The sequence below is a fragment of the Amycolatopsis sp. NPDC003731 genome (assembly GCF_053586895.1).
Genome location: NZ_JBSFNC010000001.1, coordinates 111,903 through 167,519 on the forward strand (window position 1 = coordinate 111,903; position 55,617 = coordinate 167,519).

Sequence of the window (55,617 nt, forward strand, 5' to 3'; positions counted from 1 at the left end):
GCGCCCGCGAACGACGCCGCCGCGCGCCAGACGGCCAGGAACGTCTCCTGCATGACCTCCGCGACGATCTGCTCGTCCGCGCACCGGCGGCGCAGGCGCACGGCGAGCCAGGGCGCCGTGCGGCGGTAGAACTCCTCGAACGCCGCGCGATCGCCCGTGGCCGTGCGACGGACGAGGTGCTCCTCGTCGGCGTCTTTCAGTGACGGGTGTCTCACACCAAGCAAGACGCCGGATGATCCGAAACGGTTCTCACCCGAATGTGTGCTGCGTCACATCTGACGGTCGGGCCAGAACTTGCGCCAGCCGTCGGCCTCCAGGGTCGTCGGCTCCAGGCCGGCGTCGCGGGCGGCCTGCTCGGCGGCCTGGATGTCCTTCGCGAACTGCTTCGCCAGCGCCCGCAGCTCGCCCTCGGCGTCGACCCCCGCCCGGCGCGCGGTGGCCGCGATGCGGAACAGCTGGGCAGGTGCCCCGGGCCCCTCCGGGAAGAGGTCGAGCGGGATGCCCGCGCGCCCGGAGCGCTGACCCAGCTTGCCCGCCAGCGCGACCGCGGGCTGACCGAACGCCACGCCGTCCACAATGGATCGACGCTGCTTCTCCTGCTGCTTCAGCTCTTCCCACTTCACGTTCTGGTGCTCGACGGTGTGCACCTTGTCGCCGTCGGTGAAGACGTGCGGGTGCCGGCCGACCAGCTTCGCGACGAGCGCCGCGGCAACGTCGTCGATGCCGAACGGGTCGTCCGCGTCCTCGGCCGCGACCCGCGCGTGGAAGAGCACCTGCAGGAGGACGTCGCCGAGCTCTTCGCGCAGCGCCTCGCGGTCACCCTCCTCGATCGCGTCGAGCAGCTCGTAGGTCTCTTCGACCAGGTACTGCCGCAGCGAATCGTGCGTCTGCACCGCGTCCCATGGGCAGCCGCCGGGCGAACGGAGCCGGTCCATCACGTCGGCGGCCTCGACCAGCGGCGGCACCGGCGTCTCGATGACGTCCGCGCCGGTCGCGATGAGCAGCGACGCCGCGGGCTCGTCCCGGGACCCGGCGAGCAGCACGACGTCCTTCAGCGAAGGCGCCTCGGTGACGGCCGGGACGCCGAACGCGGCCGGGTCGACGTCCGTGGCCGCGTAGACGGCGGGAGACTCACGCAGGATCTTCAGCGCCGCACCGGGCAGCGTCGTCCCGCGGACGACTACGACGACCCCCGTGCTCACTGCTGCGCGGGCGCGGCACCGCGGACGGGCAGCACGATGCCCTGGGTGGCGTCGGAGTTCGGCACGAGGTTCATGCCCACAACATCCCACACGCCGTAACGCGGGTTGACGCGCAGGCCGCCCTGGCCGAGGTACGGCTGCAGCAGCCGGGTGCCGATCGCGGTCAGCTGCGCGTCGGTCGGCTTCTGCGCTTCCTGGTCGGCCGGCACGGCCTTGTCGGTGCCGCGGGCGCGGATGACGAAGACGAACCAGTCCGGCCGCTGCGGCTTCTGCGCCTGGAAGACGACGACGTTGTTCTTCTCCGTGCCGAACAGCACGGTCTGCGCGAGACCGGGGTACTGGGCGGCGCCGAAGAGTTCGGCGGTCTGGCCGGCGGAGTACCCGCTGGGGCCGGGCGCCCCGGTCTGCTGGGCCTGCTGGCCTTCCTGCTGCGCCTGCTGGACGACGCCCTGGACCTTGCCGGGGTCGTCGGCGAACTCCTTCGCCAGGTCGAAGGCGCGGGTGCGGGCCACCGGGTCGTTATCGGCGGTCGCGCTGATGCCGACGTAGTCCGCGCCGACCGACAGCTTCGGCAGCAGCTTCGCGGCGAGCGCCTGCTCCAGGACGACGTCGCTCGCGACCTCGTTGCGGTCGCGCAGCTGCGAAACGATCTGGGTGACGGCGACCTGGTCGCCCTGCCCGGTGTCCGCGACCGGCGCGTTCGACACCTGCGCGGCCAGCCCGGCGATCTTCGCCTGGTCGGCGACGAGGTTTTCCTGCTCGGTCGCGCGCACCGTCAGCTCGTGGAGGACGGTCTGCCGGACGATCTCGCGGCCCAGCAGGTCGAGCTTGTGCTCGCCGGCGAGCTTCTGCGCGTACGGGTGTTCGCGGACAGCCTGGTCGATCATCGACTGGACCCGGTCGATCGACACCGACCGGTCGCCGACGATGACGGCGCTGCCGACCTGGCTGGGGCCCGAGCCGCACCCGGCGAGCAGAAGAGCACCGGCAACGACCGCGACCAGCGCGCGAGGGCGCCCCATGATCCGCATCACAGGCCATACCCTCTCACACCATCGCCCCCGAAACGCAACACCCATGGGGTCACGGCGGCGGTAATGTCGACATATGGACCATTGGCTGACCATCGAAGTGTTCGACGGGGAGCATTCGGCTTCGCTGTGGCGCCTGGCTCAAGGGGACGCACTCACCGAAGCGGCGCTGACGAACGGCGCTGAGCAGTGGGTTTGGCACGAGCACCGGTGGGGCGTGGTGCTGGAGATCGAGTTCGCGACGGAGGAACGCCGGGACGCGTTCCGGGCTCTTCCCGTGGTGACGGCGGCGCTTGATGCCGTTCCGGATCCGGCTCGGGGGTTGCTGGTGTACCCGGGGCGGGGTGGCGGGTCGGGGTCGCGGGTGCCGCGGCGTCCTCGGCCGCTGCCGATGGCCGGGGCGGGGGCGGTTCCGGTGCCTGAGGAGCAGGTGCGGATGGGGTTGGCTGAGCCTCTGCCGCCCATGTTCAGCGAAGTCGGCTGACGCCTGCTTGGGATTCGCGCTTGTTGTGCCCGCCACCCCGAAGCCTGATTGTGACTACGGCCGGTAGCGCCGCGTCAAGGCGGGAAAGCGTGCCTTGACCCGGCGCCACCGGCCGTGTTCTGGCTTCGGATCGGGGTTGCGGGGGGTCTGGGTGGTGGGCCCTGTTGAGCTGTTAGGTGCGGTTTCGTTGGCTGGCTAGACCGCTGCGGGTTTCTTCGTCAGCTGGACCAGTAGCTTTGTGCACCAGTCCAGGAGTTCCTCGTCCCTCAACGTCGGTGCGCCGATTCGGCCGCCCGCTGGGCCCTCGGTCGGCTTCGGGACCGACACCGTGTTCGTCACCGCCTTGTACACCGCCTTCGGGTACAGGCGCTTCAGGCGCACCATCTGCGAGTCCAGCAGCGGCAGCGGTGCGAAGCGGATCGTGGTGCCCTGGACCGCCACCTCCGTCACGCCCGCCTCGCGGCACGTGTGCCGGAACTTGGCCACCGCCAGGAGCCGGTTGACCGGGGCCGGGGGCTGGCCGTAGCGGTCGATGAGCTCTTCGCGGACCGCGTCGAGGCCTTCGGTGTCCGGGGCCGCCGCGATCTTGCGGTACGCCTCCAGGCGCAACCTTTCCCCTGGAACGTAGTCGTGTGGGATGTGGGCGTCGATCGGGAGGTCGACGCGGACTTCCGCCAGCTCCTCTTCCTCCGCGGTCTCCGCGCCCGCGTGCCTCCGGAACGCGTCGACCGCTTCGCCGACCAAGCGCACGTACAGGTCGAAGCCGACACCCGCGATGTGCCCGGACTGCTCCGCCCCCAGGATGTTGCCCGCTCCACGGATCTCGAGGTCCTTCATCGCGACCGCCATGCCCGCGCCGAGCTCGGTGTTCTGGGCGATCGTGGCCAGCCTGTCGTGGGCCGTCTCCGTCAGCGGCGCTTCCGGCGGGTACAGGAAATACGCGTACCCGCGCTCGCGCCCGCGCCCGACCCGGCCGCGCAGCTGGTGCAGCTGCGCCAGGCCCAGCAGGTCGCCGCGCTCGACCAGCAGCGTGTTCGCGTTCGAGATGTCGAGCCCGGTTTCGACGATCGTCGTGCAGACGAGCACGTCGTACTCGTTCTCCCAGAAGCCCTGGATGATCTTTTCGAGCTTCTCCTCGTTCATCTGGCCGTGCGCGGTGACGACCCGCGCCTCCGGCACCAGCTCGCGGATCCGCCGGGCCGCCTTTTCGATCGACGAGACCCGGTTGTGGACGTAGAACACCTGGCCGTCGCGCAGCAGCTCGCGGCGGATGGCCGCGCCGACCTGCTTGTCGTCGTACGCGCCGACGTAGGTCAGGATCGGGTGGCGGTCCTCCGGCGGGGTCAGGATCGTCGACATCTCGCGGATGCCGGCCAGGGACATCTCCAGCGTGCGCGGGATCGGTGTCGCCGACATGGTGAGCACGTCGACGTGCGTGCGCAGCGCCTTGATGTGCTCCTTGTGCTCGACGCCGAAGCGCTGCTCCTCGTCGACGATCACCAGGCCGAGGTCCTTGTAGCGGATACCTGTCTGCAGCAACCGGTGCGTGCCGATGACGATGTCGACCTCGCCGCCGGCGAGCTGCTCCAGGATCGCGTCCGACTCCGCCTTGTTCGTGAAGCGGGACAAGCCCTTGATCGTCACCGGGAACGACCGCATGCGCTCGGTGAAGGTGTTCAGGTGCTGCTGGGCGAGCAGCGTGGTCGGGACGAGCACCGCGACCTGCTTGCCGTCCTGCACCGCTTTGAACGCCGCGCGCACGGCGATCTCCGTCTTGCCGTAGCCGACGTCGCCGCAGATGACGCGGTCCATCGGGACGCCGCGCTCCATGTCCGCCTTGACCTCGTCGATCGCGGCGAGCTGGTCGTTCGTCTCGGTGAACGGGAAGGCGTCTTCCAGCTCGTGCTGCCACGGCGTGTCCGGCCCGAACGCGTGCCCGGGCGCGGCCTGGCGCGCCGCATAGAGCTGGACGAGCTCCGCGGCGATCTCCTTGACGGCCTTCTTCGCGCGCGCCTTGGTGTTCTTCCAGTCGGAGCCGCCGAGCTTGTTGAGCGTGGGCAGCTCGCCGCCGACGTACCGGGAGACCTCGTCGAGCTGGTCGGTGGGCACGAACAGCCTGTCGCCCGGGTGGCCACGCTTCGACGACGCGTACTCCAGCAGGAGGTACTCGCGGGTGGCGCCGGCCACCGTGCGCTGCACCATCTCGACGAACCGGCCGATGCCGTGCTGGTCGTGCACGACGTAGTCGCCGGCCTTCAGCGCCAGCGGGTCGACCGCGTTGCGCCGCCGGGACGGCATCTTGGTGTTCAGGTCCTTTGTGGACGTTCCGGCGCCCGCGCCGCGGCCGGTGAGGTCCGCTTCGCTCAGCACGACCAAGGCGCGCTCCGGCGAGACGAACCCGTCGGTGAGGCCGCCGCAGGTGACCGTGACCATCCCCGCGGACGGCGGCCCGGCCAGCCCGTCACCGGCCTGGGTGGCCGGGACGTCGGCGCCCGTGAGCTGCTCCACCGCACGCGCCGCGGTGCCCTGGCCGGCGACGACGAGCACCGCCGTGCCGCCCGCCGCGGTGTGCGCGCGCAGGTCCGCCGTCGCGCGTTCGAGCTCGCCCCGGTACGCCGGCGCGGCCTCGACCGAGACGCGGTAGACGTCCGGGTCTTCGCTGGTCAGCTGGGTGAGCGTCCACCACGCGCGCTTGGTGTCCTGCGCGTGGGACGCGATCTCGTCGAGCCCGCGGTAGGCCGACGCGCCGAGGTCGATCGGGGCCTGCCCGCCCGCCGCGGCCGTCGTCCAGGACGCTTCGAGGAACTCCTGGCCGGTGCGGACCAGGTCGGCGGCGCGGGCGCGGATCTTCTCCGGGTCGGTGAGCAGGACGTGGGTGCCTTCCGGCATCGCGTCGGTGAGCAGCTCCAGCTCGCCTTCGCAGAGCACCGGGATGAGCGCCTCCATGCCCTCGACCGGGATGCCGTCGGCGAGCTTGGTGAGCATCTCGGCCAGGTGCGCGTCCGCCTCGTACGTCTTCGCCAGCTCCGCGGCCTTCTCCTTGACCGGCCGGGTGAGCAACAGCTCGCGGCACGGCGGCGCGGTGACCCGCGGGATCTCGCCGGGCAGCGACCGCTGGTCGGAGACGGCGAACGCGCGGATCTCGCTGACCTCGTCGCCCCAGAACTCGACCCGGACCGGGTGCTGCGCGGTCGGCCCGAAGAGGTCGAGGATGCCGCCGCGGACGGCGAACTCGCCACGCTTCTCGACCATGTCGACGCGGGTGTAGGCCAGCTCGACCAGCCGTTCCAGGAGTTCCTCGAACGGCGTCTCCTCGCCGACGACGAGGTCGATCGGCTTCAGCGAGCCGAGCCCGGGCGCCATCGGCTGGATCAGGCTGCGGACGGTGGCGACGACGACGCGCAGGCCGTCGTCCCCCGTCTTCAGCCGGTGCAGCACCTCGAGGCGGCGGCCGACGGTGTCCGCGCGCGGGGAGAGGCGCTCGTGCGGGAGGGTCTCCCAGCTCGGGAAGTCGGCGACTCTGCTCCTGCCGAGGAGGGCACCGAGGGACGCGGTCAGCTCGTCGGCCTCGCGGCCGGTGGCGGTGACGGCCAGGACGGGACGGCCGGCGCCGGTGTCGGCGGCGACGGCGGCCGCGACGAGCTGCCGGGCGGCGATCGGGCCCTGCAGCTCGAGCAGCGGCGCGCCGGCGCGCTCGACCACGCCGCGCAGGGCCGGGTCGGGAAGGATGGCGGTGAGGAGTCCGGACAGTGGAGCGTCGGTCACGGTCCCAGCCTACGTGCCACCCCCGACAGGTTTCCGATCACGGCTGGTCGCGCAGCAGTTCCACCACCTCCGCGACCCGGGGCAGCTGCTCGTCGAACACCTTCGGGTCCGTGCTCGCGATGCGCAGCAGGAAGTGCTCCACGCCTTCGTACTCGCGCAGCCGCGAAGCCACTTCCGCGGCACTGCCGGTCACCTGCATCTGGATGCCCTGGACGAAGCTCGCCGGCATCCCGTAGTTGCGCCGGCAGTATTCCTCCAGGAGTTCGCTTCCGCGCGCCGGATCGTCCTCGACCAGGACCGTCGCGAACAACGCCGGCGTGACCGGGCGCGAAGCCATGGCCCGGACGCGGGCCAGGCCGGTGCCGTAGTCCGCGGGGTCCGGCGGGTAGGGCAGCCAGCCGTCGTACAGCCGGCCGACCCGCTCGAGTGCGCCCGGCGTGTACGCCGCCAGCCACACCGGCGGGCCACCCGGGCGGGCCGGCGCCGGGAACACCGGCAGCGAGTCGTAGCGCAGCACCGGACCGTGGAAGGACGAAGCGCCGCTCCAGGCCGCACGCCAGAGGGCGACGATGTCGTCCAGCCGGGCGCGGCGGCGCTCCCAGGGGACGCCGGCGAACGCGAACTCCGGCTCGCTGCGCCCGGCGAACCCGGCGCCGACAGCCACGGTGAGCCGTCCTTCGCTGAGGAGATCGATGCCGAGCAGCTGGTTGGCCGTCGAAATCGGGTTCCGCAGGGCCGGGAGCAGCGCCGCCGTCCCCAGCGTCACGCGGGACGTCCGGGCGGCGAAGGCGGCCAGCATGGTGAGCGCGTCGAGCGGAGCCTTCGCGAGGGTGTCGCCGACCCAGACCGAGTCGAAGCCGAGTTCTTCCGCGGCGACGGCGGTGGCGACCAGCTCGGGCGCGGTCCGCCCGGTGTCGAGGATGGCCTGGTAGGTCGGGACGACCAGTCCGTAGTTCGTCATGGCCGAAGCGTCGCCGAACCGGGGTATGCCCTCAATTCCCCGCGGGGAATGGACGCCCCGAGCAGGATGGGGCCGTGGACTTCGGAACGGCGCTCAGGGACTGGCGCACCCGGCGGCGGCTCAGCCAGCTCGACCTCGCCCTGCGCGCGGGCACGACGCAGCGGCACGTCAGCTTCATGGAGAGCGGGCGCTCGGTACCCGGCCGGGGCATGGTCCTGCGCGTCGCGGAGTCCCTCGAACTGCCCCTGCGCGAGCGCAACGGCCTGCTCCACGCGGCCGGCTACGCGCCGACGTACCCCGAAACCCGGCTCGACGACCCGGCGATCCGGCCGGTGCTCGACGGGCTGCGGCGGCTGCTCGACGGCCACCGGCCCTACCCCGCGATCGTCGTCGACCGCCACGGCGTGCTGGTCGCGGCGAACGACGGGTTCCGGCTGCTCACCGAGGGGGTCGCGCCGGAGCTGCTGCGCGAACCGGTCGACACGCTGCGGCTGGCGCTGCACCCGCGCGGGATGGCGCCGCGCGTGGCCAACCTCGACGACTGGGCGCGGCACATCCTCGAACGCCTCCGCAACGACCTCGCCCGCACGCCCGACGACCGGCTGGCCGCCCAGCTCGCCGAACTCGAGGGGTACCTGCCGCCGGCGGCCGCCCCCGGCTCGGAGCACCTGGGGTTCGCGGTGCCGGTCCGCCTGGCCACCTCGCTCGGCGAACTGCGGCTGATCACGGCGATCACGACGTTCGCGACGGCGGCGGACGTGACCGTGTCGGAGCTGAAGCTGGAGACGTTCCTCCCCGCCGACGCCGAGACCGCGGAACGGCTTCACAGCACCAGCGCCGTCGTGTGACCCACCAGCAGTTCCGCGCTCGCCCACAGCACCGCCGCGCCCACGCTGCCCGCCGCGAACCGGCGGTACGGCATCGCCGCCGAGCCCGCCACCCGCGGCACCAGCGTGCGGACACCCGCCAGGCAGCGGCCCGCGATCACCGCCGGGACGCCATAGCGCGCGACCGCGGTTTCCACGCGCTTCCACCGGTCCCGGTGGGCCAGCCTCGGCCCCCAGCGGCGTCCCTCGAGGTACGCGATCTGGTCGCCGAGGACCGCCGAAGCGACGGCCACCGCCCAAGCGAGTCCGAGGTGGAGCGTGCCCCGCTCGGCGAGGAAACCCATCAGCAGCAGCGTCGACAACGTCGGCAGCACGATTCCCGGCAGCAGCGCGGTTTCCGCCGTGATGATCAGGGCGCAGACCAGGTAGACGACCGCCGGGGGCGCGTCAAGCAGGGGCCGCAGCAGGCTGTCCACGCCGGGCCCTCCCCACCGCCACCGGCAGCGCCGCGCGGTAGACGAACGCGGGCGGCAGGTTGCCCCAGACGACCCGCGTGCGCTCCACGACCGCGAACCGGCCGCGCAGCGACGCGGCGAAGCGGCGGGCGGGCGGGGTCCAGGCCGCGTGGGCGTACGCGAAGGTCGTGAACCGGCCGTTCGGGGCGAGCGCCGCGGTGACCGCGTCGAGAATGCGCTGCTGCCGAGCCGCGGTCATGGCCGTCCACGGCAGCCCGGAGACGACGACGTCGACGTCCTCGAGCGCCAAGTGCTCCGCCGAGCCAGTGACGACGTCCACCTGCGGAAGACGGTCCTGCAGCGAAGCGGCGAGACGCGGGTTGATCTCGACGGCCGTGAAGCGCGCTTCGGGGCGAAGCAGCGCGAGGACCGCTTCGGTGAACACGCCGGTGCCCGGCCCCAGTTCCGCGACGCACGACGCGCGTTCCAGGCCGAGGCCCGCCGTCATCTCTTCGGCCAGCCGCGGCGAGCTCGGCGCGATCGCGCCCGTCAGCACGGGGTGGCGGAGGAATTCCCTGGTGATCGACATGATCCCGACGGTAGGAACGGCGGCTGTGGTCCCGAATCGTCCGGACCGGCCGGCTCCCTCCTCCCGGAGGAGGACGAGGACCGGCCGCAGGAAGGACGCCCCAGGCGGCCCCCCGGCACTACGTTCGGGGCGTGGAACGACTCGTGAAGTGGGTGCGCCGGCACCGGTGGACGGTGGATCTGCCGCTGTACGGCGTGTTCGTCTTCCTCGCGCCGAGCTGGACCGGCCCGGAGCCGTGGACCGTGCGGGCCATCCCGATGCTGTTCCTGCTCCCGCTATTGGTGCGCCGCCGGTACCCGCGCACGGTCGCGGTGCTGATCATCGCCGGGGCGGCGGTGGTGTACTTCACCGAGATCTGGGCGTACGACCGCGGCCGCACCGAGCTGGCGATGGCGGTGGTGCTGTTCAACCTGGTCAAACGGCGGGACCGGTGGTTCGCCGCGGTGATCGCGGTGGCGATCGCCGTGCTCGGCACCCAGTGGTACGTCCTCTACGCGCCGGAGACGGCGAACCCGACGTTGACCCTGGTCGGCATCCTGCCGCTGCACATCGCGGCGTGGGCGCTCGGCGAGTTCTTCCGCAAACAGGAGGAGCTCGTCGCCGAGGAGAAGAAGCGGGACGACGCCCAGGCCCGCGCGGCGGTCGCCGAGGAGCGCACCAGGATCGCGCGGGAGCTGCACGACGTCCTGGCGCACAGCATGAGCGTGATCGTGCTGAACGCCGAGGGCGCGAAGCTGGCCCGGCACCGCGACCCGGCGGCCGTCGACCGCACGCTCGACACGATCGTCCACACGGGCCGGGACGCGCTGGCCGAGCTGCGCCGGCTCCTCGAAGTCCTGCACGCCGGCCAGGCGGCGCGCAGTCCCCAGCCGACCCTCGCCGGGCTGCGCGAGCTCGTCGAGCAGGCCGGCCGGGACGTCACCCTCGACGTCACCGGCGACCCGGGCACCCTGCCCGCGAGCGCCGCGCTGCAGGCGTACCGGATCGTCCAGGAGGCACTGACCAACATGATCAAGCACGCCCCGGCCGACGCGACCGGCCGCGTCGGCGTCGCCTTCGAGCCACCGGAGGTCCGCATCGAGGTGACGAACACCGGCGGCCACGCACCGCCGGCGCCCGCCCTGCCGTCGTCCGGGCGCGGGCTGGCCGGCATGCGCCAGCGCGTCGAGATGTACCACGGCGAGCTGACGACGGGCCCTCTGCCGGACGGCGGGTACCGGGTGCGCGCCAGCCTGGTGGTGACCCCGTGACCACCCGGATCCTGCTCTGCGACGACCAGCAGCTCGTCCGCGTCGGCCTGCGCATGATCGTCGAGAGCCAGGACGACCTCGCCGTCGTCGGTGAGGCCGCCAACGGCGAAGAAGCCGTCGCCCTCGCCCGGGAACTGCGTCCCGACCTGGTCCTGATGGACGTCCGGATGCCGGTGCTCGACGGCGTCACGGCGACCGCGCGGATCTGCGCCGAGCTGCCGGACGTGCGTGTCCTGATCATCACCACCTTCGACCTCGACGAGTACGCCTACGCCGCTCTTCGGGGCGGGGCGAGCGGGTTCCTCGTCAAGGACGCGCCCGCCGAGGAGATGCTCGTCGCGATCCGGGGCGTGCTGCGGGGTGACTCGATGGTGTCGCCGTCGGTCACGCGGCGGCTGCTCGACCGGTACCTCGCCGACGACCGCGATCCCGTCGACGTCGCGAAGCTCGGGGTGCTGACCGAACGCGAGAAGGACGTCTTGGGGCTCATCGCGCGCGGGCTGTCGAACACCGAGATCGCCGCGAAGCTGTACATCGGCGAGACGACGGTGAAGACGCACGTCGGGCGGGTGCTCGGCAAGCTGGGCCTGCGGGACCGGGTGCACGCCGTCGTGTTCGCCTACGAGTCCGGGCTGGTGCGGCCGGGTTCCTGAGCGCAGGCCCGTCCGGTGCCACCGCCACCACCTCCGGCGAGCAGCTCGGCACCCACCTCCCCGACGCTCGACATGGCCCAGCAGGCGTTGTGCGGGCAGCTGGAAGGGTTCTCCGTCCTACTACCGCCAAGACGCCGAAGCGGCACGCACGGCGCTCGGCCAGTACGGCCCCTGCCCGCACCACAACTGACGACGAAGCGGCTGGCGAACGGCGATTTCACCGCATGGTGGCAGGATGGGCCTCATGCGGCGTTCGCTGGGTCTCCTCGGTGCGGTGTCCCTGCTGGTCCTGGGCTGTTCGGGGGCGGCGAGCGAACCCGTGCAGAGCGTCCCGCCGGCGTCGTCCCCGGCCGCCGCGAGCGGGAAGTTCAAGATCGAGACGGTGACCGGCGGCCTGGAGCACGGCTGGGACGTCGGCTTCCTGCCCGACGGCGGCATCCTCGTGCCGCAGCGGCCCGGCAAACTCGCGCTGGTCCGCAACGGCCAGGCCGCCGAGGTGCGCGCCGACCTCTCCGACGTCATGGCCAAGGGCGAAGGCGGGCTGCTCGGCATGGTCGTCAGCCCGGACTTCGCGACCAGCCGCGAGTTCATCACCTGCCAGGACCACCAGGAAGGCGGCAAGGCCGTCGACATCCGGCTGGTCACCTGGAAGCTGGCCGCCGACGGCGCGAGCGCGGCCAAGGTGAAGGACCTGCTCACCGGGCTGCCGGTGAACCCGAGCGGACGGCACTCCGGCTGCCGTCCGACGTTCGCCCCGGACGGCGCGCTGCTCGTCGGCACCGGCGACACCGCCCGCGCGTCGATCTCCCAGGACCGCCACTCCCTCGGCGGCAAGGTGCTGCGGCTGGACGCGAAGACCGGAGAGCCGTTGCCGGACAACCCGTTCATCACTTCGAGTGACCCGCGCGAACGGCTGATCTACACCTACGGCCACCGCAACGTCCAGGGCGTGGCGATCCGGCCGGGCAGCGGCCAGGTGATCACCGCCGAGCACGGGCCGTCGTTCGACGACGAGGTGAACCTGCTGAAGCCGGGCGCCAACTACGGCTGGGACCCGTCCAAGGGCGGCACGGAATCGAGCTACGACGAGAGCGTGCCGATGACCGACCTCAAGCGCTTCCCGGACGCGGTGAGTCCACTGTGGACGTCCGGGAAGACCACCGAGGCGATCAGCGGCGACGCCTTCCTGACCGGCGCCCAGTGGGGGACGAACGACGGCGCGCTGGTCGTGGTGGCGCTCAAGGGCCAGAAACTGCTGCTGTACCACCTGGACCCGGCGGGCAAGGTCCTCGACGTCACGCTGCCCCCGGAGTTCGACGACACGTTCGGCCGCCTCCGCGCGGTCCGCAGCGGCCCGGACGGCGCCCTGTACGTGACCACCTCGGACGGTACGGACGACAAGCTGCTGAAGGTCACGCCCGCCTGATCATGCGAAAAGCACGGCCACTGTGTGCCGTGGACACTTACGCCCGGGCGGCGATCGGCGGAACATGGTGTGCACCAAGAGTTTTCGCCCGCCCCCGACGCGTGTTGGACGCGGTCCGAAGAGAGCGTTCCCGCGGCAGCACCGTGCCGGTCCCCGGGCGCCGTCGCCGACCTGGCGATCCGGGGGCCGGCCTCCAGCCCCGCTTCAGGCCTTTCCGGCCTCGAGCGAGCCCTTCAGCGAGCCGACGGCGGTGGTCACCGCCGTGGTCGCGGCCGGCCAGTCGATGGTGTCGCTCCAGGACGCCATCACCGCGACGGCGTAGGTCCCGGACGGGGTCCGGACCAGGCCGGTGGTGTTGAGCACCCGCCGGGACTCGGAGCTGCCCCAGCCCTGCTTGACCGCCCACGCCGCACCGGAGAAGGCGCGCGGGATCCCGAAGTGCTGGTCGAACCCGTCGACGGCGGTGCGCGGGGCGCTCTCCATCGCCCCGGTGAGGAACCCGCGTTGTTCTTCGGGCAGCGCGGCGGTGATGTGCCGGTAGACGGTGACGACGTCGGTGGGTGACATCCGGGTGGAGCCCCACTGCCCGGCGTCGGCCGGGGGGCGTGGTGTGTGCGAGCATGCTGTGGACGGCCGTCGCGTCGCTGCCCGAGGGCACGCCGGACCGGTCGAGCAGGTCGAGGGCGATGAGCAGCTTCACCACGGACGCGGCGGGCTGGGGCTGGTCGGCCTTCCACCGGGTTTCGACCGCGCAGGCCCCCAGGTCGACGATCTCGATCCCGAGCCGCGGATCGTGCCCGGTGCCCAGCAGCGCTTTCCTGGCCTCGGCGACGAGGCTCGCCTGCTTCTCCGCCGGCGCGGCCGGGGTGGAGCTGCATCGAGCGCGCCAGCTGTCGCTGCCGGAGTCGCTGTTGACGGCGACCGCGACGAGCAGGCCGCCGACCACGATGACCACGGCGATGCCGACGAGCACCTTCAGGTTGTTCAGCCGCTCGAGCACCAGACCACCTCCGCCGGATCGGTGAGGTATCCGAAGCTATGGCGGAGGTGGACCGCGGGGATCGCCCGAAAAGCCGGGGTGTTCCGGCCTTCCGGCGGACAACCGGCGCGCGCATCGGCCGATCGGCCGATCTCATCTGCCCAGGTAGGCACCGCCGTTGACGTGCAGCACCTGCCCGGTGACGTGCCCGGCGGCGGGGCTCGCCAGGTACGTCACCGCGGCCACGACGTCGTCCGGCGAGCCCGGGCGCTTGTTCATCGTGTTGCCGATCAGCCACTCGCGGCGCTGGTCGCTCAGCTGGCCGTGGAAGAACTCGGTGTCCCCGATCAGGCCCGGCGCGACGACGTTCGCGGTGATCCCGCGCGGCCCGAACTCGCGCGCCACGCTCACGTTCCACGCCTCGACCGCGGCCTTCGCGGCGCCGTACGACCCCGCGCCGGTGTGCGCGGCGATCGATCCGATGGTGATGATCCGCGCGCCCTCGGCGAGGCGGTCGCGCAGCGCGTGCGTCACCAAGGCCGCACTGACCACATTGGACCGGAGGTTCCGCTCGAAAGCCGCCGCGAAGCCGGCCAGCCCCGTTTCGCCGCCGCCGTCGAGGAAATCCGTGTTGCCGCCCGCGTTGTTGACGAGGACGTCGACGCGGTCCGGCAACTCCTCCAGTGCGGCTTCGACGGCCGCGGGGTCGGCGGCGTCGAACACGACGGGCCGCGCGCCGGCGAGTGTCGCGGCTTCGGTGAGCACCTTCTCGCGGCGCCCGGTGATCGTGACGCGCTCGCCGGCCTGGGCGAAGGCCGCCGCCACGGCGTACCCGATGCCCGTGCCGCCGCCCGTCACCACGATTTCCCTGTTGTTCGCCATGAGCCCGACCCTAGTGCCTAGGATCGGGGCATGAGCAAGATCGACCCGGCCACCTCCGCGCTCGTGCTGATCGATCTGCAGGAGCGGATCGTGGCGCTGCCCACCACGCCGTACCGCGGCGAAGAAGTCCTCGCGAACGCCCTGCGGCTGCGGGACGCGTTCCGCAAGGCCGGGGCGCCGGTGGTGGTCGTGAAGGTGTCGCGCCCGGACAACCCGCCGGGCAACGAACTGGCCTTCGACGCCGAGGACGACAAGATCGTCACGAAGTACACGATCGGCGGCTTCGCGGGCACGGACCTCGACGAGTTCCTGCGCGGCGCGGGTGTCCGCACGGTGTACTTCGGCGGTATCGCCACGGAGTTCGGCGTGGAGTCGACCCTGCGCGCGGCCTCGGACCACGGCTACGACACGGTCGCGGTGTCCGACGCGATGACGGCACTGTCGGACATCTCGCACCAGAACGCCATCACGAAGATCTTCCCGCGCCTGGGCACGGTCGTGACGACCGACGAGGCGCTGGCGGCACTCGCGTGATCGACAAGATCGCCTGGATCCACGTGGTGGACGGCCGCATCCTGGTGGCGCGTTCGCGGGGGAAGGACAAGTTCTACCTCCCGGGCGGCAAACGCGAGCCGGGCGAGACCGACGCCGAGACGCTGGTCCGGGAGATCCGCGAGGAGCTGGGCGTGGCGATCGACGCGGCTTCGATCACGCCGGCGGGCACGTTCGAAGGGCAGGCGCACGGTCACGCGGAGGGGACGCTCGTGCGCACGACGGCCTACTCGGCGGAGTACGAGGGAACGCCGCGGGCGTGCGCGGAGATCGAGGAGATCGCCTGGCTGGGCTATGCGGACCGGCCCCGGGTTTCCTTGGTGGCGCAGCTGATCTTCGACCACCTGCACGCCGCGGGGCAGTTGCGGTGACGCTCAACCGCGCTTGATCAGCGGCGCGTCCCGCGAGAACGCCCGGAACCCCACGCCGTAGTACAGCTCGCGCGCCGGGGCCGGCTCGCCCATGCAGGCCACCGTCGCGTGCCGGGCGCCCGCCGAGCGCGCGAGGCGCATTCCGTACAACAGCATCGCGCGCGCCAGCCCCTTGCGCCGGTAGCGCGGGTGCGTTCCGACCGGCTCGAACTCGACCGTCTCGTTCGCCTCGTCGAGCCACATGATCGCCGAGCACGCCATCGGGCCGTCCGGTGCCTGCACCAGGACGTGCAGGTCGTCGCGGTAGCCCGGCGCCTGCCGGACGCCGAGGTACGACGCCTCCGTGTACGACGTCGGGGCCCAGGCGTCCACATGCGCCTGCACCACGGCTTCCGGCGGCAACTCCGCCGCCGTGCGGAACGAAAATCCGGCCGGCAGCGACGGTTCTTCCACCTCGGTGAGATCGCGCTCGTTGAGCTGCGACCATTCCTCGTCGGCTTCGTAACCGTGCGCCGCCCAGCGCTGCAGACCGTGCGCGTCGGCCGCCGCCGGGAGCACGGTGCGGGACACGCCGGGTGCCGTCGCCTCGTACCAGGCGATCACGTCGTCGACCAGCTCCGCGTGCGCGGGATGCACCTGGTAGGCCAGGTACGCGTCGGTGATGTCCTTGACCGAACCGTCGTTGCGCCGCACCTGGCGCGGCAACTCGGCCCGGCCCCACGCGACGAGCTCGTCGCCCGCGAACCACAGCCGGTGCTCGCCCTCGCCGCGAGTGCGGCCCCAGTTCCAGGCCAGCTCGCCGAACGACGCGTCGCTGTTCACCAGCTCCGGGTGGGTGGCGGTGATCCGCTGCGCCAGGCCCTGCATGAGCCGCAACTCCGCGGCCGTGAGCGCCACGACGTCAGCCCAGCCGCAGCTTCGGCTTGTGCTCCAGGTGCGACAACCCGTTCCACGCCAGGTTGACCAGGTGCGCCGCCACCTCGTCGCGCTTGGGCTTGCGCGCGTCCAGCCACCACTGGCCGGTCAGCGCCACCATGCCCACCAGCGCCTGCGCGTACAGCGCCGCCAGCTTCTCGTCGTAGCCGCGGGCGGCGAACTGCTGGGCCAGGATGTGCTCGACCTGGCTCGCGATGTCGTTCAGCACCGTGGAAAACGTCCCCGTGGAGCTCGCCACCGGGGAGTCGCGGACCAGGATGCGGAACCCGTCGTGGGAGTCCTCGACGTAGGACAGCAGCGCCGTCGCCGCCTGCTCCAGCATCGCGCGCGGGTGGCCGCCGTGGAGGGTCGAGACCATCCGGTCGAGCAGCAGCTGCGTTTCGCGGTCGACGACCACCGCGTAGATGCCCTCTTTGCCGCCGAAGTGCTCGTACACCACCGGCTTCGAAACGTTGGCGCGGTGGGCGATCTCCTCGATCGACGTGCCGTCGAAGCCCTTCTCGGCGAACAGCGCCCGGGCGACGTTCAGCAGTTGCTGACGCCGCTCGGTGCCGGTCATCCGGACCCGGGTCACCGGGGCGGCCGGACGGGCCCCGGTGACCTGCTGCTCACGCTTCGAACGTCGTCTCCCCGCCATCGGGGCAGCCTAGTTGACTAGGCTTTTTCGGTGGCGATACGGGCCAGGCGCTGCGGCGTCGGCCAGCGGACGTCGTGCACCCAGCCGAACTTCTCGAAGATCCAGATCAGCCGCGCGGAGATGTCGATCTGGCCGCGCTTGACGCCGTGGCGGGCGGACGTCGGGTCGGCGTGGTGCAGGTTGTGCCACGACTCGCCGAAGCTGAAGATCGCCAGGGGCCAGAAGTTGGCCGACTTGTCGCGGGCAGCGAACGGGCGCTCGCCGATCATGTGGCAGATCGAGTTGACCGACCAGGTCACGTGGTGCAGCACGCAGATGCGGACCAGCCCGGCCCAGAAGAACGCCGTCACCGCGCCCCACAGCGACCACGAGATCAGCCCGCCGAGCAGCGCCGGCAGGGTCAGGCTGACCAGGGCCCACAGCCAGAACAGGTCGTCGACCTTCTTGATCGCCGGGTCCTTCACCAGGTCCGGCGCGAAGCGCTCGGCGTTGGTCTGGTCGCGCTCGAAGAGCCAGCCCATGTGCGCGTGCCAGAAGCCCTTGGCGATGGCCCACGGCGAGGTGCCGAACGCCCACGGCGAGTGCGGGTCGCCGTCGCGGTCGGAGAACGCGTGGTGGCGGCGGTGGTCGGCGACCCAGGTGATCACCGGGCCCTGCAGGGCGATGCTGCCCGCGATGGCCATGAACACGCGCAGCCACTGCTTGGCCTTGAACGAACCGTGCGTGAAGTAGCGGTGGTACGACACCGTGATGCCGAGCCCGCTGATCGCGTAGAACACCACGAAGATGCCGACGTCGACCCAGCTCAGTCCCCAGCCCCACGCGAACGGCACCGCGACCAGGAGGGCCACGAGCGGGGCGATCACACCGAAGTAGACCGACAGCTGCACGCCGATGCCGCGCTTGCCGTCGATGACGGGTTTGGGCCCCTTGGGGGCCGGAGGCTCCCCGGTGGGCTGGGAACGGTCGAGCGTGGCCGTCATACGCTTCACTTCTTCCTACACACGGCGCCCTTTACCAAGGGTGACCTAACCTACGATGCCGTAAGTTACGGTACAGGAGGTTCGGGCGGCTGGGGAGTGCCTGGAGCCACACACCTGTCCCGGGGAGCGGGTACCCGGCCGCCGGGCGCCTAACGCATCCCCCGCGCGGACGACACCCGATCGTCGCTATCCTGACCAGGATCGATCCGCCGTAGTGTAATCGGCAGCACTTCAGATTTTGGTTCTGACAGTTCAGGTTCGAATCCTGGCGGCGGAGCAGCAGAGGAACCGGAAACCCACGACACCGGGAGGTTGGCGCTGACCGACGAGGCGACCGACCCGGTGATGGCCAGGCGGCCCGCGCTGGCCGAGATGTCCGACGCCTGGATCGTCGGGCGCGCGCGGGAGCTGAACGCCGCGGTCCAGCGGCACGAGTACACCCAGCAGCTCGAGATCGTCGCGATGATGGACGAGCTGCTCGACGAGACCCAGCGGCGCGGCGAGCCCCTGCTCGTGGCCCAGCTGCTGCGCTCGTCCGCCCTCGCCCGGCTGGCCACGAAGGGCCTGGCCGCGGAGGCCGAGCCCCGGCTCGACGAGATGCTCGCGCACACCCGGCGCCACGGCATCGCCCTGCTCCGGGCCGACGCGCACGCCCTGCGCGGGCGCCGGCTCGTGATCGCCGCGCAGGAGGACGCCGCGCTCACCGAGATCGCCCGGGCGCTGGCCATCCTCGACGACTCGACCATCCCGGACCGCCAGGTCGGGCTGCGCAACTGGAACCGGCTGCTCTCCTCGACGCTGATCGACTGCTGGCTGGTGCTCAATCAGCTCGGCGTCTACGAGGCGGCCGAAGAGGTGATCGGCCGGGCCGCGGCGGCGATCCGCGAGAGCGCGAGCCCGCACGACATCGCCCTGCAGCTGATCAACCGGATCAAGATGCTGCTCGGCTGGGGCCTGCGGCTGGAGCGCATCGACGAGTACGACGAGAGCGCCGAGAAGTTCCGCACGGCGGCGTCGATGGGGGCGGCCGCCGAAGGGCCGTTCGCCGAGTCGCTGTTCCCGCGCAAGGCGAACGTCGACGCGATCGACCAGGTCGGCGTCCTGGCCGCGGCGCCGGCGCTGAACCAGCCGGGCGGCGAGCACGTCGAGCGGCTGCAGAACCTCTACACCGAGCGCGCGTTCGGGCACGACCGCGAGATCGTCGCGATCGCGCTGGCGCGCTGCCTGGACAGGGAAGGCCGCCGCGACGAGGCCCTCTCGGTCCTGCGCGAGACCCGCCAGTCGATCTCGGACGACACCTCCCAGCCGTCGATGCGGCTGAACATCGCCCGTGAGCTGGCCCGGCTGGACACGAGCCCGGGCTCCGGCGCCGGCGAGTCGCTGATCGACTACGCGCGGCGCCTGGAGTCGGAGATGTGGAGCCTGCGCGAGTCGCAGATCGCCACGCTGAACGCCCGCCGCGAGCACGAACGCCTGTCCGCCGAGCACGGCGCGATCACCCAGCAGGCGCTGCAGGACCCGCTCACCGGCCTGCCCAACCGGCGCGCGCTGGACGAGAAGCTGCGCCAGCTCGCGTCGTCGGCGGACGCGCAGCCGCTGGCGGTGGCGCTGGTCGACCTGGACGGCTTCAAGGGCGTCAACGACAAGCAGTCGCACGCGGAAGGCGACAACGTGCTGCGTGTGGTGGCGAGCACGCTTCGTGACGCGTTGCGCGGCGACGACCTGGTGGCCCGCTACGGCGGCGACGAGTTCATCGTCCTGCTCCCGGGCACGCCGGCCTCTGCGGCGAAGATGGCGCTCGGGCGGGCCGTGAAGTCCGTCTCGAACCTGCCGCACCACCTTTCGCACGGCGTGACGCTGTCGATCGGGCTCGTCTCGCTGCGGCCGCAGGAACGCGGCGAGCAGGTCCTGGCGCGTGCGGATGCGGCGATGTACCAGGCCAAACGCGGTGGCGGCAACCAGGTGGCGTCGGCGAACTCGATGGCCGCCGACCCTGCCGCGGCATGGGCCAGCGAGGCCCCTCCCACCGACCCCGCGTGGGACGCCGAAGAGCACAGTTAGGATCGGTGCCCGACAGAAGCCATCTTTTGGTAACCGTTGGGAGCGCCGTTGACCGGCCCGCTGAGCACGTTGATCCTCGCCGCGGGTGAGGGCACCCGCATGCGTTCCTCGACGCCGAAGGTGCTGCACCCGATCGCCGGGCGGCCCCTCGTCGAGCACGCCGTCCGGGCCGCCGCCGGCCTGAACCCCGAACACCTCGTGGTGGTCATCGGGCACGGCCGGGAAGCGGTCGGCGAACGGCTGAGCGCGGTCGGCGAAGCCCTCGGCCGCCCGGTCGGCACCGCGGTGCAGGCCGAGCAGAAGGGCACCGGCCACGCCGTGTCCTGCGCGCTCGCCACCCTCCCCGCCGACGTCACCGGCACGGTGATCGTCAGCTACGGCGACGTCCCGCTGCTCGACACCGCCACCCTCGGCGCGCTGCTCGACGAGCACACCGAGGCGAAGAACGCCGTCACCGTGCTCACCTCGGTCGTCGCCGACCCGACCGGCTACGGCCGGATCGTGCGCGACAGCGCGGGCAAGGTCACCGGGATCGTCGAGCACAAGGACGCCACCCCGGAGCAGGCCGAGATCACCGAGATCAACTCGGGCGTCTACGCCTTCGACGCCGCCGTGCTGCGCGACGGCCTCTCGCGCCTCTCGACCGACAACGCCCAGGGCGAGCTCTACCTGACCGACGTCCTCGGCATCGCGAACGGCGACGGCGTCGGAGTCGGCGCGCTGGTCGTCGACGACCCGTGGCTGACCGAAGGCGTCAACGACCGGGTGCAGCTGTCGGTGCTCGGCGCCGAGCTCAACCGCCGGATCGTGCAGCGCTGGCAGCGCGAGGGCGTCACCATCACCGACCCGGCCACGACCTGGATCGACGCCGGCGTGACCCTGGCCCGTGACGTCGTCATCGAGCCCGGCGTGCAGCTGAAGGGCACGACGTCGGTCGGCGAGGGCAGCACGGTCGGCCCGGACAGCACGCTGACGAACGTCACGATCGGTGCGGGCGCTTCGGTGGTCCGCGTGCACGGCTCGGACTCCGAACTCGGCGACGGCGTCAACGTCGGCCCGTTCACCTACCTGCGCCCGGGCACGAAGCTGGGCGTCAAGGCGAAGCTGGGCGCGTTCGTCGAGACGAAGGCGGCCGACATCGGCGCCGGGACGAAGGTGCCCCACCTGACCTACGTGGGTGACGCCACGATCGGTGAACACAGCAACATCGGTTGCTCCAGCGTGTTCGTGAACTACGACGGCGTGAACAAGCACCGGACCGTTATCGGGTCGTATGTCCGGTTGGGCGCGGACAACACCTTCGTCGCCCCGGTGCACATCGGTGACGGCGCTTACAGTGGTGCGGGTGCCGTGATCCGCGAAGACGTCCCGCCAGGCACACTCGCGGTGTCGGCGCCGCCGCAGCGCAACATCGAAGGCTGGGCGATCCGGCGCCGGCCGGGTACGCCCGCGGCGGAGGCGGCCCAGGCCGCCCTCGACGCCGATTCAGCAGCAGGAACCGACGGGGAGTCGCCAGCATGAGTCCGAAGCAAGGGACGCCGAAGAAGAACCTGATGCTCTTCTCCGGACGCGCGCACCAGGAGCTCGCCGAAGAGGTGGCCCAGCACCTCAACGTCACGATCACCCCGCAGACGGCGCACACCTTCGCCAACGGGGAGCTGTTCGTCCGGTTCGAGGAGTCCGTCCGCGGGACCGACGCCTTCGTCATCCAGGCGCACACCACGCCCATCAACGAGTTCGTGATGGAGCAGCTGATCATGGTGGACGCGCTCAAGCGGGCGAGCGCGAAGCGGATCACCGTCGTGATGCCGTTCTACCCGTACGCGCGCCAGGACAAGAAGCACAAGGGCCGCGAGCCGATCTCGGCGCGGCTGATCGCGGACCTGTTCAAGACCGCGGGCGCCGACCGGATCATGACGGTCGACCTGCACACCGCGCAGATCCAGGGCTTCTTCGACGGCCCGGTCGACCACCTGATGGCGCAGACCGTGCTGGCCGACCACATCAAGGCCACCTACGGCGACGCGGACATCACGGTCGTCTCCCCGGACTCGGGCCGCGTGCGGCTGGCCGAGAAGTGGGCCGCCCAGCTGGGCGACCGCCCGATCGCGTTCATCCACAAGACGCGTGACCCGGACAAGCCCAACCAGGCGGTGGCCAACCGCGTGGTCGGCAAGGTCGAGGGCAAGCTCTGCGTGCTGATCGACGACATGATCGACACGGGCGGCACGATCGTGAAGGCGACCGAGGCCCTGATCGAAGAGGGCGCGGCGGACGTCGTCATCGCGACGACCCACGGCATCCTGTCCGACCCGGCCACCCAGCGGCTGTCGTCGTGCAAGGCGCGCGAGGTCATCGTCACGAACTCGCTGCCGATCCCGGAGGAGAAGCGGTTCCCGGGGCTGACCGTGCTGTCGATCGCGCCGATGCTGGCCGAGGCGATCCAGCAGGTCTTCGAGGACGGCTCGGTGACGTCCCTCTTCGACGGCAACGCCTGAGGTTCCGCGCGGGAGCGTGCCACCGGTGTCGCGAATGACTCATTGGGGACCTCGGAGGTCCCGAATGAGTCATTCGCGGCACTGGGAGCGCCGTCAGTAGGCGACGGTGAAGCGCGCGCGGCGGTGCTTCGGCCGCTCGATCTCGTCGACGTAGGCGATCGCGAAGTCGTCGCCGCCGATGTGGGACCGGCCGTTTTCGTCGGTCACCAGGACGTCGCCGCCGATCCGGTACTCGCCGCGGCGCTCGCCCGGCGTCCACGCGCCGAACTCGGCGGCGGGGCTGACGTAGAACCAGTCGACCCCCTCGGGCTGCTCGCGCAGCAGGCCGAGGACCTCGGCGTGGTTGCCCGCCTCGTCCTTGTACTCGGCCGGGAACTCACGAGTGTCGAACAACCGCGGGCCGCCTTCGGCCACGTGCAGGCTCGCCGCGCCGCCGACGAACGACAGCCGGACGCCGTTCTCGCTCGCGATGCGGGCCAGGGCCGGGACCGCCTCGATCAGCTTCTTGCCGTCGAGCTCCCGGGCCGGGGTGGCGACCACGAACACGTCCGCGTCCTTCGCCAAGCTCGCCACGAACTCCTCGTCGTGCAGCGAACCCTGGTGTTCGTCGACGCCCTCGGGCACCGAGCCGGCGTGCCGCGCGACGCCGACCACCTCGTGGCCGCGACGCAGCGCCTCGGCGCCGATCCTGCCCCCGGCGTACCCCGTCGCCCCGAAAATGACCAGCTTGGCCATGGCTGTTTCTCCGTTTCCTCTCGGCTGTTCGCAGCCGATGCTAGGAACGGAAGATCACCTACTTCAACGGAAGCAACACACCTGGGGGTAGGTGTCCAGGTCAGCCGCCGAGGCCCGCGAACTCGGTGGCCACCCGCTGTTTCACGGCGTTGACGTCGAGACCCGCGCGGACCTCCGCCGTCGCGTTCGGCTTCGACAGCACCTGGTAGCTGGCCGTGCGGTTGGGCAGCTTGAACTTCACCGCGCACGACAGCTGGATCGTCTTGTACGGCTCCGCGTCCCCGGCCGCCGTGCACGTCTGCGCCCCGAGCGACTCGGCGCTGACCTCGACCGACAGGGTGATGTGCACGACGCTCTTCTCCCCGGACGCCGGCGTGCCGACGACGCTGTTGGAGACGTCGACCGTCGTCGTGCAGGATCCGACGAAGTCCTTGCAGTCGAGCTTGTCGTTGGTGACGACGGCGCTGGCCTGCACCAGCCCTTCGAACGGCTGCCCCAGCCCGCCGACGGCGGCGTCGAGGTCGGTGTGGAACGCCTTGACCGCGTCCCCGGTGAGCGCGGTGACGCCGAACTCGGCGCCGTACTTCGGGCCGTTCTGCGGGTCGAGCAGCGTCGGGGCGAAGCTGACGACCCGGTTCGGTTTGGCCGTCGTGACGCGCAGGACGCTCGGCGCGGCGCCGAGCTGGTAGACCTCGGTGCCGTCGGGCAGCTTGGCCTTGACCGGCTCGCCCATCCGGTCGAGCCCGGCCAGCGCCTTGCGCAGCCCTTCGGCCAGCGCCGGCGGCGCGAACCGGGCCGCCGGGTCGAAGGGCAGCTCGGAGCCGAGCGAACGCACCCAGTTCGTGCCGAACTGCGTGCCCTCGTCGATCGCGTGCGCCTTCCAGTAGTCGGCGTCGGCCTGCAGGTAGAACTGGCTCGCGGCGGCCGTCACCTGGACGAACCGGCCTTCCAGCGGCAGCGCGCCGACGGCGTAGCCGCCGCGGGTGGTCCGGAACTGCTGCTCGGCGCCCTTCACCGTGGCCTTCAGCGCGATCGCGGGCGCCTGGCCCAGCGCGGTCAGGGCCGCGTCGACCGCCGTGCGCTGCTCCGCGCGCCGGTCGGCCGTCGCCTGGTCGGCCGCGGAGACACCGGCGGTGCCGGCCACGGCCACCTGGCAGCCCGCCAGCAGCCCACCCAGCAGCAGCACCGCCGCCACTTTGCTCCACCGAGCGCGCATTTCCCGCCCCCTGCTCTCCCGCTACCCGAGCACACCTCGGCCGGCGTCGTCCCGCCACCGGATTTGTGTCGTCACGTACCGGGGTTCCAGGAGGGTTCTAGCCTGGGCCGGGCACCCGCCGCAACCCACCGTGATGAGGTTGGTTTACACTCTTGAGGTTGTCTCGGCGAGGCGGGGCCCTTCTGGGGTGCCCGGCGTGATCGACGCGGCGGCTCGAGTAGCCCCCGTCGTCGTGCACGCCCGGAAACTCGCCGCCGAAACTTCCTTGAACAGAACACACATCGGCTTCCCCCGCCGCAGCATGCTGTCTTTGATTTGAAGGAGTGCAACACCGTGTCCGAGGTACGTCTGTCCGTCGAGCCGCGCACCGAGTTCGGCAAGGGCGCCGCGCGCCGCACGCGTCGCGCCGGCAAGATCCCCGCCGTCCTCTACGGCCACGGGTCGGACCCGCGGCACTTCGCGCTGCCGGCGATCGAGTTCGCCCGCGTCGTGCGGGAGAACGGCTCGAACGCCGTCATCACCCTGGACCTGGAGGGCTCCAGCGAGCTGGCCCTGACCAAGACCATCGTGGTGCACCCGCTGAAGAACTACATCGAGCACGTCGACCTGCTGGTCGTCAAGCGCGGCGAGAAGGTCACCGTCGACGTCCCCGTCGTCGTGACCGGCACCCCCGGCCCGGGCGGCCTGGTCAACCAGGACGTCGACACCCTGCAGGTCGAGGTCGAGGCGCTGCACATCCCGGAGCAGGTCGAGGTCTCGATCGAGGGCCTCGAGGTCGGCACCCAGATCCTGGCCGGCCAGGTCCAGCTGCCGCAGGGCGCGACCCTGGTCACCGACCCGGAGTCGCTGGTCGTGTCGGTCAACGAGCCGCAGCGTGAAGAGGCCGACGAAGAGGCCGAAGCTGGCGAAGAGTCGGCCGAAGCCGCCGAATAACATCGCTGTATGACGGAAGACCTGCCCGGGGCCGGCGAGCTGGTATTGCTCGCCGGCCTCGGCAATCCTGGACCCCAGTACGCCGGAAACCGGCACAACGTCGGGTTCATGGTGCTGGACGAGCTCGCCGCTCGCATCGGCGGCAAGTTCAAGGCGCACAAGACCGGCGGCGAGGTGCTGGAAGGCCGCCTGGCCGGGCGCCGCGTGGTGCTGGTGAAGCCGCGCTCGTACATGAACCTCTCCGGCGGGCCGGTGGTCGGCGCGGCGCGGTTCTACAAGGTCGAGCCGTCCGGCATCGTGGTGGTGCACGACGAGCTCGACGTCGACTTCGGCGCGCTGAAGCTGAAGCTGGGTGGCGGCGACAACGGCCACAACGGCCTCCGCTCGATCACGAAGTCCCTGGGCACCCGCGACTACTACCGGGTGCGGTTCGGCATCGGCCGCCCGCCCGGCCGCCAGGACCCGGCGGACTTCGTGCTGAAGGACTTTTCGACGGTCGAGCGCAAGGAACTCCCGCTGGAGGTGGACCGGTGCGCGGACGCGACCGAGGCGCTGATCAGCACCGGTCTCGCGGCCGCGCAGAACACCTTCCACGCGGGCTGACATGGGTGGCAAGGTGAAGCCATGACCCCCGACGAAGTCCGGGCGATCGCTTTCGGCAAACCCCGCTTCGGCCGGCGCGGCTACAACGAGGACGAGGTGGACGCGTTCCTCGACCTCATCGCCGAGGCACTGGCCGGGCGGAACATCCTCACGCCGGACGACATCCACTACGTCGAGTTCACGATCATGCCGGTCGGCATGCGCAGCTACGACCAGGCCCAGGTCGACCTGTTCCTGGACGAGGCCGAGGCGGCACTGGTCGAGCTGCGAAACCCGAAGCCGGCGGTCGTCGAGGAGCCGCAGCGGCCGCAGGGCACCCGGAAGTGGTTCGGGCGCAGCTGACCCTCGTGTGAGGGGCGCCACACAGCGCTCGGTAGCGCAAACTCACCCGAAGGCGGGCGCGCGGCTGCCCGTGGGGGTGAGGTTGGGGGCAGGCCCTTCCGGGGAGCGTGTCCACCGGTTAGGACGGTGTACGGGAGTTTCGCACCCGCCGACCCCGGAATCGGAGAGTTCCATGTCGTTCACCGCCGAAGACCTCGCCGCGGTCACCTTCGGTAACGCCCCGATCGGCCGCCGTGGTTACGCGAAGCACGAGGTCGACGCGTTCGTCCGGCGGATCGCCAAGACCCTTGCCGACGAGGACGACCTGACCGCCGCCGAAGTGCACCACGTGATGTTCGCGAAGCCGCTGATCGGCAAGCGCGGCTACGACGAGCGCGAAGTCGACGAGTTCCTCGACGCGGTCGAGGACCAGCTCGCCGCCCGCACCGGCCAGGCCCCGGACCTCCCCGGCGCCCGCACGGCGCCCGAAGCCACCACCGAGCGCGCCGCCCCGCCGACCCTCCGCGCGGTGCGCGTCCAGCAGCGCTGACCTGGCCGGCGGCGGGTGGCCGAGGCCCGCCGCCGGAGCCCGTCAGGCGTCGGCGTTCTTCGAGATCTTGTCCGCGAACTGCTGGGCCGTCGCCGCGCGCTTGACCTTGCCCGACGGCGTCTTCGGCAGGCTTCCCGCCGGGAGTACCACCACCGCGTACGGCCGCATGTCCACCGCGTCGCGGACCCGGGCCGACACCTGCTTCATCAGGTTCTTCTCGGCCTCGGCGTCGCCCGCCAGCTTCGACTCCACGACCACCGCGAACCGCTCGCGACGGCTGCCCGCGTCCAGCCGGACCGCCACCGCGTTGCCCGCCCGCACGCCCTCGACCGACGTCGCCGCGCGCTCGATGTCCGTCGGGTACAGGTTGCGGCCGCCCATGATGATGACGTCCTTGCGGCGGCCGCAGATGACGATCTGGCCGTCCACCAGGTAGCCGAGGTCGCCGGTGTTCAGCCACCCGTCGTCGTCCTGCGTCGTGAGCGGGCCGTCCATGGTCAGGTAGCCCGGGGTCACGGCCTCGCCGCGCAGCCGGATTTCGCCGACCTCGCGCTCGCCCAGCCGCGCGCCCGACTCGTCGACGATCTCCGCCTCCAGCCCGTCGAGGGGCCGGCCGAGCAGCGCGAACGACCGGACGCTGTCGGTGCCGCGCCGCGGGTCGCCCTCCGGCACCGGCACCGCGCGGTTGTCCGCCTCCAGCGCGTCGGCTTCGACGACGTCCAGGGTGAGGCCGGTGAACAGCGGCGCGAACGACACCGCGAGCGTCGCCTCCGCCATGCCGTAGGCCGGGAAGACGCACTCGGCGGGCATCTTGAACCGGGCGCCGGCGTCCACAAAGGTCTGGACGGCGGTCTCGTCGATCGGCTCGGCGCCGTTCAGCGCGATGCGCAGCTTCGACAGGTCGTAGGCGTCGTCCTCGTCGACGCGCGCCATCCGGCGCCCGACGATGGCGTACGCGAAGTTCGGCGCCGCCGTCGTCGTGCCGTGGTACTTGGTGATCAGTTCCGGCCAGATCAACGGCCCCGAGAGGAACTCGACCGGCGTGATCTTGACCAGCTCGACGCCGAAGGTCATCGGCACGGTCAGGAAGCCGACCATGCCCATGTCGTGGAACGTCGGCAGCCACGACACCATCACGTCGACGTCGAAGTCGAACTCGGCGCGCTCGACCATGGCCTTGACGTTGGAGTACAGGTTCCCGTAGGTGATCCGCACGGCCTTGGGATCGGCGGTCGAGCCGCTGGTGAGCTGCAGGAGCGCGGTGTCGCCCTCGTCGGTGGGGACGACGTCGGCGAGCGGCTCGGCCGCGGCGAGCTCGGTGATGAGCTTGAACCCGATGCCCTTCTGCTCCAGCACGGGCGCGAGCTGGTCGAAGGGCTCCCCCAGCAGCACCAGGTCGGAGCCGATCATGCCGAGCACCCGCACGGTGTCCTCGGCCCACTCGGCGAGGTCGGTGCGCGGGGTCGGCTGGTGCAGCATGGTGACGCTGCCGCCGGCCAGCCAGACGGCCTGCACGGTCGGCGCGATCAGCACCGGCGCGGCGGCCAGCACGGCGACCGCGCCCCCGCGTTCGAACCCGCCGGCCACCAGGCCACCGGCGATCCGCCGCGCCTCGGCGTGCACCTCGGCCCAGGTCCGCCGGACCGGCTCCTTCGGCTCCCCGGTGACCATGCCGCGCTGCTGCCCCCGCTTCGTCGCGGTGGCGACGAGCGTGTCCACGAACCTGCTCATAGCGGGAACATTACTGTCTGGACGTCAACATCCGCCGAGCAACGCGGAAACGGGGCCTCGAAGCCGGCGGTCCACCTGGTGCTGCCCGCGCAGCCGGACGACGACGAGGCCAGGGTGGCGGTCCTCGTCGATCGGGCCGAGCACGCTGGTCACTCCAGCAGCTCGGACGTCTCCAGCCAGCGGCCCTCGACGTCCTCGATCTCGCCCTGGACGCCCTTCAGCTCCGCGTTCAGCTCCATCAGCTTCGCCGGGTCCGTCGCCGCCGCCAGCAGCGACGCGTGGAGCTTCTCCTCCTTCGCGTGCAGCTGGTCGAGCTTGCGCTCCAGCCGGCCGAGTTCCTTCTGGGCCGCGCGCAGGTCGGCCGCCGACTTCTTCGCCTCCGCCTTCTCCGCCGTCGGCGCCGCCGCGGCCGCCGGTTCCTTGGCGAGAGCGCGGCGGTTCAGGTACTCCTCGATGCCACCCGGCAGGTGGGTGATCCGGCCGTCGCCGAACAGCGCGACGATCGTGTCGCACACCCGCTCCACCAGGTAGCGGTCGTGGGAGACCACGACCATCGTGCCCGGCCAGCCGTCGAGGAGGTCCTCCAGCTGCTGGAGCGTGTCGATGTCCAGGTCGTTCGTCGGCTCGTCGAGGAGCAGCACGTTCGGCTCGGCCATCAACAGCCGGCACAGCTGCAACCGGCGGCGCTCGCCGCCCGAGAGGTCCTCGACCGGGGTCCACTGGCGGGCCGCCGGGAAGCCGAGCTTCTCGCCCAGCTGCGACGCCGTCATCTCCTGCTTGCCGAACACCACGCGCCCGGCCACCTGCTCGATCGCCTGCAGCACGCGCAGGTCGCCGGGCAGGTCGTCGAGCTCCTGGCGCAGGTGCGCGAGCGCGACCGTCTTGCCCTCGATCCGGCGACCCGTCGAGCCCTCGACGTCGCCGCCGAGCAGCTTCAGCAGGGACGTCTTGCCCGAGCCGTTGACGCCGACCAGGCCGATCCGGTCGCCCGGGCCGATCCGCCAGGTGACGTGGTCGAGCAGCGTCCGCTCGCCCACCGCGTACGTCGTGTCTTCCAGCTCCAGCACGGTTTTCCCGAGCCGCCGCTTCGCGAACGCCTGCAGCTCGACGGAGTCGCGCGGCGGCGGGACGTCGGCGATCAGCGCTTCGGCCGCCTCGACGCGGTAGCGCGGCTTCGACGAGCGCGCCTGCGGGCCGCGGCGCAGCCACGCCAGCTCCTTGCGGGCCAGGTTCTGCCGCTTCTCCTCGGCCGTCGCGGCCAGCCGCGCCCGCTCGGCGCGCGCGAAGATCCAGTCGGCGTAACCACCTTCGTACTGCTCGACGCGGCCGTTCGCGACCTCCCACGTCAGCGTCGCGACGGTGTCGAGGAACCACCGGTCGTGCGTGACGACCACGACGGCGACCTTCCGGGCCAGCAGGTGGTCGGCGAGCCAGCGGACACCTTCGACGTCCAGGTGGTTGGTCGGCTCGTCGAGCACGATCAGGTCGAGCTCACCGGTCAGCGCGGCGGCCAGGGAGACCCGGCGCCGCTCGCCGCCGGACAGGTTCGCCGTCGGGGTGTCCAGACCGATCGCCGTGATACCCAGGCCGTCCACAATGGACCGGACGCGGGCGTCGGCGGCCCATTCGTGCTCGGCGCCGTAGCGTTCGAGCACGACGTCGCCGACCGTGCTGCCGTCCGGGAGTTCCGTGCGTTGGGTGACCACGGCCATCCGCAGATCGCGAACATGGCTCACCCGCCCGGAATCCGGCTCGGCGAGTCCGGAAAGGACTTCCAGCAGCGTGGTCTTGCCGCCCCCGTTGAGGCCGACGACGCCGATGCGCTGCCCGGCCGCGATGCCGAGGGAAACGCCGTCCAGCAGCGGGCGAACCCCGTAGGACTTGCTCACCGCCTCCAGGTTGACCAGGTTGGCCATCCGCTCAGCCGATCCTTTCCACGATGACGAACCGGGGCACGACGGTCCCGGTGAAATGGGGATTTCTCAGCGCAGGCAACGCTTCAACCGTAGGGGGAGCGCACCGGCGCGAGGACGACGAGCCCGCTCCGGTCCCGGAAAGAAACCGCGGCTCGTCCGTTCCGTGTTCAACGCGGCACCGACGGGGTCGTATTCCCGAGAACGCGAACTCGGCGTGCTTCATGCGTGCACCCGCGGCGGCGCCGGGCGCGGCGCGTCGTCCCCGCCGACCACCCGGGCACCGGGGACCGGGCCGTGGGCCACCCGGACCGTCCGGCACACGCCGGCGCCCGACAGCTCGGCCGCGACCTCCACCGCCGACTGCGCGTCTTCGCAGAGGAACGCGCACGTCGGGCCGGAACCGGACACCGTGCCCGCGAGCGCGCCCGCGTTCACGCCCGCCCGGAGCGTGCGGCGCAGGTCGGGCCGCAGCGAGACCGCGGCCGCCTGGAGGTCGTTGCCCAGCAGCAAGGCCAGCTGGCGCGGGTCGCCCGAGGCCAGCGCCTCGACGACCGGCGTGTGCGAGCCGATCCGGGGCGGGTTGCCCGCCGCGCGCAGGCGGTCGAGTTCGCCGAACACCTTCGGCGTCGACAGCCCCTCGGCGGCGAAAGCCAGCACCCAGTGGAACGTGTGCCGCGACAGCACCGGGACGAGCTGTTCGCCGCGGCCGGTGCCCAGCGCGGTGCCGCCGTAGAGCGCGAACGGGACGTCGCTGCCCAGGCCGGCGGCGATTTCGGCGAGTTCGTCGCGGGTGACGTCGAGCCCCCACAGCGAAGCGAGTCCGACCAGTGTCGCCGCGGCGTCGGCGCTGCCGCCCGCCATGCCGCCCGCGACCGGGATGCCCTTGCGCAGCACCACCCGGACCTTCGGCTCGCCGGTGCGCCCGGCATGCGCGGCCAGCGCCTCGACGGCCCGCCAGGCCAGGTTTTCGGGGCCGATCGGGACCGAGCCCTCCCCTTCGCCGTAGACCTCGATGCCGGGCTCTTCGGTGACCGCGACGGTCACCTCGTCGGTCAGCGACAGCGCCTGGAACACGGTGACCAGCTCGTGGTAACCGTCTTCCCGCAGGTCGTCGACCGAAAGGTGCAGGTTGACCTTGGCCGGGACCCGGACGGTGACTGGGGGCGGAACTACAGCGAGCACCCGACCAGCCTACGTGCCCGCGGAAACGCCCCGATGCGACCTGCGCATCGGGGCGTTCCCGGTGGAAAGATCAGGCAGCCGCCACACCCTGCGGGCCGCGCGCGGTCTGCGTCACGTGCCCGCCGCGCTCGGCGACCCAGGCCAGCGCCGCGTCGGCCCGCTCGCCGCGGACACCGAGGCGGAACCGGCCGACCGGCGTGTCACCGATGCGGGTCAGGCCGCCGCCGATGGTGGCGAACTCGACGTCGAAGCGGCCGGCGGCCTCGGGCAGCAGCGCGCCCACCGAAGCGAAACCGACCAGCACGACGTCGGCCGAGCGGTCGTAGCGCGCCGCCTGCGAGCGGGTCGTCTCGATGGCCGGCAGCAGCGCCTGGGCGGTGCGGCTGGCCGGGTTCGAGATCAGGTCGAGCACCGTGCCGCGCTCGACGACCGTGCCGTCCTCCAGCACCGCGACGTCGTCGCAGACCCGGCGGACCACGCCCGCGTCCGGCGTCGTGACGACGATCGTGGTGCCCAGCTCGGAGCGCGCCCGGTCGAGGACGGCGAGCACCGCGCCGGCCTCCTCCGGGTCGACGCCGGCGGTCGGGTCGTCGGCGAGCAGCACGGCCGGGGCCGCCGCCAGCGCCTTCGCGACCGCGACGCGGCGCAGCTGCCCGGCGGACAGCTCACCGGGCCGCTGCGTGGCGCGCTGGGTCAGGCCGACGAGGTCGAGCAGCGAGCCGACCCGGCTGCGGCGCTGCGGGCCGTCGACGCCGAGCTGCTCGAGCGGGGAAGCGATGTTGCCGGCGATGGTGCGCTCGGCGATCAGCTCCGGCTTCGTGGAAACGACGCCGAGCTGACGGCGGATTTCGCGGAGGCGGCGGCCGTCGAGGGTGCCGGTGTTGAGGCCGTCGAGGCGGACGACGCCGCGGTCGGGGCGCTCCTGCAGGGCGATGCACCGGGCGAGGACGGACTTGCCCGACCCGGCGGGACCGACCACGCCGAACAGCGAGCCTGCCTGGACGTCGACGCTCACGTCCCGCAGCGCGACGACGGAGTTTCCGTTGGTGGCAAAGGTTTTGGACAGGTTTTCGACGGTGATCACGAAGGCTCCAGAAAACGGGGTGCAGGCAGCGCGCAGCACCCGGCCGCAAGCGAGTTCCGTCCTGTTCGGACGGTGCATGAAGAAGAGGTGGACCGGCTCGGACTAGCTCAGTGGGAGCGTCGACATGCGGTCACGGAGCGGCGGCCTTCGTCGACAACGCGACGCCTGGTCAGGAGCAGGGGGCGGGCTACCCTCTTCATCGAAAACGGCCTCCATCGGTCCTGGCGGTAGCACCTGCCCTGTGGAGGGTGGTTGCTGCGACTTCGGCGAGCCAGGTCTCTCAGTCGCTCGGGATGGACGTATTGAGTAAAACCGATCCCGAGGAGCGAAAGCAAGCCCGTTGGCCCAGATCACACGAGTGGAGGTGTCCGAATCGCGGGATCACGGGCTTGGCGGGCGTATTTTCACGCCTCCACTGTGGAGCCGCTAGCGCGCGGCGGCGATGCGGGCGAAGTCGTGCACATCCAGCTGCTCGCCACGGGTCCTGGGGTCGATCCCGGCCGCCGTCAGGAGTTCGCCGGCGCGCTCGGCCGAGCCCGCCCAGCCCGCGAGCGCGGCCCGGAGCGTCTTCCTGCGTTGTGAGAAAGCGGCGTCCACCAGGCCGAAGAGGACGTCCCGGTCGTCGGACGCCGTCGCGTCGGCCCGCTCGAAGGCGACGAGCGCGGAATCGACGTTCGGCACCGGCCAGAACACCGAGCGTGGCACGGCGGCGACCTTGCGTGCGGGGCCGTACCAGGCGAGCTTGACGCTGGGCACGCCGTAGATCCGGCTGCCGGGGCCGGCGGCCATCCGGTCGGCGACCTCGGTCTGCACCATGACGAGACCGGTCCGGAGGGAGGGCACCTCGGCCAGGAGGTGCAGCACGACGGGCACGGCGACGTTGTAGGGCAGGTTGGCGACGAGAGCGGTCGGCTCGCCCAGTTGTTCGCGGGTGACGCGCAGGGCGTCGGCCCCGACGACGGTGAGGTTCCCCGCGGCCTCGGGCCCGCGTTCGGCGACGGTCTTGGGCAGCCGTTCGGCGAGCTTGGGATCGATCTCGACGGCGACCACCCGGGCGCCGGTGGCGAGCAGCCCGAGGGTCAGGGACCCGAGGCCGGGCCCGACCTCGAGGACGACGTCGTCGGGCGTGACGTTCGCCAGCTCGACGATCCGCCGGACGGTGTTGGGGTCGTGCACGAAGTTCTGCCCGAGCTTCTTGGTCGGCCGCACGTCGAGTTCGGCCGCCAGCGCACGGATTTCGGCCGGTCCCAGCAGTTCAACCACCGCTGGAGCCTACTTGAACCCGGAATTCGCGTGATCAGAGGCGCGTCTCGCGTGATTGGGGGGACGACACGCGTGATTGGAGAGCCGACACGCGTGATTGGCGGGTCGACACGCGGAACGGCCCCCGTCCGGGGAGGACGGGGGCCGGTTCGAAGCGGTACTCAGGCCTTCTTGCCGCAGACCGGCCAGGCGCTGTAGCCGCCGCGGGCGTCGCGGACCTTCTCCGCGACCGCGATCTGCTGCTCGCGCGAAGCCTGGCTCGGCAGGTTCGCGTACTGGTCGCCGCCGTAGGCGTCCCACGTGCGCTTGTCGAACTGGAGGCCGCCGTAGTAGCCGTTGCCGGTGTTGATGGACCAGTTGCCGCCCGACTCGCACTGCGCGATGCGGTCCCACGCGGAGCCGTCGCCGATCGCCGGGGTCGGGGCTTCCTTGGTGCCGACGTGGACGATCTTCGGCTTCGGCTGGGTGATGACCTTCTCGGAGATGCTCTCCCGGCCGACCTCTTTGCCGTTCTTCTGCGTGACCTTGTAGGTCACTTCCTTCTCGCCCGGCGTGCCGGGGTCCTCGACCTGCGTCTTGCCCTTGGCGAGGTTCGGGTCGTCGACGCGCTGCTCGGGCGGGTCGATGGACTCCTTCTGGACGACCGTCGAGACGCCGGTGCGGCTGATGTGCACCTCGGCGCCGTCGGTCAGCTTGACGTCCAGGCCGCCCTCGGCCTGGTCCTCCGGGCCCAGGGTGAGCTTGTACTCGCCCAGGAACTCCTTCGTCGTCACGGCCGTGGTCTTGACCTGCTTCGGCGCGTTGCCGCCGTCGTACAGGGTGATGTTCTTGAGCGTCTTGATCTCGACGGTCGCGCCCTGCAGCGGCAGCTCGCCGCTCTTCGGCATCGACATCCAGGTGCCGGCCTTGTCCATCTCGGTCATCCCGAGCTGGCTCAGCGCGTCGCCGAGGTGGGTCGCGCGGACCCAGGAGGTGCGCTCGGCGCCGTCGACGATCAGCTTCAGCTGGCGGCCGCGCTCGAGCTTGATGACGCCGCCGTCGCCGACCTCCGCCTGCGGGGAGGGCGAGAGCGAGTCGTGCTCGCCGACGGACAGGCCCGCGTCCTCGAGTACCTCGCCGACGGTGCCGCCGAAGGAGTGCACGGTCTGCTGGTGGCCGTCGACGTCGACGGTGATGCTCTTGTTCATCGCCAGCGCGGCCGCGCCGCCGCCGGCGACGGAGATCATGACGCTGAGGACGGCGCCCTTGAGGAACCGGCGCTTCCAGACCTTGGTGGTCTGTCGGAGGCCCTCGTCCAGAGCCGCACGGCGCGCTTCGGGGGAAGCGGTGCGGTCCTCCTCGAGGCCGTCCGGGATGACGATCGGCGGCAGGTACGTCGTCTCGGCGTTGATGAGGCGGATCAGTTCGTCGACGTCGACGTCGATCTCGGCCATCATCGCGTCGGCATCGGGGCCGAGCGCGGCGAGGATGTCCTGCTGCGTGATGTTCGGGTCGTCGGAGAAGTCGAGCTGGCCGTACGCGGTGTCCTCGAAATGACCGCGTTCGAGGACGGCGGAGCGCGCTCCAGCCTGTCTGCTACCTGTCACCGGGGATCGTTCCCTTTCACGAGACGACGGTCGGGGGCGCCGTCTCTACGACTGGGCGTGACGATCGGCAACTGCTGAGCGCAGGTCCGACCGGCACGATCACGGGACAGTAACGGGTCGCGGCGGGTTGCGCAAACACCCCCCGGAGTGTCGTGATCTGGGTCACTCCATCAGGTGGACGAGCCGGGAACCCTGTTGTCGCAATGCGTTCAACCCGTTGTGACACTGGGGAGTCGGTAGACCCGCTCGGCGGTGGTCCGGACCGCTTCGGCGACTTCGTGGACAGCTTCGCCCCTGAGCGCCGCGAGGTGACGGACGGTGTAAGCGGCGCCGAACGGCTCGTTCGGCCGCCCACGGAACGGGTGGGGGGTCAGAAACGGCGCGTCGGTCTCGACGAGGTACTGCCCCGGCGGGCAGAGCCGGGCCGCCTCGTGGAGCCCCTTCGCGTTCTTGAACGTCACCGTGCCCGCGAAGGAAAGGACAAAGCCCGCGTCGACGCACTTGCGGGCCATTTCCGCGTCCCCGGAAAAACAATGGAAAATTACGGCATTCGGCGCACCCTCTTCGGCCAGGATGCGCAATACGTCGTCGTGGGCCTCGCGGTCGTGGATCATCAGCGGCTTGCCGAGCCGCTTGGCGAGGTCGATGTGCCAGCGGAACGCCTCCTGCTGGGCGTCGTGCGGCGAGTAGTCCCAGTAGTAGTCGAGGCCGGTCTCGCCGACGGCGACCACCCGCTCGTGCCCGGCCAGCCGCTCGATCTCGGCCTTCTCGGCCTCGCCGAACTCCTTGGTCCGGGTCGGGTGGATCGCGACGGCGGCCCAGACGCGACGGTCCCAGCCGGCGGCCTCCGCGGCCCAGCGGGCCGACGCGAGGTCGTCCGCGACCGTGACGACGCGGGCGACGCCGGCGCGCTCGGCGCGGTCGACCATGGCCGTGACATCGGCCGCGGTGACCGCGCCGCACGCGTCGAGATGGGTGTGCGCGTCCACCACCGACACCGGGAGCCTGTCCGGGACCGGCGGCAGCTCGCGCTTCTGATCACCCATGCGTTCTTCTCACTCCTTGATGATCGGCGCCCACTCGGGACCGGTCTCGCCGAGCGCCGGGTCGAGCTTGGTGAACAGCGGCGACGGCTTCTGCAGGGGCGTGCCGACCTCGATCGGCGTCGACTCCCACTTCGCCTGCTCGGCCGCGTAGTCGCCGGTGAGGATCGGGTTGACCCGGCCGTCGATGTCGAGGTCCTCGACCTCCTTGAGCTCCGGCTGGGCGGCCCAGACGCCGGTGCCGCCGAGGGCCTCGTGCACCTTCTGGGCCGAGTGCGGCAGGAACGGCGTCAGCAGCGTGTTGGCGTCCGAGACGACCTGCAGCGCGGTGTGCAGCACCGTGTCGCGCCGCGTGGGGTCGTCCTTGAGCTTCCACGGCTCCTGGTCGGAGATGTACTTGTTCGCCGCGGTGACGACCTTCATCGCCTCGGCCGCCGCCAGCTTGAACCGGGACCGGGCCAGGTGCGCGCCCGCGGTGCCGAACGCCTTGCGCGACAACGCTTTCAGCTCTTCGTCGGCCGCCGTCGGCGCCTCCGGGCGCGGGATGGCCCCGACGTTCTTGTGCGCCATCGAGATCGACCGGTTGACCAGGTTGCCCCACTCGTTGGCCAGCTCGAAGTTGGTCCGGCGGACGAACTCGTCCCAGGTGAAGTCGGTGTCCTGGGTCTCCGGGCCGGCGACCGAGATGAAGTACCGCAGCGTGTCCGGGCCGAAGTCGCGCAGGAAGTCCTCGACGTAGATCACGCGCCCGCGCGAGGTCGAGAACTTCGAGCCGCTCATGGTGAGGAACTCGGACGAGACGATCTCGTCGGGCAGGTGGAGGCGGCCGTACTTCCCGGGCTCGCCGCCCTTGTCGCCCTCGCCGTTGTGACCGAACAGCAGGGCCGGCCAGATCTGGGCGTGGAAGGTGATGTTGTCCTTGCCCATGAAGTAGTACGACCGGGCGTCGGCGTTGTTCCACCACTCCTGCCACGCGTCCGGGTTCCCGGAGCGCCGCGCCCACTCGACGCTGGCCGAGAAGTACCCGATCACCGCGTCGAACCAGACGTAGAACCGCTTCAGCGGCTGGTCGCGCCAGCCGTCGAGGGGGATCTTGACGCCCCAGTCGAGGTCGCGGGTGATCGGCCGCGGCCGCATGTCGTCGATCAGGTTCTTGGTGAAGTTGAGGACGTTCGGGCGCCAGTCGGTCTTCGTCGACAGCCAGTCGCCGAGGGTCTTGGTGAACGCCGGCAGGTCGAGGAAGTAGTGCTCGGTCTCGACGAACTTCGGCGTCTCGCCGTTGATCCGCGACTTCGGGTTGATCAGCTCCGCGGCGTCGAGCTGGTTGCCGCAGTTGTCGCACTGGTCGCCGCGCGCGCCGTCGTACCCGCAGATCGGGCAGGTGCCCTCGACGTAGCGGTCGGGCAGCGTGCGGCCGGTGGACGGGCTGATCGCCCCGCGGGTGGTCTTGGGCACGACGTAGCCGTTGCGGTGCAGCGCGAGGAAGATCTGCTGCGTGACCTCGGCGTGGTTGCCGGTGGTGGTGCGGGTGAACAGGTCGTAGGAGAGGCCGAGGCCCTGCAGGTCGGTGCCGATCTGGCGGGTGTACTTGTCCGCCGTCTCCTGCGGGGTCGAGTTCTCCTTGTCCGCCTGGACGGTGATCGGGGTGCCGTGTTCGTCGGTCCCGGACACCATGAGCACCCGGTTGCCGGCCATTCGCTGGTAGCGGGAGAAGACGTCGGACGGGACGCCGAATCCGGACACGTGGCCGATGTGGCGGGGGCCGTTGGCATAGGGCCAGGCCACCGCGGTCAACACAGGGGTGCTCATACCTTATTAGCCTACGGAGGGCGTCACGCGCGTTTTCGGGAGGGAGGTCCAGCCCGGGTCGATCTACCACGCCTGAAGAAGATGACCGCCGAGGACCTGCTGGAGCCAGCGGCAGGCGGAGCTGATGCTCGAGGAGCTGAAGGTCGGCAGGGGCCTGGGCACGCCGGAGCACGTCGGCGAGCTGTACCGGCGGTGGGGCGGGATCACGAACGCGAGCCACGCCTGGCCGGAACGCCTGATCGTGCGGCTCGAAGCGATCAGGCGGTCTGGTCGCGAAGGGTGTCCCGCAGGCGCAGCAGTGCGGCGCGCCGGGCGTGTGCCCGCGCCAGCAGCAGCCCGGCCGCCACGACGAGGACACCGCCGGTCAGGGCGGTGGCCAGGAGCTCGGCCGTGGTGCCGCGGGACGCGGCCACGGCCGTGCCGGCGGCGCCGGTGGCCAGGCTGACCGCGAGCGCGAGCCGGGCGCCCAGCACCCGGTCCCGGGCGAACAGCGGCCGCCGGCGGCTCAGCACCCACCCGGCGAAGGCGGCCCAGGCCAGGCCGACCGCGATCAGCGCGGCGAAGGCGGCCCGGGTGCGGGCGGGCAGCGGGTGCGGCTCGGTCACCCACAGCACGGTGAGCAGCGCCGCCCCGCACCCGCCCGCGAGCCCCACGGCCACGTGCCGCATCCGGGAGCGCAGCGAGACCTCCGCCGCCAGCGCGCGCTCCAGTTCCACCGGGACGGCCCGGTCCGTCGCGTCGTCGTGCTCACTCATGCCTCGTACCCCTTCTCCACCAGGGCCTCCCGCAGCATCCGGCGCGCGCGGTGCAGCCTGCTTTTGACCGTGCCCGGCGGGACGCCGAGCACCTCCGCGCAGCCGGCCAGCGGGAGGTCCTCCAGGTGGAACAGGATCAGCACCTCGCGTTCCAGCGGCGGCAGCCCGCTCAGGCCGGCTTCGACCTCCAGCGCGGTCAGGACGTCACCGAGGCCGTCGTCGGCCGTGGCCTCGTCCGGCTCGGCCTCGGCGGTCCGCGGCGCCCCGTACGCCCGGCGCAGGTGGTCGGTCACGGTGCGCCGGGCGATGGTGAACAGCCACGGGGCGAACCGGTCCGGCTCCTGCAGGCGCGGCAGCCCGCGCACCACCGACACCCACGCCTCCTGCGCGAGGTCGTCCGCGACGTGCGACGAGCCCACCATGCCCCGCACGTAGCGCCACAGCGGTCCGTGCCAGCGCCGGACGAGGTCGTGGAACGCCGCCCGCTCCCCGAGCTGGCAGCGCACCACCAGCAACTCGTTGCGCCGTTCCTCGCTCACCGCGTCTCCCCGTCTCACGTCGTGCGCGTCACCAAGACAGTCGGGGTTCCGGGCGGAAAGGTTCACCGCCGCGGTAATCAAATTTGACTAGTGCACTCTTCTGAGGCACAGTGTGCGACTCAATTAGTCAAGATGGACTACTGCGAGAGGGGATCTCATGATCACGGCACGCGGTCTCGAGCGGCGGTTCCGCCGCAAGGGCCGCACTGGGGGCGAAGTCCACGCGGTGAAGGGCGTCGACCTCGACGTCGAAGCGGGTGAGCTGGTCGGCTTCCTCGGGCCCAACGGCGCCGGGAAGACGACCACCCTGCGGATGCTGACCACGCTGCTGAAGCCGACCGCGGGCACCGCGACCGTCGGCGGCTGCGACCTCCTGTCCGACCCGCTGGGCGTGCGCAAGCGGATCGGCTACGTCGCCCAGGGCGGCGGCAGCGCGCCCGAGAGCAAGGTCGCCGACGAGCTGGAGCTGCAGGGCCGGCTCTACCGGATGAGCAAGGCCGACGCGATCGCGCGCGGCGCCGAACTCGCCGAGCAGCTCGACCTGACCGGGCTGGACCAGCGGCTGACCAAGACGCTCTCGGGCGGGCAGCGGCGCCGGCTCGACATCGCGCTCGGGCTGATCCACTCGCCCGGCCTGGTGTTCCTCGACGAGCCGTCGACCGGCCTCGACCCGCAGAGCCGCGCCAACCTGTGGGACCACATCCGCCGGCTGCGCGCGGAGCAGGGCGTCACGGTCTTCCTGACCACCCACTACCTGGACGAGGCGGACGCGCTGTCGGACCGCCTGATCGTGATCGACGACGGCCGGATCGTCGCCGAAGGGACGTCGGACGCGCTCAAGGCGCGGGTCAACGGCGACCGCGTCGAGGTGGGTGTCGAGCCGGAGCAGGCCGCGGACGCCGCGGAGATCGCCGGGCGGCTCGCGGGTGTTCAGGAGCTGTCCGTCGACGGCGGGGAGGTCCGGTTCCGGGTGCCGCGCGGCGACGTCGCGCTGCCGGAGCTGCTGCGGGCGCTGGACGCGAAGAGCATCGCGATGCTGTCGGTGCAGGTCCACCGGCCGACGCTCGACGACGTCTTCCTGACACTCACCGGGCGTTCGCTGCGGGAAGCGGAGGAGGCCGGCCGTGCTGCGTGACACCTGGCTGATCTTCCGCCGCGACATGCTGGCGGCGCTGCGCAACCCGACCTGGGTGCTGATCGGGATCATGCAGCCGCTGCTGTACCTGTTCCTGTTCGGGCCGCTGATGGTCCGGACCGTGCAGGACCAGGGCCTGACCGAAACGGCGGGCTGGATGCTGCTGACCCCGGCGCTGATCGCCCAGCTGGCCCTGTTCGGCAGCTCGTTCGTCGGCTTCGGGCTGCTGGCCGAATACCGCTCCGGCGTCGTCGAGCGGTTCCGGGTGACGCCGGTCAGCCGGGTCGCGCTGCTGCTGGGCAAGGTGCTGGCCAACGCGCTGCAGGCGGTGGTGCAGGCCGTGCTGATCATCGTGCTGGCCACGCTGGTGTTCCCGCTCGACGCCCCGGCGGGCGGCGTGCTGCTGAGCCTGGTGATCGTGTTCCTGCTGGCGGTGTCGCTGGCGTCGTGCTCCTACGCGCTGGCGTTGACGCTGAAGAGCGAGGAGACGTTCCCGGCCTTGCTCAACGCGGTGTTGATCCCGCTGCTGCTGCTTTCCGGCATCCTGCTGCCGATCACCGCCGGGCGGGCGCCGGACTGGCTCTACACGGTTTCGCGGATCAACCCGTTCCGGCACGTGGTCGACGTCGAGCGGAACAGCTTCGGCGGCGACTTCACGATGGACGCCCTGTTCACGGGCAGTGTCGTGGTGCTGGTGATGGCGGTGTTGTCCCTGTGGTGGGGCACCCGGACGTTCCAGCGCGAAAACGCCTGATCAACCGCGCGTTTGTCACTGCGGGTCCGTCCCCGGCGACGTATGGTGTGCTCTCCACCGACGTGCCGGGGGCGGACCGTGACAGAGCCGGAGAGTGAACTCGGCATTTCGCTGTCGCACCGCGAGCGGGTGGCCGACTGGCAGGCCGTGCGCGCCGCCCAGACCCGGTTCGTGTCGGTGACGATCAGCGAGAACGTCAACTGGAGCAACCCCGCCGCGGAGCGGAACCTGGCCGGCGCGCAGGAAGCCGGGCTGCACGCGGGCGGTCGGCACTACGCCCGGCCCGGCGCCGTGCACGACCAGGCGGACTTCTTCGTGCGGACGGCGAGCCGGCTCGGCGCGTTCGCCCCGGGCTCGCTGGCCCCGGCACTGGAGGTCGCGGCGCCGAGCGTCGACGACCGGTTCGTCAAGGCGTGGATCAAGCACGTCCGCCACGCGGCCCGCATCGAGCGGGTACTGGTTTACGCCGACCACGACTGCTGGGCGCACCGGCTGCACCCGGACCGCTGGGCCGACAGCGAGGTCGTGCTGTGGCTGATCCGGCACAACGGCATCCCCGGGCGGCCGGGCTGGTTCCACTCGCGGCTCGGCGTGCACCAGCACGCCTACGCCCCGGACGTCCCCGGCATCGCGGCGCCGGTGGAGCAGAACGCCGTCGTGTACCCGTTCACATTGGGCGACTTGCTGCTCTGACGTGTGGTGGTATGTCGCCATGCGCGTGACGAGCAGGGCACTCCGGACGGACGTGACGCCGGCGCACGCGTTCTCGGTGCTCGCCCACCACGCCGCTTCGCACGGGTTGCCACCGCCGGCCATGCTGTCCGGTGAGTGGTTTTCTTCCCGGGCGGTGATCGCGCCGTCGCTGGCGGTCGCCCCGTCCGCGTTGCCTTCCTTCGCGCCGGAGGTCGACGCCGCCCCCGGCGTGCTCGGCGGCGGCTGGTTCGGCTACCTGTCCTACGACTCGGCGGACCCGTCCGGCCGCACCGGCGCGCTGCCCGCGTCCGCCTGGGGCTGGGCGGACCACGTGCTGCGGTGGTCCGGCACGGGTACGTGCTACCTGGAGTCCCTGGACGGCGGCGGCCCCTCGGTGTCCACAATGGAGTCGCTGCTGGCTTCGCCCGTGCCCCCGGCGTCGTGGACGGCGGGGCCGCTGCAGCGTCCGCTGCCCTCGGAACACCGGGACGCGGTGAAGGCGTGCGTGCACGCGATCGAAGCCGGCGAGCTGTTCCAGGCCAACATCTGCGCCCGGTTCACGGGTCCGTTCTCGGGGTCTCCCGCGGCGTTGTTCGCGGCGGGGGTGTCTTCGCTGTCGCCCCGCCGCGCGGCCTTCCTGTCGGGGGCGTGGGGGTCGGTGGTTTCGTTCTCGCCGGAGCTGTTCCTCGCCCGTCACCGGCGTTCGGTGCGCTCGACGCCGATCAAAGGGACGCTCCCCCGCCGCGGGCCCGAGGACGACGGGAACGCCGCGCTGCTGCGGCAGTCCACCAAGGACGTCGCGGAGAACGTGATGATCACCGACCTGGTGCGCAACGACCTCGGCCGGGTGTGCCAGGTGGGGTCGGTGACGGTGCCGTCGCTGCTGCAGGTCCGCGAGGCGCCCGGGGTCTGGCACCTGGACTCGACGGTGACGGGCGTGCTGCGGCCCTCGGTTCCGGACGCCGCGTTGCTGGAAGCGACCTTCCCGCCGGGGTCGGTGACGGGCGCGCCGAAGATCCGCGCGCTGGACTTGATCGCGGCCTTGGAGCCGTGCGGGCGCGGGGTCTACACGGGCGCGATCGGGCTGGTGTCCCCGGCGGCGGGGCTGGAGCTGAACGTCGCGATCCGCACGTTCGAGATCGCCGAGGGCGCGATCGCCCTGGGCGTGGGCGGCGGCATCACGGCGGATTCGGACCCGGAGGCGGAGTGGCAGGAGTGCCTCCACAAGGCGGCACCCCTGGAACGCCTACTTGCCGGGGTCGAGCAGTAGCTTCCCGACCGTCTTGCGCGACCGCAGGGCCTCGTGCGCGCCACGGGCGTCCGACAGCGCGTACTCGCCACCCGGGATCGCCTTGAGCTTGCCCGCCTTCACCAGGTCGAACAGCTCCGTCAGCGCCGTCCCGAAGACGTTGCCCGGCAGCCGGAAGACGTGCGGGAGCCACATGCCGCTGATCGTCGTGCTGTGGCCGAGGATGTTGCGCAGCTCCACCGGCTTCGGGTTCTCGCGGCCCGCCATGCCGTAGAACGCCAGCCGCCCGAAGGGGGCGAGGGCGGCGATGCTCTGGTCGGTGGTCGTCCCGCCGACCATGTCGAGCACGACGTCGACGCGGCGGCCGTCGTTCGCCTCGATCAGGGCGGCCGTCATGTCCTCGGCGCGCGAGTCGATGGCGATGTCCGCCCCCAGCTCGAGGGCCAGCGCGCGCTTCTCCTCGCTGCTCGCGGTGGCGATGACGCGCCCGGCACCCCAGGCCTTGGCGAGCTGGACGGCGACCGTCCCGACCCCGCCGGCGGCCGCGTGCACGACGACCGATTCGCCTTCGGCCAGGTGGGCGTTCTTGCGGAGCAGGACCCACGCGGTCGTGCCCTGGACCAGCATGGACAGCGCGGTGAGGTCGTCGATGCCGTCGGGCACCGGGAACGTCGTGGCCGACGGCGCGACGGCCTTCTCGGCGTACCCGCCACCGCCGTTGAGCAGGGCGACGACCCGCTTGCCGTCCTGGGTGCCGACGACCTCGCCGCCGGGGACGAGCGGCAGCCGGGACGGCGCGAGGTAGGAGTTCTCGGCCTGGTGGGTGTCGGCGTAGTTGACGCCGATGCGCTCGACGTCGATGAGCACCTCGCCGGGCCCGGCCACCGGGTCGGGCAGCTCGACGGGAGTGAGCACCTCGGGTCCGCCGAACTCGGTCACCTGCACTGCGCGCATGTCGCGTTCCCTCTCCGTCGTGGTTGTGAGACATTCTGACATATGTCTCAGGAGTTCGAGGTGGCCCGTGAGTGGTTCCTGTCCGGCCGCCGGCTGGACATGGGCGAGCTGGCTCAGGAGCTGTCGATCAGCCGCGCGACGCTGCACCGGCGAGTGGGGTCTCGCGACCTGCTGCTGGGCGAGATCCTGTGGTCGCTCTCGGAGGTCACGATCGCCCACCTGTGGCCTTCATGCGCCGGCCGCGGCGCGGCCGGGATCGCGGACTTCGTGAGCGGGTACGTCCGGCTGGCGAACGACGCACCGCCGTTCCGCGACTTCCTGCGCCGCGAGCCGGAGCGCGCTTTGCGGCTGCTGACGACCCGCGCAAGCGTTTGCCAACGCCGGACGACGGAGAAGCTGGTCACCCTGCTGGAGGGCGAGGTCGCGGCCGGGCGGCTGGTCCCGCCGCTGCCGGTGCCGGATCTGGCTTACCTGCTGGTCCGGATCGGCGAGTCGTTCGTCTACACCGACGTGATCACCGGCGACGCCCCGGACGCGGCGAAGGCGCATGCCGCGGTGACGGCGCTGCTCACCTGACCCGCGCCGCCAGCACGGCGTCGTAAAGCTCCTTTTTGGACACCCCGGCCGCCGCGGCGACCTCCGCCGCCGCGGACTTCAGGCGCTCGCCGGACGCCACCCGGTCGGCCACCTCGCCCACCAGGTCCGCCACCGAAACCGCGCGCGGCTCGGCGCCCGAGAGCACCACCGTGATCTCGCCGCGCACCCCGTCCTCGGCCCACGCAGCCAGCTCCGCCAGCGTTCCCCGCTTCACCTCTTCGTACGTCTTCGTCAGCTCCCGGCACACCGCCGCGCGCCGGTCCGGCCCCAGAACCGCGGCCGCATCGGACAAAAGGGATGCCAGGCGGTGCGGGGACTCGAAGAACACCGCCGTCCGGGGCTCGTCGCGCAACGCCGTCAGCCAGCGCGTGCGCTCGCCCGGCTTGCGGGGCGCGAAGCCCTCGAAACAGAACCGGTCGCACGGCAAACCGGACAACGCCAGCGCCGTCGTCACCGCGGACGGGCCGGGCAGGCACGTCACCGGTAGATCCTCCGCCACGCACGCCGCCACCAGGCGGAAGCCCGGGTCGGACACGCTCGGCATGCCCGCGTCCGTCACCAGGACCACCGTTTCGCCCGCCTGCAACGCTTCGAGCAGCTTGGGGAGGCGCGCCGACTCGACGTCCTCGTAGAAGCTCACCACGCGGCCGCGCGGGGTCACGCCCAGCGCCGTCGCCAGCGACCGGAACCGGCGGGTGTCCTCGGCGGCGATCACGTCCGCGTCCGCCAGGGCCGAAGCCAGGCGCGGGGAAGCGTCGCGGACGTCGCCGAGCGGGGTGGCGGCGAGGATCAGACGGCCCTGGGTCACCCGGCCAGCCTAGGCTGATCAGCGGATCCGGACGACGGACGCCCTGCCTCGCCCGTAGGATCGCCCCGTGACCGCCGTGCTGACCCGTCCCGACGACGAAAGCGTCCGGCCGGACCCGGTCGAGGCGCTCCGGCCGCCCACCGACCGCGAGCTGACCCTGCTCGGCCGAGGCATGCCGGCCGACCGGCTGCGCGGCTGGGTCGTCACCCTGGTGCTGACGCTGATCGGCGGCATCGTCCGCCTGCAGAACCTCGGCGTGCCCACCGACAAGGGCAGCCCGGTCTTCGACGAGAAGCACTACGTCCCGCAGGCGTGGCAGGTGCTGCGCAACGGCGGTTACGAGGACAACTACGGCTACGAGCTGGTCGTCCACCCGCCGCTGGCCAAGCAGCTGATCGCGATCGGCGAATGGCTGTTCGGTTACAACGGCTGGGGCTGGCGGATCATGCCCGCGCTGGCCGGCACGCTGCTGGTGCTGCTGGTCGTCCGCGTCGCCCGGCGCCTGACCCGCTCCACGCTGCTCGGGGGCATCGCCGGCATCCTGGTGATCAGCGACGGCGTGCTGCACCTGCAGTCGCGGATGGGCATGCTCGACATCTTCATCGCGCTGTTCGTCTTCGCCGCGTTCGCCTGCCTGCTGGTGGACCGCGACCAGGTGCGCGAACGGCTGGCGACGGCGGTCCGCGAGGGCTGGGTCAACGAGTCCGTCTGGGGCCCCAAGCTGGGCTTCCGCTGGTGGCGGTTCGCGACCGGGCTGATGATCGGGCTCACCTTCGGCGTCAAGTGGTCGGCGCTGTACTACATCGTCGCGTTCGGGCTGCTGTGCGTGTTCTTCGACGTCGCGGCCCGGCGTGCGGCCGGCGTCGAACGGCCCTGGCTGGGCACGATCCGCCGGGACGTGCTGCCCGCGCTGTGGGCCATCCTGATCATCCCGTTCCTGATGTACTTCGCCGCGTACTGGGCCTGGTTCGCCAGCGAGACGGCGACCGACCGGCACTACACCGAGATCAAGGACATCGCGCCGGGCTTCTGGTCGTGGGTGCCGCCGGCGCTGCGCTCGCTCGGCGACTACACGGCGAACGTCCTGCACTTCCACGAAACGCTGGTCACGCCCAAGGACAACCCGCACCCGTGGGAGTCCAAGCCGTGGACGTGGCCGATGGGCCTGCGCCCGATGCTCTACAGCTACAACGGCGAAGTCACCGGCTGCGGCGAGGCCCGCTGCATCAGCGCGACGATGCTGATCGGCACCCCGGCGATGTGGTGGCTGGCGATCCCGATGCTCGGCTGGGCGGCCTGGCGCTCGATCTTCCGCGCGGACTGGCGCTTCGCGGCGGTCCTGGTCGGTTACCTCGGCGGGTACGTCTTCTGGTTCACCAACATCGACCGCCAGATGTACTTCTTCTACGCGACCCCGCTGGCGGCGTTCCTGGTGCTGGGGCTGACGTTGTGCCTGGGCCAGATCCTGGGCAGCGCGCGGCGCGGCTTCGAAAGACGTGGGACCGGTCTGCTCGTGGTGTCGCTGTACGTCGGGCTGGTGGTGGCGAACTTCGCCTGGCTGTGGCCGATCCTGAACGGCATCGCGATCACGAACGGCCAGTGGGAGGCCGAGCGCTGGCTGCCGTCCTGGCGGTAGCTCAGCCCGCGAAGTAGGCGCCCGGCGTGACCCCGACGGCGCGCCGGAAGGCGGCGACGAACGCGCTGGCCGAGCTGTACCCGACCCGGTAGGCCACCGTCTCCAGCGGCGTGCCCTGGGCCAGCAGCGGCAGGGCCGCACGCAGCCGCACCTGCGTGCGCCAGGTCCCGAACGGCATCCGGCACTCCCGGACGAAGATTCGCGCCAGCGTGCGTTCCGCGGCGCCGACGTCCCGGCCGAACTCGGCGAGCGTGCGGGCGTCGGCCGGGTTCGCCAGCACCGCGCGCTCGACGTCCCGCGCCCGGGCGTCGTCCGGTGACGGCACCACGATCGGCACCACGTCGAGGGGTTCCAGCAGGTCGAAGGCCACGGCTTCGGCGCGCAGCCGGGCGTCGGGCGCGACGCCGTCGCCGGTCAGGTACTCCAGCAGTTCCCGCAGCAACGGCCGGACGACGACGATCCGCGGTTCCGGCCACGACACCGGCGAGTGCGCCGGGTCGGCGTAGATGCCCCGCAGCGCGGCCCGCCCGAGAGCGCCGGTCCGGTGCCGCACGCCGGCGGGCATCCAGAGGGCCCGCGTCGGCGGGAGGACCCAGCCCGCGTCGCCTGCCTTGACCGCGACGACCCCGCGCGCCGACCAGACGAGCTGGTGCGCCGGGTGTTCGTGCCACGGGAACCAGGTCCCGGCGGGCAGGTCGAGCGCGCCGAGAAGCATGGCTTGGCTGTTTGGCGACATGAGTTGGCAGCGTATCGGCTACCGGCCACCCGCGCCCCGAAATAGCGTCGGGACCATGCCGATGAACCTCATCCACCGCAAGCTCTGCCGGTCCGCCTGGTGGGCGGACAAGATCGAGCGGCTCCTGAAGCCCTGGCTGGCCCGCCAGGACCTCGGCGACGACGTCCTCGAGCTCGGCCCCGGCTTCGGCGCGACGACGAACCTGCTGCTCGACGTGGTCCCGAAGCTGACGGTCCTGGAGATCGACCCGGCTTCCACCCAGCTCCTGCGCGAGAAGTTCGGCGACCGCGCCGACGTCCACGAGGGCAGCGGCGCCGAGATGCCCTTCGCGGAGGGCCGCTTCTCGGCGGTCGTCTGCTTCACGATGCTGCACCACGTCCCGACGACCGAGCTGCAGGACGCGATCTTCGCCGAAGCGGCCAGGGTCCTGCGGCCGGGCGGGAGGTTCTGCGGCACGGACAGCCAGCTCAGCTTCCGGTTCCGGCTGCTGCACATCGGCGACACGATGAACGTGCTCGACGCATCTACCCTGGCGCAGCGGCTGAAGAAGGCCGGGTTCGAGCAGGTCGAGGTGCAGACCCGCCCGAAGGAGACCGTGACGTTCTCGGCGGTCAAGCCCGGCTAGCGGCGGGGCAGCTGGCTCCCCGGCTGGCGCGGCACCACCCGCGTCACCGGGCCGTCCGCGGACTTGCCCGCCCGCGACAGCCAGCCCTCGACCTCGCGCCGCACCGCGTTCAGCGTCGGGCGCCGGCGTGGCTCCGGGTCGAGTGACGCCGCCAGCAGCCGCGCGTGCGCACTCCGCTGGGGCAGCCGCGACACCGGCTCCGCCCGGGCCGCCGCCATCAACGCCGCCATCGGTGTCTCGCGCGTCCCACGCGGCGGCTGGCCCGACAGCGCGTAACTGATCGTCGCCGCCAGCTGCCACGCGTCCGAGGCCGGCGACGCCGCCGAGCCCATCGCCTGCTCGGGGGCCACGAAGTCCGGCGTGCCGATCATCATGCCGGTCGCCGTCATCTTCGAGTCGCCCTGGCTGCGGGCGATGCCGAAGTCGATCAGGTGGGCCAGGCCGCTCGGGTCGAGCACGATGTTCGACGGCTTGATGTCGCGGTGCAGGACGCCCTTCTCGTGCGCCGCCGCCAGTGCGCCCGCCATCGTCGCCCACAGGCGGCCCGCCGCGACGTCGTCCAGCGGGCCCTGGCCGTCGACCAGCTCGGCCAGGGGGCGGCCCTCCAGGTACTCCATCACCAGCGCCAGGCCGTCCGGCTCCTCGGCCAGGTCGTACACCTTGACGCAGTTCGGGTGGCTGACCACGGCCAGCGCGCGGGCCTCGCGCTGCATGCGCTCGGCCGTGTCGCGGTCCGGCGCGTGCGCGATCTTCAGCGCGACCGTGCGGTTCAGCTGGGTGTCCACGGCCTGCCAGACCGTGCCGAACCCGCCCGCGCCCAGCTGCTTGACGCGCCGGTAGCGGCTGCCACCGGCGTTGCGGGAGCCCGGCGGCGGCGGGATCGGGCCCGGGGCCGCGGCCAGCATGCCCCCCGGCGGGGACGGCGGCTCGGGCGCGGACGCCAGCGCCGTCTTCGGGTACGGGCGGTTGGCCGGGGGCGGCGGTGGGGGCGGCGGGGTCGGACGCGGCTGGACCTGCGACGGCGGCGGGCGGTGCAGCTCCGGTTCGCGACGCAGCGGCGGCTCGTCCGGCCGGTCCGACCGGTTGATCACCGACCACGGCGGCGGCCCGACCATCGCGACCGGGATCAGCCCCAGCACGCTGAACGGCAGGAACCCGAGCCAGAAGTGCAGCGCGGTGTTCGCCTCCATGCCGACGCTGAACACGAGCATCGCGGCGAACGGGATCCAGAAGAACCGCGACGGCCACTTCGGGCCGCGGCGGAAGGCCGTGCGGCCCTGCAGCATCACGAAGAACAGCGAGCCGGCACCCAGCACGATGAACGCCAGCAGGTACACGAAGAACGGGAGGTCCTTGCCGTTCTGCGAGGACAGCACGTCGAAGACGGTCTGGCCGCCGCCCAGGTAGTCCCGCTGGTTGTCCACCCAGCAGCCACCGGGGCCGTTCAGCGTCGACAGCTCGGTCGCCGACAGCCCGGTCTTCGCCTTGCCGTAGGCCGCCTGGAAGACGCCCGAGACGCCGATGGCCAGCAGCCACGGCAGCACCAGCGTGCTGAGCAGGCCGATCACGCCGAAGACGCCCAGTGTCGTGGCGTCGTAGCGGTTGCCGGTGCCCTTCCGGATGATCGACACGGCGACCGCGCCGATCGGCGGGAGCAGCGCGACCAGCGCACCGGCCGCACTCGTGGCCCAGACCCAGTCGCCGGGGCAGAAACCCGGGCCGAACAAGGAATGGGCTAGCGAGAGCAACGCGCTCGCGAGTCCGTTCACCGCCGGGCTCCCCTCACTGTCCGTGTTCACTTCGTGGCCGTCACGCGGCGTTTGCCCGCGGTCCAGCTTAGGACGCTCCCGGGCTCCGTGAGGTTGCCGGGTCTTTCCGCGCGGGAATCCGGCGCGCCCGCCGCTCCCGCGCCATGATGGGACCGGCGGAACGTCCGACCCGAAGGAGCCGAGCATGGGCGCGTACTCCGAAGCCTACCGGCGCAGCCTGGCCGAGCGGGACGCGTTCTGGCTGGCCGCGGCCCAGTCGATCAGCTGGACCAGAGCGCCGGAGCGGGCCTTGGACGACGCCCGCCCACCCTTCTACCGGTGGTTCCCGGACGCCGAGCTGAACACCTCGTACAACGCGCTGGACCGGCACATCGAGGCCGGCCGCGGCGGCCAGGCCGCGCTGATCTGGGACTCTCCCGTGACCGGACGGCAACGCACCTACACCTACGAGGAGCTGCGGGACACCGTCGCGCGGTTCGCCGGCGCGCTGCGCTCGCTGGGGGTCACTAAGGGTGACCGGGTCATCGTCTACCTGCCGATGGTGCCGGAGGCCGCGATCGCCATGCTGGCCTGCGCGCGGATCGGCGCGGTGCACTCGGTGGTCTTCGGCGGGTTCGCGCCGAAGGAGCTGGCCGCCCGGATCGAGGACGCGAAACCCAAGGTCATCCTGGCCGCGTCCTGCGGCATCGAGCCGACGCGGGTGGTCGAGTACCAGCCGATCATCGAGGCCGCCCTCGGCATGACCGAGCACCAGCCCGACCACGTCGTCATGCTGCAGCGCGAGCAGGCACCGGCCACGGCCGGCCGCCACTTCGACTGGCGCGAGCTGGCGGCGGGCGCCGACCCGGCCGACCCGGTGCCGGTCGCGGCCACCGATCCGCTCTACATCCTCTACACGTCCGGGACGACCGGGAAGCCGAAGGGCGTCGTCCGCGACACCGGCGGCCACGCCGTCGCGCTCGCCTACTCGATGGAGGCCGTCTACGACGTCCACGCCGGCGACGTCTGGTGGACCGCGTCCGACGTCGGCTGGGTCGTCGGGCACTCCTACATCGTCTACGCGCCGCTGCTCGTCGGAGCGACGACGGTGATGTACGAGGGCAAGCCCGTCGGCACGCCGGACGCGGGCGCGTTCTGGCGGGTCATCGCCGAGCACGGTGTCCAGGCCCTGTTCACCGCGCCGACCGCGCTGCGGGCCGTCAAGAAGGTCGACCCGGACGCCCGCGAGCTGGCGAAGTACGAGCTGAAGCAGTTCCGGACGCTGTTCCTGGCCGGCGAGCGGCTCGACCCGGAGACCTACCACTGGGCCCACGAGAAGCTCGGCGTCCCGGTGGTCGACCACTGGTGGCAGACCGAGACCGGCTGGCCGATCGCGGCGAACCCGCGCGGCCTGGAGCCGATGGACGTCAAGGCCGGGTCCGCGACCAAGCCGGTCCCCGGCTGGGACGTCCGGATCCTCGACCAAGCCGGCGAGGAGCTGCCGCCCGGGCGCGAAGGCGCCATCACGGTCAAGCTGCCGCTGCCGCCGGGGTCGTTGCCGACGCTCTGGGGCGACGACGAGCGCTACCGCGAGGCCTACCTCTCCCGCTACGAAGGCCACTACCTGACCGGCGACTCCGGTTACTTCGACGAAGACGGCTACCTGTTCGTCATGGGCCGCACCGACGACGTCATCAACGTCGCCGGGCACCGGCTGTCCACCGGGTCGATGGAGGCCGTGCTGGCCGCCCACCCGGCGGTCGCCGAGTGCGCCGTGATCGGCGTGGCCGACCAGCTCAAGGGCCAGCTCCCGCGCGGGTTCGTGGTGCTCAAGGCGGGCGCGGGCATCGCGCCGGAAAAGCTGCGCGAGGAACTGGTGGCGATGGTCCGCCGGGACATCGGCCCGGTCGCCGCCTTCCGTGACGTGTCCATTGTGGACGCGCTGCCGAAGACGCGGTCGGGGAAGATCCTGCGCAAGACCATGCGCGCGATCGCCGACGGCCGCGACGAGGCCGTGCCCTCGACGATCGAGGACCCGAGCGTCCTCGAGGCCATCCGGGCCGCCCTTCGTTAAGAGCTGTTCCAAATGCCCCGGCTGGTCTGTACCTTTGCAGGGAGTCCCCGACCGGAGGTGCTTCGATGCGCTTGTCCAGAGCCGTCCTGACCGCGGCCGTCGTGAGTCTCACGGCCGCCGGCCTGCCCGCTTCCGCCACGGCCGCCCCGGCCGCACCCGAACGCGGCGTGACCGACGTCGTCCCGGCGCCCGTCTCGGCGAAGGCCGATCCGCGCGGCGACTTCCGGCTCACGCCGCTCACCGTCATCACCGCCGACCGCGGCGCCGGCCAGGTCGCGGACTACCTGCGCGGCCTGCTCCGCCCGGCCACCGGCTACCCGCTGCCGGTCGTGCCGCACGCCGCCGGCCTGCCCGCGATCTCGCTCGAGCTAAGCCACGACCCGCGGATCGGCACCGAGGGTTACCGGCTGAAGGTCGCGCGAGACGGCGTCACGCTGACCGCCAACACCGCCGACGGGCTCTTCGAAGGCGTGCAGTCGCTGCGGCAGCTGCTGCCGTCGGCGATCGAGGCCACCCGCGTGCAGCACCGGACGTGGACCGTCGCCGGCGGCACGATCCTCGACTACCCGCGCTTCGCCGAGCGCGGCGCGATGCTCGACGTCGCCCGGCACTTCTTCAAGCCGGACCAGGTGAAGCGCTACATCGACCAGATCGCCCAGTACAAGGTCAACACGCTGCACCTGCACCTGGCCGACGACCAGGGCTGGCGGATCGAGATCAAGAGCTGGCCGAAGCTGGCCACGGTCGGCGGCAAGACCGCGGTCGACGGCGACCCGGGCGGCTACTACACGCAGAAGCAGTACAAGGACATCGTCGCCTACGCGGCTTCGCGGCACATCACGGTGATCCCGGAGATCGACATGCCGGGCCACACGAACGCGGCGCAGTCGACGTACGCGGAGCTGAACTGCGACGGCAAGGCCGTTCCGGTCCGCACGGACACCGAGGTCGGCTACAGCTCGCTGTGCATCTCCTCGCCGATCACGTACGAGTTCGTCGAGGACGTCGTGCGCGAGCTGGCGGCCCTCACGCCCGGGGAGTACCTGCACATCGGCGGCGACGAAGCCCACTCGACACCGCCCGCGGACTACCTGACCTTCGAGCGGAAGGTCCAGCCGATCGTCGCCAAGTACGGCAAGAAGGTCACCGGCTGGCACGAGATCGCCAAGTCGGCCCCGCCGGCGTCGGCGGTCCCGCAGTACTGGGACTTCGGCGGCGACAACCCGGACGTCGCGGCGGCCGCGGCGCGCGGCAACAAGATCCTGATGTCGCCGGCGAACTACGCGTACCTCGACATGAAGTACAACCCGCAGACGCCGCTCGGCCAGGACTGGGCCGCGCTGATCGAGGTTCGCGACGGCTACAACTGGGACCCGGCCTCGCTGGTCACCGGCGTCGGCGAGAGCCAGATCGCGGGTGTCGAAGCGCCGCTGTGGACCGAGACGATCCGGACCAGCGACGACATCGAGTACATGGCGTTCCCGCGGCTGCCGGGGATCGCGGAGATCGGCTGGTCCCCGCGGAGCACCCACAACTGGGACGCCTACCGGGTGCGGCTGGCGAAGCAGAGCCCGCGCTGGGTGGCGCAGGGCATCGACTTCTACCGGAGCCCGCAGGTCGACTGGAAGTGACCTCAACCCAGGGTCCGGCTGCGGAGGTAGACGACTTCGCGGCCGGGCCCCGGCTTGACGAGCACCCAGAAGGTCGACCACCGGTCCGGCGCGTGGAAGCCGAAGTAGAGGTCGTACCGCACGCCCGCGTCGAGCACCCACCCGAACTGCCGCATCTCCGCCGGGTCGAACGGGGGGTTCTGTGGCCCGATCTCGTCCTGCGGCTTCGCCGGATCGACGCCGTACTGCCGCAGATAACCGTCCACACAGGACTTGGGCGCGGTGAAGGTGACCGCCAGCCGGTCGGTGAGCGGCGGCTGTACGTCGAACCGGAAGCCCTCCACCGGGCACGACGGGAGCGAGATCCGGTACCGCGCCGCGGCATCTTCCCAGCTCACCCCGCTTTCACTGCCCGGGTAGGCCCGCGGGTCGGGCTCCTTGCCGCAGCCGGCCAGAACGGCGGCCGCGGCAAGGAGCCCGAGAACGGCCGTCAGCGGCCGTGCACGCATCGCACTCCTCGCGGATTCATCGGTGCCCCGCAATGTCGAGCTTCTGGTTCGTGCTGCCCTGCACGGTGAAGTCCTGCGCGAGGCCGACGGTGGGCATCTGGGCCAGGTCCTTCACATTGTAGTCAACGCCGTGCACGGTGATCGGCGGCTTGTCGGGGTCGAAGTTGTAGGCCTTCTTCAGGTCCACGCGGTAGCCACCGGTCAGCTGCACCGTCCCGTCGCCGGTCACCTTGGCGGTGAGGTCGCCGGTGAGCCGGTACTCGAACGAGTGCAACGCGAAGATGTGGTCGGACACCTGCGTGAACTGCGAGCCGAGCCAGTTCGTGTCCAGCTTCAGCGCGCACGTGAAGCCGACCGGCCCGGTGCACTTGGCCGCGGCCTGCTTGGCGTAGGCCGCCAGCCGGGTGTTCAGTTCGCCCTGCCACTGTGGATCGCTGTAGAAATTGGCCATCTGATCGGCGCTGAGGACGTAGTCCTTGCCGCTCGCCTTCGCCCAGTGGTCGAACAAGGCGCAGGTGATCGGCCGGTTGTTGCAGACGAACAGCGCGGCCGCGCCCTGTTCCATGGTCAGCATGTTGATGTAGTCCTGCAGCCCGACCCGTTCCCACGGCGTCGGCTCGTGGTAGGCCGGGTGGCCCGCCTGGTCGTCGCTGTAGGGGTGCCCGTCGGGATCGGTCATGT

General features: G+C 71.5%; 55 protein-coding genes, 1 tRNA gene and 1 riboswitch (2 of these 57 running past the window's edge). Of the genes, 25 read left to right on the top strand and 31 right to left on the bottom strand.

All coding sequences use genetic code 11. The features are described from left to right. The 3 genes in view from ACWDN5_RS00545 to ACWDN5_RS00555 are tightly spaced (at most 54 nt apart) and all read right to left on the bottom strand, a layout consistent with a single transcriptional unit that may run on beyond the window. Nucleotides 1-215 carry the start of an RNA polymerase sigma factor gene (locus ACWDN5_RS00545; RefSeq protein ID WP_310973847.1) on the bottom strand. It extends 343 nt beyond the left edge of the window, so 215 of the gene's 558 nt are visible here — the first part of the coding sequence; its start codon is at nt 213-215; its stop codon lies off the left edge, out of view. A 54-nt stretch (nt 216-269) separates the two neighbouring features. Next, nucleotides 270-1,202, bottom strand: a complete 933-nt coding sequence (locus ACWDN5_RS00550; protein WP_449673710.1) for a MazG family protein — start codon at nt 1,200-1,202, stop codon at nt 270-272. Next, the gene (locus ACWDN5_RS00555; RefSeq protein WP_310973850.1) at nt 1,199-2,233 is read right to left on the bottom strand and encodes a hypothetical protein; all 1,035 of its coding nucleotides are present in this window, start codon (nt 2,231-2,233) and stop codon (nt 1,199-1,201) included. Before ACWDN5_RS00555 ends, ACWDN5_RS00550 begins: the two co-directional genes overlap by 4 nt. 76 nt (nt 2,234-2,309) lie before the next feature. Between ACWDN5_RS00555 and ACWDN5_RS00560 the strand changes: the two genes are divergently transcribed. Next, a complete protein-coding gene (locus ACWDN5_RS00560) occupies nt 2,310-2,717 on the top strand; it encodes a hypothetical protein (protein WP_449673711.1) in 408 nt (135 codons plus the stop codon). Nucleotides 2,718-2,912: 195 nt separating this feature from the next. Here the strand turns inward: ACWDN5_RS00560 and mfd are convergent, their stop codons facing one another. Continuing rightward, on the bottom strand, nt 2,913-6,467 hold the full coding sequence (mfd, locus tag ACWDN5_RS00565) for a transcription-repair coupling factor (protein ID WP_449673782.1): 3,555 nt from the start codon (nt 6,465-6,467) through the stop codon (nt 2,913-2,915). A 52-nt stretch (nt 6,468-6,519) separates the two neighbouring features. Further along, nucleotides 6,520-7,443, bottom strand: a complete 924-nt coding sequence (locus ACWDN5_RS00570; RefSeq protein WP_449673712.1) for an LLM class flavin-dependent oxidoreductase — start codon at nt 7,441-7,443, stop codon at nt 6,520-6,522. Nucleotides 7,444-7,517: 74 nt separating this feature from the next. Here ACWDN5_RS00570 and ACWDN5_RS00575 point away from each other — a divergent pair, with 74 nt between their 5' ends. Next, nucleotides 7,518-8,291 carry a helix-turn-helix domain-containing protein gene (locus tag ACWDN5_RS00575; protein ID WP_449673713.1) on the top strand — a complete coding sequence of 258 codons (774 nt, stop codon included), beginning with the start codon at nt 7,518-7,520 and terminating at the stop codon, nt 8,289-8,291. Here the strand turns inward: ACWDN5_RS00575 and ACWDN5_RS00580 are convergent. Both ACWDN5_RS00580 and ACWDN5_RS00585 read right to left on the bottom strand, forming a co-directional pair. After that, nucleotides 8,267-8,746 carry a DedA family protein gene (locus ACWDN5_RS00580; RefSeq protein WP_449673714.1) on the bottom strand — a complete coding sequence of 160 codons (480 nt, stop codon included), beginning with the start codon at nt 8,744-8,746 and terminating at the stop codon, nt 8,267-8,269. The genes ACWDN5_RS00575 and ACWDN5_RS00580 overlap by 25 nt on opposite strands. Continuing rightward, complete coding sequence (locus ACWDN5_RS00585; RefSeq protein ID WP_449673715.1) at nt 8,718-9,314, bottom strand: class I SAM-dependent methyltransferase; 597 nt, start codon at nt 9,312-9,314, stop codon at nt 8,718-8,720. Before ACWDN5_RS00585 ends, ACWDN5_RS00580 begins: the two co-directional genes overlap by 29 nt. A 131-nt stretch (nt 9,315-9,445) precedes the next feature. On the opposite strand from ACWDN5_RS00585, the gene ACWDN5_RS00590 reads away from it, so the two are divergent. The 3 genes from ACWDN5_RS00590 (at nt 9,446) to ACWDN5_RS00600 (ending at nt 12,643) form a co-directional block, all read left to right on the top strand. Next, on the top strand, nt 9,446-10,564 hold the full coding sequence (locus ACWDN5_RS00590) for a sensor histidine kinase (protein ID WP_449673716.1): 1,119 nt from the start codon (nt 9,446-9,448) through the stop codon (nt 10,562-10,564). Further along, nucleotides 10,561-11,217, top strand: a complete 657-nt coding sequence (locus ACWDN5_RS00595; protein ID WP_310973860.1) for a response regulator transcription factor — start codon at nt 10,561-10,563, stop codon at nt 11,215-11,217. Before ACWDN5_RS00590 ends, ACWDN5_RS00595 begins: the two co-directional genes overlap by 4 nt. A gap of 244 nt (nt 11,218-11,461) precedes the next feature. Continuing rightward, nucleotides 11,462-12,643 (top strand): PQQ-dependent sugar dehydrogenase, encoded by a 1,182-nt coding sequence (locus ACWDN5_RS00600; RefSeq protein WP_449673717.1) that lies wholly within the window; start codon nt 11,462-11,464, stop codon nt 12,641-12,643. 204 nt (nt 12,644-12,847) lie between these two features. Here the strand turns inward: ACWDN5_RS00600 and ACWDN5_RS00605 are convergent, their stop codons facing one another. Further along, complete coding sequence (locus tag ACWDN5_RS00605; RefSeq protein ID WP_449673718.1) at nt 12,848-13,210, bottom strand: hypothetical protein; 363 nt, start codon at nt 13,208-13,210, stop codon at nt 12,848-12,850. A gap of 53 nt (nt 13,211-13,263) precedes the next feature. Between ACWDN5_RS00605 and ACWDN5_RS00610 the strand changes: the two genes are divergently transcribed. Continuing rightward, on the top strand, nt 13,264-13,668 hold the full coding sequence (locus ACWDN5_RS00610) for a hypothetical protein (protein ID WP_449673719.1): 405 nt from the start codon (nt 13,264-13,266) through the stop codon (nt 13,666-13,668). 107 nt (nt 13,669-13,775) lie between these two features. Here the strand turns inward: ACWDN5_RS00610 and ACWDN5_RS00615 are convergent, their stop codons facing one another. Beyond that, nucleotides 13,776-14,504, bottom strand: coding sequence for an SDR family NAD(P)-dependent oxidoreductase (locus ACWDN5_RS00615; protein ID WP_449673720.1), 729 nt, complete (start codon nt 14,502-14,504; stop codon nt 13,776-13,778). 30 nt (nt 14,505-14,534) lie between these two features. Here ACWDN5_RS00615 and ACWDN5_RS00620 point away from each other — a divergent pair, with 30 nt between their 5' ends. Next, a complete protein-coding gene (locus ACWDN5_RS00620; RefSeq protein WP_449673721.1) occupies nt 14,535-15,038 on the top strand; it encodes an isochorismatase family protein in 504 nt (167 codons plus the stop codon). After that, nucleotides 15,035-15,427 (top strand): NUDIX hydrolase, encoded by a 393-nt coding sequence (locus ACWDN5_RS00625; RefSeq protein ID WP_310973868.1) that lies wholly within the window; start codon nt 15,035-15,037, stop codon nt 15,425-15,427. Before ACWDN5_RS00620 ends, ACWDN5_RS00625 begins: the two co-directional genes overlap by 4 nt. Before the next feature lie 3 nt (nt 15,428-15,430). Here ACWDN5_RS00625 and ACWDN5_RS00630 read toward each other — a convergent pair whose 3' ends face one another. The 3 genes from ACWDN5_RS00630 to ACWDN5_RS00640 form a co-directional block, all read right to left on the bottom strand. Further along, the gene (locus tag ACWDN5_RS00630) at nt 15,431-16,324 is read right to left on the bottom strand and encodes a GNAT family N-acetyltransferase (RefSeq protein ID WP_449673722.1); all 894 of its coding nucleotides are present in this window, start codon (nt 16,322-16,324) and stop codon (nt 15,431-15,433) included. A 4-nt stretch (nt 16,325-16,328) separates the two neighbouring features. Next, nucleotides 16,329-16,922 (bottom strand): TetR/AcrR family transcriptional regulator, encoded by a 594-nt coding sequence (locus ACWDN5_RS00635; RefSeq protein ID WP_003062116.1) that lies wholly within the window; start codon nt 16,920-16,922, stop codon nt 16,329-16,331. A gap of 95 nt (nt 16,923-17,017) precedes the next feature. Further along, the gene (locus ACWDN5_RS00640; protein WP_310973870.1) at nt 17,018-17,983 is read right to left on the bottom strand and encodes an acyl-CoA desaturase; all 966 of its coding nucleotides are present in this window, start codon (nt 17,981-17,983) and stop codon (nt 17,018-17,020) included. A gap of 205 nt (nt 17,984-18,188) precedes the next feature. Between ACWDN5_RS00640 and ACWDN5_RS00645 the strand changes: the two genes are divergently transcribed. The 4 genes from ACWDN5_RS00645 to ACWDN5_RS00660 all read left to right on the top strand — a co-directional run bounded on the left by ACWDN5_RS00645 (nt 18,189) and on the right by ACWDN5_RS00660 (nt 22,542). Further along, nucleotides 18,189-18,260, top strand: a tRNA-Gln gene (locus ACWDN5_RS00645). Between the two features lie 35 nt (nt 18,261-18,295). Next, a complete protein-coding gene (locus ACWDN5_RS00650) occupies nt 18,296-20,044 on the top strand; it encodes a GGDEF domain-containing protein (RefSeq protein ID WP_310973872.1) in 1,749 nt (582 codons plus the stop codon). Nucleotides 20,045-20,092: 48 nt separating this feature from the next. Continuing rightward, nucleotides 20,093-21,565, top strand: coding sequence for a bifunctional UDP-N-acetylglucosamine diphosphorylase/glucosamine-1-phosphate N-acetyltransferase GlmU (gene glmU, locus ACWDN5_RS00655; RefSeq protein WP_449673723.1), 1,473 nt, complete (start codon nt 20,093-20,095; stop codon nt 21,563-21,565). Then, a complete protein-coding gene (locus tag ACWDN5_RS00660; protein ID WP_310973874.1) occupies nt 21,562-22,542 on the top strand; it encodes a ribose-phosphate diphosphokinase in 981 nt (326 codons plus the stop codon). The genes glmU and ACWDN5_RS00660 overlap by 4 nt, the downstream gene beginning before the upstream one ends. 93 nt (nt 22,543-22,635) lie before the next feature. Here the strand turns inward: ACWDN5_RS00660 and ACWDN5_RS00665 are convergent, their stop codons facing one another. After that, the gene (locus ACWDN5_RS00665) at nt 22,636-23,277 is read right to left on the bottom strand and encodes an NAD(P)-dependent oxidoreductase (RefSeq protein ID WP_449673724.1); all 642 of its coding nucleotides are present in this window, start codon (nt 23,275-23,277) and stop codon (nt 22,636-22,638) included. A 100-nt stretch (nt 23,278-23,377) separates the two neighbouring features. Further along, on the bottom strand, nt 23,378-24,472 hold the full coding sequence (locus tag ACWDN5_RS00670) for a hypothetical protein (protein ID WP_449673783.1): 1,095 nt from the start codon (nt 24,470-24,472) through the stop codon (nt 23,378-23,380). A gap of 354 nt (nt 24,473-24,826) precedes the next feature. Here ACWDN5_RS00670 and ACWDN5_RS00675 point away from each other — a divergent pair, with 354 nt between their 5' ends. From ACWDN5_RS00675 to ACWDN5_RS00690, 4 genes are all read left to right on the top strand, one after another. Continuing rightward, complete coding sequence (locus tag ACWDN5_RS00675) at nt 24,827-25,426, top strand: 50S ribosomal protein L25/general stress protein Ctc (RefSeq protein ID WP_310973878.1); 600 nt, start codon at nt 24,827-24,829, stop codon at nt 25,424-25,426. 9 nt (nt 25,427-25,435) lie between these two features. Beyond that, complete coding sequence (gene pth / locus ACWDN5_RS00680) at nt 25,436-26,029, top strand: aminoacyl-tRNA hydrolase (RefSeq protein ID WP_449673725.1); 594 nt, start codon at nt 25,436-25,438, stop codon at nt 26,027-26,029. A 21-nt stretch (nt 26,030-26,050) separates the two neighbouring features. Next, nucleotides 26,051-26,371 carry a DivIVA domain-containing protein gene (locus ACWDN5_RS00685; RefSeq protein WP_310973881.1) on the top strand — a complete coding sequence of 107 codons (321 nt, stop codon included), beginning with the start codon at nt 26,051-26,053 and terminating at the stop codon, nt 26,369-26,371. A 172-nt stretch (nt 26,372-26,543) separates the two neighbouring features. Further along, nucleotides 26,544-26,900: a DivIVA domain-containing protein gene (locus ACWDN5_RS00690; RefSeq protein ID WP_310973882.1), complete on the top strand. Its 357-nt coding sequence runs from the start codon at nt 26,544-26,546 to the stop codon at nt 26,898-26,900. A 42-nt stretch (nt 26,901-26,942) separates the two neighbouring features. Here the strand turns inward: ACWDN5_RS00690 and ACWDN5_RS00695 are convergent, their stop codons facing one another. From ACWDN5_RS00695 to ACWDN5_RS00745, 11 genes are all read right to left on the bottom strand, one after another. Continuing rightward, nucleotides 26,943-28,631, bottom strand: a complete 1,689-nt coding sequence (locus tag ACWDN5_RS00695) for a fatty acyl-AMP ligase (RefSeq protein ID WP_449673726.1) — start codon at nt 28,629-28,631, stop codon at nt 26,943-26,945. Between the two features lie 24 nt (nt 28,632-28,655). Further along, nucleotides 28,656-28,784 (bottom strand): hypothetical protein, encoded by a 129-nt coding sequence (locus ACWDN5_RS00700; protein ID WP_449673727.1) that lies wholly within the window; start codon nt 28,782-28,784, stop codon nt 28,656-28,658. Further along, complete coding sequence (locus ACWDN5_RS00705; RefSeq protein WP_449673728.1) at nt 28,781-30,547, bottom strand: ABC-F family ATP-binding cassette domain-containing protein; 1,767 nt, start codon at nt 30,545-30,547, stop codon at nt 28,781-28,783. Before ACWDN5_RS00705 ends, ACWDN5_RS00700 begins: the two co-directional genes overlap by 4 nt. Before the next feature lie 219 nt (nt 30,548-30,766). Beyond that, nucleotides 30,767-31,729, bottom strand: a complete 963-nt coding sequence (locus ACWDN5_RS00710; protein ID WP_449673729.1) for a 4-(cytidine 5'-diphospho)-2-C-methyl-D-erythritol kinase — start codon at nt 31,727-31,729, stop codon at nt 30,767-30,769. Nucleotides 31,730-31,799: 70 nt separating this feature from the next. After that, the gene (locus ACWDN5_RS00715) at nt 31,800-32,813 is read right to left on the bottom strand and encodes a methionine ABC transporter ATP-binding protein (RefSeq protein WP_449673730.1); all 1,014 of its coding nucleotides are present in this window, start codon (nt 32,811-32,813) and stop codon (nt 31,800-31,802) included. 209 nt (nt 32,814-33,022) lie between these two features. Beyond that, a riboswitch (SAM riboswitch) is annotated at nt 33,023-33,113 on the bottom strand. 126 nt (nt 33,114-33,239) lie between these two features. After that, nucleotides 33,240-34,076, bottom strand: a complete 837-nt coding sequence (gene rsmA / locus ACWDN5_RS00720; RefSeq protein WP_310973894.1) for a 16S rRNA (adenine(1518)-N(6)/adenine(1519)-N(6))-dimethyltransferase RsmA — start codon at nt 34,074-34,076, stop codon at nt 33,240-33,242. A 161-nt stretch (nt 34,077-34,237) separates the two neighbouring features. Next, nucleotides 34,238-35,662, bottom strand: a complete 1,425-nt coding sequence (locus tag ACWDN5_RS00725; protein ID WP_449673731.1) for a transglycosylase family protein — start codon at nt 35,660-35,662, stop codon at nt 34,238-34,240. Between the two features lie 209 nt (nt 35,663-35,871). Then, entirely contained in the window at nt 35,872-36,708 is an 837-nt protein-coding gene (locus ACWDN5_RS00730; protein WP_449673732.1) for a TatD family hydrolase, read from the bottom strand. Nucleotides 36,709-36,717: 9 nt separating this feature from the next. Further along, nucleotides 36,718-38,514, bottom strand: coding sequence for a methionine--tRNA ligase (gene metG / locus ACWDN5_RS00735; RefSeq protein WP_449673733.1), 1,797 nt, complete (start codon nt 38,512-38,514; stop codon nt 36,718-36,720). A gap of 257 nt (nt 38,515-38,771) precedes the next feature. Continuing rightward, nucleotides 38,772-39,269, bottom strand: coding sequence for a hypothetical protein (locus ACWDN5_RS00740; RefSeq protein WP_449673734.1), 498 nt, complete (start codon nt 39,267-39,269; stop codon nt 38,772-38,774). Further along, a complete protein-coding gene (locus ACWDN5_RS00745; protein WP_449673735.1) occupies nt 39,266-39,808 on the bottom strand; it encodes an RNA polymerase sigma factor in 543 nt (180 codons plus the stop codon). The genes ACWDN5_RS00740 and ACWDN5_RS00745 overlap by 4 nt, the downstream gene beginning before the upstream one ends. 157 nt (nt 39,809-39,965) lie before the next feature. Here ACWDN5_RS00745 and ACWDN5_RS00750 point away from each other — a divergent pair, with 157 nt between their 5' ends. The 4 genes from ACWDN5_RS00750 (at nt 39,966) to ACWDN5_RS00765 (ending at nt 43,660) form a co-directional block, all read left to right on the top strand. Continuing rightward, nucleotides 39,966-40,943, top strand: coding sequence for an ATP-binding cassette domain-containing protein (locus ACWDN5_RS00750; RefSeq protein ID WP_449673736.1), 978 nt, complete (start codon nt 39,966-39,968; stop codon nt 40,941-40,943). Further along, complete coding sequence (locus ACWDN5_RS00755) at nt 40,933-41,697, top strand: ABC transporter permease (RefSeq protein ID WP_310973906.1); 765 nt, start codon at nt 40,933-40,935, stop codon at nt 41,695-41,697. The genes ACWDN5_RS00750 and ACWDN5_RS00755 overlap by 11 nt, the downstream gene beginning before the upstream one ends. 78 nt (nt 41,698-41,775) lie before the next feature. Beyond that, complete coding sequence (locus tag ACWDN5_RS00760) at nt 41,776-42,390, top strand: glycoside hydrolase family 25 protein (protein WP_310973908.1); 615 nt, start codon at nt 41,776-41,778, stop codon at nt 42,388-42,390. Between the two features lie 19 nt (nt 42,391-42,409). Further along, a complete protein-coding gene (locus ACWDN5_RS00765) occupies nt 42,410-43,660 on the top strand; it encodes an aminodeoxychorismate synthase component I (RefSeq protein WP_449673737.1) in 1,251 nt (416 codons plus the stop codon). Here ACWDN5_RS00765 and ACWDN5_RS00770 read toward each other — a convergent pair. Further along, a complete protein-coding gene (locus ACWDN5_RS00770) occupies nt 43,637-44,593 on the bottom strand; it encodes a quinone oxidoreductase family protein (protein ID WP_449673738.1) in 957 nt (318 codons plus the stop codon). The genes ACWDN5_RS00765 and ACWDN5_RS00770 overlap by 24 nt on opposite strands. A gap of 42 nt (nt 44,594-44,635) precedes the next feature. Here ACWDN5_RS00770 and ACWDN5_RS00775 point away from each other — a divergent pair, with 42 nt between their 5' ends. Next, the gene (locus ACWDN5_RS00775; protein WP_449673739.1) at nt 44,636-45,169 is read left to right on the top strand and encodes a QsdR family transcriptional regulator; all 534 of its coding nucleotides are present in this window, start codon (nt 44,636-44,638) and stop codon (nt 45,167-45,169) included. Here the strand turns inward: ACWDN5_RS00775 and rsmI are convergent. Further along, nucleotides 45,162-45,998 carry a 16S rRNA (cytidine(1402)-2'-O)-methyltransferase gene (gene rsmI, locus ACWDN5_RS00780; RefSeq protein ID WP_449673740.1) on the bottom strand — a complete coding sequence of 279 codons (837 nt, stop codon included), beginning with the start codon at nt 45,996-45,998 and terminating at the stop codon, nt 45,162-45,164. The genes ACWDN5_RS00775 and rsmI overlap by 8 nt on opposite strands. Nucleotides 45,999-46,065: 67 nt before the next feature. On the opposite strand from rsmI, the gene ACWDN5_RS00785 reads away from it, so the two are divergent. Further along, nucleotides 46,066-47,634, top strand: a complete 1,569-nt coding sequence (locus tag ACWDN5_RS00785; RefSeq protein ID WP_310973916.1) for a dolichyl-phosphate-mannose--protein mannosyltransferase — start codon at nt 46,066-46,068, stop codon at nt 47,632-47,634. 1 nt (nt 47,635) lies between these two features. Here ACWDN5_RS00785 and ACWDN5_RS00790 read toward each other — a convergent pair whose 3' ends face one another. Further along, the gene (locus ACWDN5_RS00790; protein ID WP_449673784.1) at nt 47,636-48,349 is read right to left on the bottom strand and encodes an AraC family transcriptional regulator; all 714 of its coding nucleotides are present in this window, start codon (nt 48,347-48,349) and stop codon (nt 47,636-47,638) included. Between the two features lie 76 nt (nt 48,350-48,425). Between ACWDN5_RS00790 and ACWDN5_RS00795 the strand changes: the two genes are divergently transcribed. Next, complete coding sequence (locus ACWDN5_RS00795; protein WP_310973917.1) at nt 48,426-48,995, top strand: class I SAM-dependent methyltransferase; 570 nt, start codon at nt 48,426-48,428, stop codon at nt 48,993-48,995. On the opposite strand, the gene ACWDN5_RS00800 is transcribed toward ACWDN5_RS00795, so the two are convergent. Beyond that, entirely contained in the window at nt 48,992-50,764 is a 1,773-nt protein-coding gene (locus ACWDN5_RS00800) for a serine/threonine-protein kinase (RefSeq protein WP_449673741.1), read from the bottom strand. The two genes, ACWDN5_RS00795 and ACWDN5_RS00800, sit on opposite strands and share 4 nt — an antisense overlap. Before the next feature lie 184 nt (nt 50,765-50,948). Between ACWDN5_RS00800 and ACWDN5_RS00805 the strand changes: the two genes are divergently transcribed. Both ACWDN5_RS00805 and ACWDN5_RS00810 read left to right on the top strand, forming a co-directional pair. Next, a complete protein-coding gene (locus tag ACWDN5_RS00805; RefSeq protein ID WP_449673742.1) occupies nt 50,949-52,817 on the top strand; it encodes a propionyl-CoA synthetase in 1,869 nt (622 codons plus the stop codon). Nucleotides 52,818-52,882: 65 nt separating this feature from the next. Further along, the gene (locus ACWDN5_RS00810; RefSeq protein ID WP_449673743.1) at nt 52,883-54,448 is read left to right on the top strand and encodes a beta-N-acetylhexosaminidase; all 1,566 of its coding nucleotides are present in this window, start codon (nt 52,883-52,885) and stop codon (nt 54,446-54,448) included. 2 nt (nt 54,449-54,450) lie between these two features. On the opposite strand, the gene ACWDN5_RS00815 is transcribed toward ACWDN5_RS00810, so the two are convergent. Both ACWDN5_RS00815 and ACWDN5_RS00820 read right to left on the bottom strand, forming a co-directional pair. Next, a complete protein-coding gene (locus tag ACWDN5_RS00815; RefSeq protein ID WP_310973924.1) occupies nt 54,451-54,936 on the bottom strand; it encodes a hypothetical protein in 486 nt (161 codons plus the stop codon). Nucleotides 54,937-54,952: 16 nt separating this feature from the next. Further along, on the bottom strand, nt 54,953-55,617 hold the 3' end of the coding sequence (locus tag ACWDN5_RS00820; RefSeq protein WP_449673744.1) for an ALF repeat-containing protein. The gene runs 2,833 nt beyond the window's last position; only the last 665 of its 3,498 coding nucleotides appear in the window; the start codon falls outside the window, past its right edge — the gene reads right to left on this strand; it ends in the stop codon at nt 54,953-54,955.

Excerpts from the sequence above, each read along its gene's own strand:
- ACWDN5_RS00555 (WP_310973850.1), bottom strand. The coding sequence starts at position 2,233 with ATGCGGATCATGGGGCGCCCTCGCGCGCTGGTCGCGGTCGTTGCCGGT.
- ACWDN5_RS00560 (WP_449673711.1), top strand. The coding sequence starts at position 2,310 with ATGGACCATTGGCTGACCATCGAAGTGTTCGACGGGGAGCATTCGGCT.
- ACWDN5_RS00570 (WP_449673712.1), bottom strand. The coding sequence starts at position 7,443 with ATGACGAACTACGGACTGGTCGTCCCGACCTACCAGGCCATCCTCGAC.
- ACWDN5_RS00585 (WP_449673715.1), bottom strand. The coding sequence starts at position 9,314 with ATGTCGATCACCAGGGAATTCCTCCGCCACCCCGTGCTGACGGGCGCG.
- ACWDN5_RS00600 (WP_449673717.1), top strand. The coding sequence starts at position 11,462 with ATGCGGCGTTCGCTGGGTCTCCTCGGTGCGGTGTCCCTGCTGGTCCTG.
- ACWDN5_RS00605 (WP_449673718.1), bottom strand. The coding sequence starts at position 13,210 with ATGTCACCCACCGACGTCGTCACCGTCTACCGGCACATCACCGCCGCG.
- ACWDN5_RS00610 (WP_449673719.1), top strand. The coding sequence starts at position 13,264 with ATGCTGTGGACGGCCGTCGCGTCGCTGCCCGAGGGCACGCCGGACCGG.
- ACWDN5_RS00615 (WP_449673720.1), bottom strand. The coding sequence starts at position 14,504 with ATGGCGAACAACAGGGAAATCGTGGTGACGGGCGGCGGCACGGGCATC.
- ACWDN5_RS00620 (WP_449673721.1), top strand. The coding sequence starts at position 14,535 with ATGAGCAAGATCGACCCGGCCACCTCCGCGCTCGTGCTGATCGATCTG.
- ACWDN5_RS00635 (WP_003062116.1), bottom strand. The coding sequence starts at position 16,922 with ATGACCGGCACCGAGCGGCGTCAGCAACTGCTGAACGTCGCCCGGGCG.
- ACWDN5_RS00640 (WP_310973870.1), bottom strand. The coding sequence starts at position 17,983 with ATGACGGCCACGCTCGACCGTTCCCAGCCCACCGGGGAGCCTCCGGCC.
- ACWDN5_RS00660 (WP_310973874.1), top strand. The coding sequence starts at position 21,562 with ATGAGTCCGAAGCAAGGGACGCCGAAGAAGAACCTGATGCTCTTCTCC.
- ACWDN5_RS00665 (WP_449673724.1), bottom strand. The coding sequence starts at position 23,277 with ATGGCCAAGCTGGTCATTTTCGGGGCGACGGGGTACGCCGGGGGCAGG.
- pth (WP_449673725.1), top strand. The coding sequence starts at position 25,436 with ATGACGGAAGACCTGCCCGGGGCCGGCGAGCTGGTATTGCTCGCCGGC.
- ACWDN5_RS00685 (WP_310973881.1), top strand. The coding sequence starts at position 26,051 with ATGACCCCCGACGAAGTCCGGGCGATCGCTTTCGGCAAACCCCGCTTC.
- ACWDN5_RS00690 (WP_310973882.1), top strand. The coding sequence starts at position 26,544 with ATGTCGTTCACCGCCGAAGACCTCGCCGCGGTCACCTTCGGTAACGCC.
- ACWDN5_RS00695 (WP_449673726.1), bottom strand. The coding sequence starts at position 28,631 with ATGAGCAGGTTCGTGGACACGCTCGTCGCCACCGCGACGAAGCGGGGG.
- ACWDN5_RS00705 (WP_449673728.1), bottom strand. The coding sequence starts at position 30,547 with ATGGCCAACCTGGTCAACCTGGAGGCGGTGAGCAAGTCCTACGGGGTT.
- ACWDN5_RS00730 (WP_449673732.1), bottom strand. The coding sequence starts at position 36,708 with ATGGGTGATCAGAAGCGCGAGCTGCCGCCGGTCCCGGACAGGCTCCCG.
- metG (WP_449673733.1), bottom strand. The coding sequence starts at position 38,514 with ATGAGCACCCCTGTGTTGACCGCGGTGGCCTGGCCCTATGCCAACGGC.
- ACWDN5_RS00740 (WP_449673734.1), bottom strand. The coding sequence starts at position 39,269 with ATGAGTGAGCACGACGACGCGACGGACCGGGCCGTCCCGGTGGAACTG.
- ACWDN5_RS00750 (WP_449673736.1), top strand. The coding sequence starts at position 39,966 with ATGATCACGGCACGCGGTCTCGAGCGGCGGTTCCGCCGCAAGGGCCGC.
- ACWDN5_RS00765 (WP_449673737.1), top strand. The coding sequence starts at position 42,410 with ATGCGCGTGACGAGCAGGGCACTCCGGACGGACGTGACGCCGGCGCAC.
- ACWDN5_RS00770 (WP_449673738.1), bottom strand. The coding sequence starts at position 44,593 with ATGCGCGCAGTGCAGGTGACCGAGTTCGGCGGACCCGAGGTGCTCACT.
- ACWDN5_RS00775 (WP_449673739.1), top strand. The coding sequence starts at position 44,636 with ATGTCTCAGGAGTTCGAGGTGGCCCGTGAGTGGTTCCTGTCCGGCCGC.
- ACWDN5_RS00790 (WP_449673784.1), bottom strand. The coding sequence starts at position 48,349 with ATGCTTCTCGGCGCGCTCGACCTGCCCGCCGGGACCTGGTTCCCGTGG.
- ACWDN5_RS00795 (WP_310973917.1), top strand. The coding sequence starts at position 48,426 with ATGCCGATGAACCTCATCCACCGCAAGCTCTGCCGGTCCGCCTGGTGG.
- ACWDN5_RS00805 (WP_449673742.1), top strand. The coding sequence starts at position 50,949 with ATGGGCGCGTACTCCGAAGCCTACCGGCGCAGCCTGGCCGAGCGGGAC.
- ACWDN5_RS00810 (WP_449673743.1), top strand. The coding sequence starts at position 52,883 with ATGCGCTTGTCCAGAGCCGTCCTGACCGCGGCCGTCGTGAGTCTCACG.
- ACWDN5_RS00815 (WP_310973924.1), bottom strand. The coding sequence starts at position 54,936 with ATGCGTGCACGGCCGCTGACGGCCGTTCTCGGGCTCCTTGCCGCGGCC.